The sequence below is a fragment of the Neisseria zoodegmatis genome, from assembly GCF_900187305.1.
GTDB lineage: Bacteria > Pseudomonadota > Gammaproteobacteria > Burkholderiales > Neisseriaceae > Neisseria > Neisseria zoodegmatis.
In genome coordinates this window covers 114,504-170,039 of sequence record NZ_LT906434.1, presented here as the reverse complement: position 1 = coordinate 170,039, position 55,536 = coordinate 114,504, and the positions used below count along the sequence as shown (strand labels likewise).

Here is a 55,536-nt window from a genome sequence, read left to right as displayed (position 1 = left end):
CTGTCTAAAGCAATGCCCAACTGGCCGCCCTGTGCGGCAATTTCCGCCAACTGCTCGGGCACGATGCCCAATTCGCCTGCCATGCGTTTGATTTCGCCCGACAATCCCGCTATTTGCTCGGGCGTACCATCTACCACTTTTTTTACGCCCGCCATTGCAGACTCAAACTTGACCGCTTCGCGCCCCACATAAGCCAAGCCGCCCGCCTTGGTAACCACGCCCTGCAACTCGTCTGCGACATCCGCCAACGTCGGGCGCAGGTCGCTCAAGCTGCGTTCGATTTTATATACCTTGTCACGTTGCAGTTCCGCCGCGCGCGCCAGTTCGGCATGGCTCAATGTGCCGCTGTTTTTTAGCGTTTCGTAAGCCTGCTTAGTTTTTTCTATTTCCTGCCGCGCTTTATCGTCCGTATCAAGCCCCAATTGTATGCGGGCATCGGCAATAGCTTTGAGTTCCTGCGCCTCGGCGGCCAGCTTATCCATTTTGACGGCGGCCGCCGATGCTTCCGCTGCCAGCCGCTGTTCGTCGGCAGCAAGGTTTTTAACCGACACGCCCGCCGCAGTCATGGCATTGCGGGAGTCGCGCACTTTTTCGGTAAGCTCGGTTTCTTTTTTTGCGAGCTTTTCCATTTCCGAACGTAGTTTTGCCACCGCCTCTTTTTGTTCGGTGGTTGCCCCGTCTTTCATGCTCTCGTGCAGCCCGTCGAGCAGGGTATCGGCGGCCTTCATGGCGCGGCCTGTTTCTTCAAGCTCTTTTTCCAAAGCCTTGTACTGCTCGATTAATGCCTGCTGTTGCGACGTTCTCGCAAATGTTTCATGCAGTTTCTGCGCTTCTTCAGATAATTTGGCCGTATCCAACCCCGCCGCCTGAATTTCGTCCGCCAGCGTCTTAATCTGTTCCGCGCCGTCCACACCCGCCGTAATACGGATGCCGGCCTGAAGCTCTGCCGATGCCATATTGATAAACCTTTATAATTACGTTATGCTAATCCGTAATTATTGATAAGAGACTGCACCGGACTACCGGACGTCGTTCATTACGGGAGATGTTATGGAATTATTATTGTTGCTGTTGTTTTGCGCGGGGCTACTGACCAATTCAGGCCGATACCGCGTGCCGGCTGCCGCAAAAGGGGATAACCCTACATCTCTACTCGCCAAGCTGCCGTTTTATGTCGCTGCCGTTGTGGTCGGTTTTTTGATTTTCGCCGTTGTAACCGCCCTGTTAAACGCATGACAAAAACACCGCAAAAAAGCACAACAAAAGGCCGTCTGTTTTCAGACGGCCTTTATCATTGACACCCGGCTTAATTGCTGAAGCTGGAGAAATAATAAGTTGATGTTTGACCCTCGGCTAGCACCGCCGTGCCTTTAAAGGCGGCTTCCGCGAAGTCGTCGCCGAACCAGTCGATATCGCCGTCGGCAGCCAACACAGCGTGCGGAATGTGCAATACGCCCGCTTCGCCGGTGATGCGGTTTTTGCCGTCGACCCAAATTTCCAAATCCAAGCGGCTCAATGCGCCTGCACTGATTTTGAAGCCGCCTGCGGCGCGGGTTTTGTAGCTTACTTTGATGTCTTCATCATCGTTCACATTGTCGGCAGACGGGTCAATTTCAATGAAGCCGACATTGGCATTAAATACAACCTTTTCTGCCGCCACGTTTTGGTCGCTTTTGTTCTTAACCTTAATTGTGGACGGGTCGATGTTTTCGTGCGGCAACTTGTAGCCTTGACCTTTTTTGCCGATATGAATCACGGTATCGGTTACGGTCTCGGCGCGGGCGGCAATAACAGCAGCTTCACCCATCAAGGCCATTGCCAAGTTATTTTTATCGAAAGTATCCAGTTTCAAGCCGACTTCGGTCGGTTTTTGGGTTACCAAGCTGTCCAACGCTTGGCCGTAAGTGCCTTTGCGCTTGCTGGTGCGCTCTTTGCTTTCGGTAGATGATGCGGTCGTTAATGACGTGGTATTACCCACATCGTAAATGCCGCCATCGGCGATATTGCGGTTGCGTACTTTTACGTCGCCCTCAAAAATCAGGCCGTGGTCGGCGGTGCGGTTGATAGGCATATCAGTCCTTTCTCAATTCAATGGCTACTGCGGTTTCAAATCGCATGGGGAAAAATGCAAAGCCTTCGTGATAGGCAATCGGCAGGGCGGCGCGGGCGGTAAACGGCTCCAGCGTGAGCTTTTGGCCGTTGTCGCCGCAGGGGTCGAAACCCTGAAATGCCGACTTGATGGCGGTAATGGTTTCGCCCACACCGTCTGCTCCGTATTGCAGGCGGTTGGGGTTGTATTGGCGTTTGGACAAAATGAAGCTGAAGCTCAAACGCTCGCGCAACAAACCTTTGTTTCCGGCTGTCGCATCGGGCGTGAATCCGTCGAACACCACATAAACCGCGCCGTCTTGCGGTTTGATTTTTCGGTCGGACGTTACCGCCTCTAAATCCGCAGCCTCTAAAACATCGCTCACGCCCGGCACTTGCCTCATACGCTCCAAGATGGACGGGTAGCAGGCGAGCATGTTTTGATACATCGGCAGTTTTGCCATAACTACTTGCTCCAAATGGTTTGCAGCCACTCACCCAACGATTCGCGGATGTCGCTGCGGTCTTGCTCGCTCAATCCGAAGATGGGGCGAGCGGGCATTTTAGCGGTTCCGGTTTGCAGATAAGCGGCATATACCCGGTCGGTGCCGACTTCGGCCATACTTTCGGTGGCGTGGCTGGTGATGCTCCTCAACAAGTCGCCGCGGTCAACCAAAATCGAGCCGCGCGCTTTGCCGTTTTTGCCGGTTTTGGCATACAGCGTCCACAGCGACAAATCCGCCCACTTGCTGCCGTCGGGTGCGGTTTTGGTTTCAAAACGCTTGCGGGTGCTGTTTTCCAGCAGCGCAGCCACGGCATTCAAGGGCTGTTTTAAATCTCCGTTTAAACGGATATACAGCGTATTTAAATGCGCTTGCAGCTCGGGTAAATTGGTATCAACGGTTAATTTCATGCCATTGCTCCACCTTATTCGGTATCACAGCATACAGGCCGTCTGAAGCCTTGCCCGCAGGCTGGCTTGCATCCAAACCCAGCAGGCGAGGCTCTTTAACCAATGCCTTCAGCCAATCAACAGCCGCCTTATAGCGTTTTTCAACGATTTCAATATCGCCGTCTTCATGCAGGTAGTAGCGGGCGATGTCGCACACCTTCAAAACCAACACGCGGGGCACTTCGCCTTCAAAGCTTTTATAACCGGCGGCGGCCAGATAACTGCCCACCTCGGCTTCGGCGTCTGCGATTGCCCGATCCAATACTTCGACGTTTACGGTCTTGCCGTATTCATGGTCGGTAAGTGCGGCAATCTCCCTTTCGGAAAACCGCAAAATCATATCTTCACGGGTAATCAGCATTTCAGACGGCCTTTTAAACGGAAAGCGTTACCAGCAGCTCGGGGCGCAAGGCAATCGGCAGCGGGTTGGACTGCATGTGCAGGCTCCAGCCTTTGTCGTGGTCGAGTTTCTCGCGGCTGGCGTAATACGGCAATGCACGGGTGTTAACGGTTGCATTCATATCGGCTGGCGCAAATGCCTCGGTGTACAGCTTGCGGCCTACCGGCAGCAAAATTGCTTGGTCGGCGGCGATTTTTGCACCTTTTTCGCCGAAGTTGCCGGTGTACTGGATAAACTTTATGCCGTTGTGTTCAAACTCAATCGGGTTGGCCGACCCCTCGCGGTAGGCTGCACCGTCGCGGTAGCGTTCGTACAGCGGCTTGATTTTGTCGTGGTATTTCAGCGCGGTTAGAAAGTCCAAGCCGCACAAAGCCACCCAGCCCGTTACCATCGCACCGTTTTGTTTGGCGCGCAGGCCGGCAATGGTTTTATCCATTAACTGGCCCACTTCGGTGGTTTTGGTATCGAGTTTCCAGTCGATGGTTTCGCGGGTCAGCTCGAACTCCTTATACAGGTCGTATAGCATGGTGCCGTCGGCATCTAAAATCTTGCCCTGCAACGCACCCAGCATCAGATGCTCACGGGTGTATTCGAGGTTGAGCTTGCCATCGGCGAGCTTGTCGCTTACCACGTTTTCCACGGTTTCCGCCTTGTCGCTGCCGAATGCGCGCAGATTCTGTACATCATCCGCGCGGACTACGTCGTCTTCGGGAAGATGTGGAATTCTGAATGTTTTAATCGCGCGGCCTTTAGGGGGCACGGCTTGACCGGACTCGCCGCGCTCTTTGCTTTGCACCAAATTCAGACGGCCTTCCTGATATTCCACGTTTACATAAGTGGTAGTCAGGTACTGCGGCTCGAAAATACCCAAGTCGCGGATTTGCGTGGGCGTGGCCGGTACTTTGTTGATGGCGGTGGTCAAAGCCTTAACGCCGAACTTGCTTTCGCTGGATAAAGGCATAGAATTTCCTTTTTTTTTAAAGTAAACACAGGGGCAGGCCGTCTGAAACGGCCTGTACCGTTTGGGTTTAAGCGGCGGGCGCACCCTGATAGACGATGCCGTAGGGGTCGCCGTCTTTTTTCAGGCCGTCGAGATTGCCGCCCGTCGATGCCGCCGCATTAACTGCCGTAGCAGCCACCAGCGACAAATCGATAATGCAGTTGTGCGGCTGCACCAGCACCTTGCCGTCCTGCTCGTCGGTCAACGCCAACAGCTTTTTACCGGTACGCAGCGGATAATCGACAAAGGTGCCGATTTTAGTGCCTTTGGAAGCGGTTACCGCCTCGCGGGTAAGCGGCGTAGCCTCCCATTTCAAAAAGTCACCGGTTACATGACCCAAGGTTTCATTACCTGTGCTTTTCATCTTGGCTTCAGACATACGCACCTCCGTTCAAAGAACTTTTACCCGTCGCCACCGACAGCTTCACGCCGCCTGCCGGTTCGTCCGGATTACCGGGTTGTGTATCAGCCAGCAACGCCTCCGGCACCTGCGGCTTACCCGCACCCGACAAGGCCGCTTCGGCGGGCTTCAGGTCGGTGATCACGGCCTCGGCATCTTTCAAATCGGCGGAAAGCAGCAGCTTGTAGGTCGATTCGCCCACGCCGCTAAACTTACCGTCCGCTCCGGCTTTAAAACCGGCTGCCGACAACTTGGCATCAATCTGCGCTTTATGCGCGGAGAGTTTCAAATCGGCGTTTTCTTGCTCCAGCTTCGCTTTATCTGCTTTCAGCTGGTCCAATTCCGCCTTCTCTTCAGGTGTCATGCTTAAATGCTCCTGTTGTTGATAATCAAATGCCCGCGGCTTGCCGTCGTCCGACAAAGCCACGGCGTGAGTATTGCCGTCAACGCCCACAGCGGTAAACGACACTTCGCGGATAGTGCAATCACGCATAATCAGCATAGGGCCTTGAACTTCATACCCGTTAACGCTGGTTTTCGCGCCCGCGCTCAATTCTTCAACACGCGCCGACTGTACATAAACCGACATCTCCCACGGAAAACCTTGGTCGGACTCTTCCGCCACGGCTCGCCCGTGCTCGTTGTTCAGTAAAGTGCCTTCGGCATACAGGCCGTCCGAAGTAACCGACAACTTACCCACGCCCGCGCGCTTACTGCCCGCGTGGTCGATGAGAAAGGCGGTTTTATCTTTGAGCTTGATGCCGTCGAAGTCGATAACCGTTTGCCACGTACCTAAGCCGAACGGGCGGCCGCTGTTGGCAATGCCGGAAAACTTGCGCGGCTCTTCGCCCGATACGGCGGCAACGGCCACCGCGTCGGCGGAAGAAAGGCGCAGGTTTAAGGTTTGGGGTGTGGATTTGGTAGTCATGCCGCCATTGTGCAGACAGGCGGATAAAAATCAGATTGGCAGCGTTTCATTACAGCTTTCTGCCGACAGTTTTGAAAACGGCGGAATAGCCCGCGCATGAATGATTGATAAAGTGATTAAACCCCCGATTAGAATCGCGCAGGATTGATTTTTACGACACGCCTAATGGGTAGGTATAGGATAATAAAAAAACCGCGCTTAAAACGCGGATTTTTAGAATAGCACAAACGCGCCACAGGGCGCGCTTGTTTATAATTAATCGTAGCGTGATTCCAACGCTTTTTTTAATGCAGATTTAAATGGCTTGAGTACGGTCTCAGCATCACACGCCTGCATTACCAAATTGAATACCGGCAGCCAGTATCGCTCGGGGATATGGCGCAGGCTTAAATCTTCCACCAACCACAATCCCTCAAACTCTTCCGCACAGCCCGGCGCGGCAGCTTCCATGCGCGGCAACATGTAGTCATACAGCACGCAGGCAGCTTCGCGACCCAAATAAACCTCGGCGAATTGCTCGCCCTCGGGCTTTTCAGGGTGGTAGCTTATGCTCAAGCTATCGGCCAAACTCATTTCTTATCCCCAAATATCAAAGTGATTTGATTACGTTGTTCTTCGGGCAATGATACCACATAAGCAATTACCTTAGCTCTATTCAGTGCATTCAGAAGGCGCAAATCAAGCGGCACAATATCTGCTTTTTTCAGATGCTTTTGGATATTGCTTTGGGTTTTCAGCCACGCCGCCTCGTCGTGCGCAAAGAAACGGTTAAACCGCTCCAGCTTGTATTCGTTGTCCGCATCGGCGGTAAACATGAAATCCAACGTCGGCCACGTTTCGCGCGCGCTGTCTGTTGCAACGAGAAAATCAGGCGGGTTGGCATTATCCAAATCGTAGCGCTCCAGTTTCACACCGTATGCTTGTTGCCACAACGCAGCCGCCTCTGCTTCGTGAAGGGTGTGTTTTTTTTGCGCCTTATCTTCCAGTAGGCGGGCAACTTCGGACTTGTCGGCCTTTAATCCCGCAAAGCTGGTAATGCCCACACCGACAGGCCGCAGCTTGGCATCAAGGTACGCCTCGCGCTCTGCAATCATTTTATTAAGTGCATCTTGCCCGTGCCGTTTGCCGAAAAGCTGTTGCAGTGCACCCACGCGGTCGCCGTGGTTATGGGCAAAGCTGGGCGTAATGTCGGCGGGAATGCGTACCGTTTGACCGGTGCGCGGATTGGTAAATTCGATGGTTTCGATATTCGGGCTGTCTTCCAAGCGGCCTTGCTTATGCGCTTCTTTTTGGGCATCGGTAAAGCCGTCGGGGTCTTTGGCAATATCTTCGCCACGTTCGCGCAGGGCTTGCGTTTTGGTGAGCTGGCGCACGCCACACAGACAGCCGTAGCCGTTAGGCGGAAATATCGTATTCCACAGCTCGTGTTCAACGGGAAGAATCAAATTGTAATAGGTCTTATGTGCGTCGCGTTTGTGCGTGGCCGCGCTGGGAATGTATTTCAGATACGGCAGGGCGGCCTTGCGGTTTTGTACCCGCGCCCATTGACCGGCTGCATAGCTGGTTTGCAGGTTGGTGTGAAAAATAGTGCGCAGGCGGCGGGTGCTGCCAAGCTGTACCACTTTCGGCACACCGTCCACGGGGTCAAGCATGACCGATTCTCCCCACCAGCCCCGCGCCATTAAATACGGTTTTAACCGCTTTTTAAAATCGGCAAATGTAGTGCCGTTTTGCATGGCATCGGTTAAGGCCGTCTGAACGTCGGCCAGCATATCCTTATCCATCATCTTGGCAACGGTAAAGGCGACGGCATGCTCATACAGCCACACATCGTAATGGCTGAATCCGGGTAGCAGCTTCTTACTTTTTAAAAATCCCAAGGCGGCGCGGTCAATCAGGCTGTTGAATCTCAACTCCATTATTTACCGTCCTCAAGGCCGTCTGAAAATCCGCGTACGGATTCGCCTACCAGCTTGTCGATAATCGCCATATCGCCCTCGCTTAAATCCATCTTGCTCAAGGCCGCCTCAAAATCGGCATAGCTCTCCGATGCCTGTAATGCGCTTAAAACCGCCTGCATTTTCGGCTGCATCAAGGCTTGGTCGACTTTCAAAAGCGGCGGCTCGCCGCCATTCAGGCCGTCTGAAAGTTTAACGGCAAGGGCTGCCTTTCCTGCCTGCGGTTGCTGCTCAACCATTTCAAAGTGTTCTTTTTCATACCCTAAAACCTGTGTGAAATAGTCTTCGGTAAAACGCACCATGCCCGAATCAGCATAAATTTTGTCGCGCTCCGCTCGCGCCTTATCGATTTTGGCCTCTTCGATAAATTCGAACCACAAGCCGCCTTTTTGCTTGATTTCCACTCCCCAAACGGCATTAACCGCCACCATCGCATCAACAGCGTGCTGTACGGCCAACGACAGCAGGCTCAAATAGGCTTCGATGCGGTCTTGGCGGGTGTTCTCTTCGGTTTCTTGCGCCGCGCGGCTGCCGTTGGTCATGTCCGATATTTTTACGCGGCCTAGCAAGGCCTTTTGAATGCGCGCGTTTGCCATGCGCTCCAGTTTTTCAAAGCCCTCACCATTAGCCGAATTGGTCAGCATCTCTACACTGTCTTCGGGATCAACGGTAATCGCCCCACCTGAAACAAACGAAAACAGCTTGCCGATAAAGCCTTGGGCATCGCCCGAAACCTTACCCACCATATAGGGTTGGGCATAACGCTTGATAAATTGGTGTGCATAAAGAAAACCGTTTTTACGCACCGACACAGCTGGGAAAAGACGGGCTACGGCCATTTCTCCGGCGGGGTTTTTCGCCGTAGCACGGTTGACCAGCAGCAGATTAAGCACCTGTGTATCCAGCACTTCTTCCCCGTTATTACCTTGATATATCAATACGCCGCCACGCTTGGGCTTGTAGCGGTCTAACTCGTCGCGACGGTCGGCAATGTAGTCGAGCACAATCAGGCCGTCTTCTTCTCGGCGGTAGATATAGCGGCCTACCGCATAACCATTCATACGGGCAGTCAATACCAGCTCCACAAAGGCTGATAGGTTTTTACGCACCACCCGATAGATGCGGTCGAGTTGGGCATCGTCGGTGCCGTCGCCATACAGCCGCCAGCCGCTCGCCATCATGGCCGTGCGCAAATCCTCTTTACAACTCTCGACCTCATCATCCGAGTTGACTGCGGCGAAAACCTGTTCGCGGCTCAACCCCAAGCGGTCTAACAGCTCGTCCGAGCTTTCTGCGTTGCTCATAAAACCATCAAGGGCGTAAGCTGTGTCTGCAACCAGCGCATCAATGTGTTTTTTAGTTTTGCCTTTGGTCAATCCAAACATGTTTAAACACCTGTTTAAATGTGTAGGCCGCCTGAAACCTTATCCACGGCATTGCCCGACTAGAGTTTGATTCAGACGGCCTTTAAATTAAAAGAACGTAGGCTCGGGAATATGCACCGGCACGGCCTTATCCGCCTTGTTGCCACTCACGGCCAACATCCACAGCATGTGCAGGGCATCGGGGCCGTCGTCATGGTTGGCGTGGGGGAAGTGGCGCAACTGCTCGATAAGTTCGCGCTGTTCCTGCCTAAATTTGATTAGGCCGTTGGCAATGTGCGGTTGCAGGCTCTCAATGCGCAACAGCTTGTCACTAGCCGGCTTAATGCCGCGGGCAGGCACGGGACAGCCGGCGCGGGCGGAACGCTTAACCAGCTCATCCTTAAAGAACTCCTGAAACTGCACCGATTCCACCGCCCACACTTGGCAGTTGTGCTTTTTTTGCAGCTCAATGGTTTCTTCGATAATCAAATCCGGCACGCGCCGTCTGATTTTGGCGACTTCCACAAACAGAATACCCGTACTCTTTTGATACCCGCCCACCAAAATCGCGGATGGGTCGCGGCTCTTGCCGCTTTTGCCCAAAGACGGGTCAACCGCGCCGTACATCACCACATCGGGCGGCAGGGTGTTGAAATAGATATCGCCGTCCATATAGTCGGCAAAGGGTGAATCTTCACCGCTGGCGGGGTCGTTCTGATACTCACAGGCGAACGAGTGCGAGCCGATTTTGGCGCGCTTCTTCATCAATTCGAGAATGCCGCGCGCCGCCCAAGATGTTTGTGCGCCTGCCAACATTTCCTCTTCGTGTTCGCGGTAGTAGGCCATCGCAGCCGCTTCGCCGTAATTGCGCCAAATGGTTTCCCATTCTTCCCATAAGTCCATTCTGTCCGGCCAGCGTTTTACCGCCCTGAATATGCGGCCGTTCCAGAATTTGTTTTTAAGGGTGCGGGAAAGTACGCTGTCGTAGTGCAGGATAGTGCCGATATAAATAATGTCGTACTTCTTACCCACGCCACCCAAGGGTTCTATGGTCTTCTCTATCCACGATTGCAGCTTATTGCGCTGGTCTGGATTCTGCACCTGTTCGTCATTTTCGATGTCGTCCAAAATGCACAGGTCGGGGCGGTTCGGACCGTGGCGCATACCGCGCAGCTTTTTACCGCTACCCGCGACCTGAACCTTAACGCTGTTGGCCGTCACAATCGTTCCGGCTTGCCACACGCGCCCGGCTCCCACAGCTTCGGGGAAGTCGGCGGCAATGCGCAGGTTAAATTCCAACTCCGCTTTGATGGTTTCGAGCATCGGGTACGCTTGGTCTATGCTGTCCATCACGATTACGGCATAGTGCGTTTGCCCGGTTACGATGCGCCAAAGCGTATAAAGTTGGGTAACCAACGTCGATTTAGCCTCGCCGCGCGGAGCGGCAATCGCCTCTGATCGGCTTTCCTTGTCCGCCGCCACTTTCGGCAGCAGCTCAAACAGATATTCGTGCAGCTCTGATTTACTGCCGCTGCTGATATAGTGCGGGAAGTAGTTGTTTACAAAGTATTCGTAACCTGAAACGGGGTCGAGCACCGCTTGGCGTCGGCGCAGAATATCGGCTGGCTTGGTTGAAAATCCCTCAACTTCCGCCTCTATCAGGCTGCGCAACTGGCCGGCATATTCCGCCAGCTCGCGCATAAATTCTTTACTTTTTAACGGGGACTTTAAACGCATTTTTCAGACGGCCTATTTATAATGATGAACCACAGGCTTTTTCAGCGGCTCAGGACAAACTTTGAAACAAAACGGCAGCGGCCAGCCCGTTTTCATTTCGTGCATGGCGCTCATGGCAAAGAAAAATTGGTCGGCCAGCCAAAACAGCCATTCCAATTTATAGCGGGGCGCAACGGCGGGGGCTTCGCTAGGGTCTTGCCAGTTTGCAATCCAAATCGGGCAAAACAGATACCAACCTTTATGCGTATATTCGACTTTTGTCATTTTAGACGGCCTCACTTGCTGAAGCGCCGCTGCAATTCAGGCGCAAACATTTCAATCAATTCGATAAAATCCATCGCCACCGCAGGGCGGGTTTCGCGGATAAAGTCGCCAAAACCTTTAATGGTTTCCATTGCCACGGCCAGCTCGCTGATTTCCGGCAACATTTTGCGGTTGGCCGCTACGGTTTTGGTGTAGCTGTCGCTTAAGCGGGTAAGCACATCTACTTTTTCCAACGGGTCGAGCGCATCCCATTTATCCGCATCCTCCATTGCTTCTTGGTAGCGAACCAAGAAACTCGCCATGATGGCGCGGTTGACATCTTCCATTTTGCCGCCCGCCATAATGTAGGCGGTTTTGAGCTTATCCCAATCTTCGCCGGCCGCCTTATCGCGGGCTTTCCATTGGCGTGCAGTTGCCAACGGTACGCCGGCTTCTTGCGCAGCTTCGGGCAAGCTTTTCTGCTCAACCGTGTACAGGCGTCGCACTTCGGCGCGTGTCTCCTGCGGGTGCGCCATATCAGCCTCCGGCCATGCGGCGGATTAGCTCAACGCCAACAGATACAATGGTTGCCGTCGCCGCGCCGGACGCGCCGCCCACCACCGCAGCCGTGCGTTTGGTGTCTTTATGGATTTTCTCCAGCTCTTCGCTAATGGCTTCCTGCTGTTTCGCGGTTTTGTCGATTTTTTCTTCAATGCGGGCGAGTGCCGCTAAAATCGGGTCTTTGTTTTCCATCATGTTGATTTATCCGCCTTTCTTTCGGCGAGTTTGTCTAATTTGTCTTCGATACGGTTTAGCTGGCGGTTAATAGTGTCGCGGTCGGCACGGGCTTCTGCCTTGGTGGAGTAATCCAACTTCACGTCGTGCAGCTCTCGGCGTAAATCCGCTCGGTCTTTTTCTGCTTCTTTCAGACGGCCTGAAATACCGTTAATCCAAAACCAGCCCGCGGCGGTGGCCAAGCCCCACAAGGTTTTAAAGCCAAATTCAAAATCAATCGGCGTCATGGCAGCTCCTTAAAAACCAAGCGGCAGCCGTATCCGCTGCGGCGGCAGAAAACATCCAATACCGGCGTACAATCCGCCACTGAAAAACCCACTTCAAACTGTGCTTCCAAGGCTTGCTTTACCGCCTGATACTGGTTTTTAAAATCCACAATGCCACGCTCAACGTTGAAGGTAACGCCGAAATCCTTATCCATTTGCACGGTGTAATCCCAACTGGTCGCATCCAGCTTGCGCGATACCTGCTCAATAAACGGCTGCTGTTCGCGGGCTTTGGCCAAGCCCATTTCGATGCCGGCGTGTTTTACCGCCAACACGCGGCTGACCAATTCCTGATAAGTCGTCATTTATCGGTCTCCGAACTTTTAAGCGTTTCTTTCAAGTTCGAACTATTAACTTTAAGTTGATAGTTGCCGCGCACCCATTCGCGCCAGCCCGCATTCTGAATTTCCAGCTCTGCCGTGTACGCGCCAAATTCGGCGGCGTGTTCCAGTAAAGCCCGCACCGAGCCGTTTTCAGGCGGTGCCGGGCGCACCGGCGGAACCATCAATACCGCGGGAGGCTCCGGCATCACCGGCACTTCCACCGTCTTAATCGTCGTAACCGAGGGCGTGCCGGTATTGGCGCAGGCCGTTATCACCAAGGCCGTCAATACAAACGGCATCTTGTTTATCTTGAGCAATGGCATTTTCTATTCCCTGTTTGTTCTTAATTTTTCGGCGTTCTACGTCAGCTTTCATGTTAAGTGCATTCTGCTCGACCTCGCCTTTGATACGGTTCACTTCGGCATCCAACTGGCGGATTTCCTCCATCTTCTCAGCATAAGCCTTGGCGGCGGCGGCTTTTTCTTCGGCGGCATCCAACTTCATTTGGTCGATAACCGTTTGCTGCTCGGCATGTGCCGCTTTGAAGCCGCTGTGATAAGCAACGCCTACCAACACCGCCAACACCACCACAAAAATAATTTCAGGCAGCCATTTCAGCAGCCATTTAATGACTTTCGCTTGCATTTTCCGCCTCCACTTCCTGCCGTTTAACCGACACCATCGCGCGGGCGACTGCATAGCCGCCCACAATGCCCAAGTACACCGCCCAAATCTCCGGCGACGGGTCGGGCAACCCCACAAATTTATATGTACCCGCCGCACAGGCTACGTTTGCCCACAGCTTGCTGTGGGATACCTTGCCCGTAGCAGGGTTTTTCAAAATATCCAACAGGGCCATCATTTCGCCTTTCTGCGGTTTCTCATCTTGCGTGCCGTGCGTTTGTTTGCCGATACGCCCGATTTGCCGTAACGGATACTCGGGTGCTGTCGGCACAAGCGCACAGGTGGCGGCGCAACAATTGGGACGGCAGATAATGCAAGGGTATGAGCCAAGGCAATTAGCGTTTTTTTTGTCATGATTTGCGCCCTTTTTTACGGTTTCGCACTTTACGCGCCGCACGCTTGGCAGCAGCAACGCCCGATTTACGGTAGTTTGGCTTAGGGTATTCGCCAATCACACGCACACGTGGCAGCAGCATGGCCGTGCGCACGGTTTCGGCTTCGGTCGGCTCGGTATTTTTAACCCCGCGCAAAAAGGCGGCGGCCGCTGCAAAAAGCCTTTTGAAAATGCCCATCAGAAACGCCCCCCATTCATCATCCGCACGGCGGCATGTTTCAAAAAGTCTCGATGCAGCGAAGTGAAATGACGGTTAGCCTTAACGTATGCGCCGATGTTCGCGCCGTAGTCGGCGAGCTTGTGCGCACAGCCGTCCGTTACCGCATGACGCAGGTTTAAGGCCACGCGGTTTACCCAACCACGCCCAAACGCATCAAAGGCTTTCAATTTGGTGTAAAACGACAAACGCTGGCCGTTGAATTTACGCACCAATTCGGAAATATCGGCGGCGTGTATGGCCGCTTTCGTTACCGGGCCGATAATGCCGTCATCTGCCACACCCAACGCCCGCTGCAAGAAACGGGCGGCATTACCGCGCCCGTGATTGACGCAGGCATCAAAATACTGATAACCGATGGCAAAAGGCATATCCCCACAGCCGAAGCGTTCCCAAAACGCCTTGCGGTAAATTTCTTTTGCCTGATTGCGCGTCATCTCGCGCATTCGTCCTGAGTAGCCGTTGGCGCGGGCAGTCGCTTTGGTAACGCCCCAATTTGTTTCGCCGCCCGCATCGCGCAGGTCGTTTACATAACCGCCTTCATGGCCGAGTACGCGCTCGATGGCCGTATCAAATCCGCTCATAAAAAAGCCCTTTAAAACTGTGTTTAAAAAATGTTTTACAGGGCTTCATCATAAAAAAAGGCCGTCTGAAAAACGGCTGCATCTATTTCATTCAAAAGCAAAAAGCCCCGAACAAATCGGGGGCTGGGTGTTTTCGGGCGGCCTTAAATGAAACCAAGTGAGATAAATATATAGGGGTCTGCGAGATAAATGGGATTTGGCGGGTTTGAATGGGTTTGTGTGGGATGTTGGATTTGAAACATTATTGCACAGAGTGAAATAAAATGAACGGGCCGATTTCAAGCATCTAAGTCCACCAATTCATAATTAAAAAAGTGTGCCAGTTTGTTCATGATATCGATTGCTTGAATGTCATCAATAATGACCTCTATGCCTTCAAATCCAAGTACCATTGTGTGGTCGTCCTTAGAATTTCTATAAACGGTAACGCCGCTTTCATCATAATATGATTCGCAATGAACGGCGCGGCTTAGGTCTAATTCCGCCATTTTTATCCTTTCAACAAATTCACTTAAAACAATGCCGGCTGCGGGCTGGCTTCAATATCTGCCTGTTTGGCTATGTACCATATTTGGCGGTCGGTCAAATCGTATTCGACGGCGGTTTTGCGTACCGCTTCGGGCATGGAGTAGATGCCGCCGCCCATCGTTAACTCGTCAAGGCGGGCGCGGATTTGGCGGTTGCGCAGCTCGCGCAGGGCTTCTTGGCACTTCGGCACCCACAAAAACCGCTGCCGCCCGAAAATACGCCCGATTTTAAGCGCGTTTTCTTCGCCGATTTCTTCAGCCAGCTTAGCATGCAGGATTTTACCGTTGCGGGTTTTATTCATGCCCACCGGCAGGCTCGTACCGCCCCAACGCTTAATCAGGCGGTAGGCGGCATCCGCACCCACCACCTGAATCAAATCAACCGCACCGTCCGGGAGCAGATGGCGCACGTCGTCAAAATCTTTTTCACTCAAGCTCCAAGCCATTTTATTTCCCCTTTTTCGGGTAAGCCAATATCGCTGCATTGATGCACACGGCAATAACTGCGGCGATAAAAGCCACTATCAAACATCGTGCCAAATGCCCGAAATCATTTTGCATAACGTAATGGACGCCACATAAACAAAAACTACATAAAAACATAAAGCCCAATACGCTCCACATAATATTGATAACATCCTGCCTAGCCATATCAAGCCTCTTTCTTTTTGCGGTTTGCCGCAATTTGCAACGCCGCCACCAACTTGTGCATATTGCCGTCTGAAAGCCACTCCACACGATCAACCTTAAACATCCGTTTGGCCATCGCGTGTGCATAATTCCAATGCAGACCGCCATCTGCCAACAGGGCTTCGATTTTGCGCATCATCAGGTCTGCGCTTTGGCGTCGGCTCGGCCGCTGGCCGTAGTTTTTATTGGTTGGCGTGAAGCCTTTGGTTTTCATTTCAGCCACAACCCGCTCCAACTCATCAATATCCATCAGCGCGCAAGAATTTTTACCGGTTAAACGCACCAGCATATCGCGGTAAGCGTCATCAGACATGCCCATCTGTTTTTGGGCGATCTTGATTTTTGCAATCAGCTTTTTACGGTTATCAGGCTGCACGGCTTCGTCTCAAAAATACTATATGTTGTGGTATTTTATCATTTTTTATATTATTTACTACTATATTTTGTATTTTTATTTGGCGTTTTAAAGGCGTAAAAAAATCCCCGCTGTTTAAAGCGGGGATTGGGTTTTCAGACGGCCTTTCATCCGCAAGCTATTTCAGGTAATTCACTACCGTGCCCGTATTGCCGTCTCCTTTATCTCTTACCGTGCAATTAAAGCTACTTCGCAACATCGCGCCATAGCTATTGTGCGCATCCACGCTACCGGTTATGGTGTAAGTGCCGTCGCCGTTGCGGTTTCTTCCCCAACCGCCAAATTCTGCTGTTGCAGGGGCTTTTAAAAGCTGTTTTACCGCACTCTCGCAAGCGGCTTGTGCAATCCATTCGTCCAGCTTTGGCGTTTTATTATCAGATTTACCAAACACTATCATCCCAAAAAACAAAACCAAAAAGCCGCCTCCGATTATCTGCACCCAGCTCATTTGGGGCGGCTGCTGTTTAGGCTCAACAATATTCTCGGCTTCAACCGCTTGTGTTTCGCCCTTGAATTTTTGGTTGGCTTCAAGAGCTACCTTTTCCAAAAGCTGGGGCTGCTCCATAAACAGATTTTTATTATACGCCTTGCGCGCTTCTTCATCCAACAGATTCTCTTTGCACACCTGCAAATCAGACAAACTTATCCGGCCGCTTTCCGCCATCTTCTGCATAGCCTTACGGATTTCTTCAGAATCGGCAGTAATATTCACACCCAAAATTTCATAATAATTCTTCATATAGTCCCCGATTTAACATTATTCTGCGGGTGCATTCTAAAACAAGCGGCATAAAAATAAAACAAACGGATATAAAAAGGCGACACAAAAACAAAAATCCCCGTTGTTTAAAGCGGGGATTGGGTTTGTTTAATCAGCCTGTCTGAAATCCTTAACAAGCTCGCCGTCCACAAAATAGGCTACATTGTATTCGGGGTGTTGGGCGGTTGGCTTGCCGTCGCCAAAATCTACCAACAGATAACCGCCTTTCGCCCCTGTAATCACCCCGCGCCTGCCGAGGTATTCTACTTCCGTTCCGGGGCGTAAAAACGGCATTTTGTAGGCGTTGCGGATGTAATCCATTTCAGACGGCCTCTATTGATTGAGGCAATCTGCAAACTCTGCTGCAATTTTTTTGACTAGCTCTGCATGCACCTGTTTTTGTGCATCTCGGAGCACACCTGCTGCGGAATGTCCTGCAATGATTGCCGGGGTCGGGTCTTTTTGTACATCCAAGCCTTGTAAGTCAATCTCAAACAGGCCGCTGCCTGTATCTTCAATGGTAATCACTACTTTAGCCATAACCGTTTACCTTTCATCTTCACTACGCGTTTTACCGCTCTTATGACTACCTACTTCGGAAATTCCAATCCCTGATAAACCAACGTATTCTTTGCCAGTTTTGCTGTCAGTAATTAAATAAACGCCTCTTTCTCTTCCATAAGCCAATTGATCAGTAATAATAGCGATACGTTTAACCCCAAAGCGGTTATCGGTTACGACGTCGAGTTTTGCGCTTTGCTCGCGCTGGACATCAATCGGGTATGGCTCCAAGCAAGCTGTCAGCAGCATAGCAAGACATAGCGATAAGTATTTCATCATGATGTTTTTCCTTTTAAAAAGGCGGGCAATGCCCGCCGTTGGTTAATGTAATTTCGAGTGATTACATCCTAGAGACGCAATAAACTTCCCGATTTTGACCGCCATTTTTTCGGCAGGTGTGCAGTCTTTCGGATTTTGCGGAGGTGGTCGATCTGCGGCACATTCGATTTTCATGCTGCCGTCAGGGTTATCTTCAATAATGATTTTGATGCTTGCCATTAGCCCACCTCCTGTTCGTTGACTTCGATGGCAAATTTCTCCGCACCCTGTACGATGCTCAAACCCGCCACGGGATTGTCCACAAAAAACTCGGCTTCATTTAATACGGCATCTTTGTTGATTTCGTGTTTTGTCCGCACGAATCGGGCGTACTTTTCGTCCGACTGCATCAGGGCTATTACGGCATCCACGCCGCGTACTTGGCATTTGGGCGGATCGAAACGCCAGCGGATGGTGCCGGTAGTCAGGTTGCAGTATTTGACTTTGCCGTTATCGGTCAGCATATCGCGGTTGGCCGTCGCCCATGCCAGCACCCCTGCTTCGATGGCCTGCATCTCGGCGGTAAGCGGTGCGATTTGCGCGTCGAGCTTTTCCTGCATTTCGGCCACGGTGTCGTTGTGGTCGGCTACCATGCGCGTTGCCTCGCGGCTTAAGTCGCCGTAGCGTTTGATGTGTTCGACCGCTTCGTCGCGGGTTTGGATACCCACCGTAACGGCGGGGGTGTTATATCGTTTTTTTCTTGCCATTTCGCTAACCCTCCTGTGTTTTATCTTCTAGCGCTTCCGCTATTTTTTCGGCGTCATCAGCCGAATAACCAAATTCTTCCGCGTGCTGGATAAATTCATTCCAGTACTGGCCGATAAAATCGGCAATTAATAATTTTTCATAGTCTTCTAACATTTTTTATTTCCTTTCAAGGTCTCTTTAACTTTTTCCAACTCTTCCCGACCTTTCGCCCGGTCGGGTTTGGGCTTTTCCAACATCGCCCGCGGTATCAGGCGGGGCGGCAGATTGCGTATCAGGTCGGCCACATTCGGCCATTCGGCTGCATCTTGCAGCGCCTTAAAGGCCGTCTGAAACCGAACACGGTCAAACTGTTCTACTGGTTTCTCATCTCTGCCCTGCAACCGCTGCACCCATAATTCGGCCACTACTGCCAAATCAGGCGCGGCAGGACGGCCTTTCAGATTCATGGCCGACAACACGGCAAACCCTGCGGCAATTTCCTGCTTGAGCCAATCTTCGCCCGCCCATTGGCTTAACGCGGTCACACCTTGCCGCAGCTTGGTGCTTACCGCCGCATCGCCCATAGACGGTTGCCGCGTTGCAGGCATTGCCGCCGTTTCAGACGGCCTCCAGCCGCTGATAACCTCATACAAATAGCCGTGCGATTTAAGCGGTAGCTTCAAGCGGCCCACATCCCGCGCATCAATGGCCGTCTGAAAACCGTAAATCCAAGCCTCGGGCGGGGCGGGGTAAACCACCCCGTCGCGGCTGATTTGCCCGGCTTGGATGTCCGGCAGCAGCTCGCCGAGCAGCTTGGCCGTGCGGGCAAAGGTCAACTGGCTTTTGGCCGGCCTAAACAAGCCCACATAGCGCACCGCCGCTTTGCCGATCGCCGCGTCAAACTCCAACACCGCCTTAATCAAATCCGCCGCGCCGTCGTTGCCGATCAGGCTGTCAAGGCTGTGGACTGCGCCGCAATTGGGGCATTTGGTGTTCATGCCATCTTCTCCGCTACTTTAAGCGCAGACGGGGTGTGTTTTTCACGGCTGCCTACTTCCACCACTTTCAACTGGTTTTTTCTGTAATCTTCAAGCAGGGTTATTTCTTGGTCGCTCATCGCAAAGTTGGCAACATTGCGTTTCACGCCCCAAATCCACCCTTCGCAATATTGGTTGGCCAAATACACCCGGTTCGACGGTTTACGGGCGGTGCATTTTTCTTTCAGATACCGCCGCCGCGCTGCGGCAAGTTGGCGGTAAACCACGTCAAAAGCATAAGCTGCCAAATCAGGGCGGTTGCCCAACCCGTAAAACTGCACTTCCACACCCCACGCCGCTGCTTTGCACCCAAACACACCCGCTACCATATTCATCAGATGCCATTGCCAGTCTTGCGGGCGTTCGGGCACGTTTTTTTCTGCGGCAGTGATATTGATTTCCGCCAACGCCACATCGCGCTCGTCCAGCTCATACTTCGCCATCAATGCCTGCGCATGTTTCAGCGCCTGCGCCGCTTCGTGCTCGTTGGCACTCTTGCTCAAGGCAAGGCATTTTTTGATTTTGTCTAAGGCTTTTTCTTTATCCATATCACACGGTCTCCTTTGCCCGCTCTTTCCAAGCAATCCATGCATAATCGATGCTCACGTCTTCATACCCGCCGTCGTCAGGATTGCGGGCGAGGCGGTCGCCGTTATTCAATCGGCACATCCACGCTTCAAACTTTGCCCGCTCTGCCGCTTCGGGGTCGTGTTTGCATACGCTTACCCCGCTGCATTCTTCAAAAGCCAAGTCGATGGCTTCGCGCACCGTCGGCGCGGAGGCGCAGAAATAAGCTTTTTCGCACATCTGCACCGTTACCGTCGGATGCTCGCCGTCCTTCTTGTCAACCGCAAAGCTGCCCAAATCCTCAAGCCACTCAAGGCGTTTTTGGTCGTACAAATCGCGGGTTTCCAAGCGCATGATGCACAAGGCTGCCTCGTTTAAAAGTAGGTTTAAATGCGCCGGCGTTTGCGTGTCTTCCGCCGCGCGAATTAAATCGTCTGCCAATCTGTTCATTTTCACGTTTCCTTTATTTTCAATAGGTTATGAATTTCACAAGGCAAAAAAATTATTGCCCGATAAGTTTTTCCACCGTCAACCAGCCCAAATACCCGCCCAATGCCGCAGCCGACCAGCACATCACCACTGCCGCCAACCACAATCTAATCAGCCATAAGGCCGTCTGAATTTTTTTGCTCATATTCCGCTCCCGTAATAATGGCGTCATCGCCGTAGATTTGTTTGATTTGCCTGATTGCCGCTTGCAGCCGCCCGTGTTTGGTATGCGGGCTATACAGATTGTGATATATCCGCTGACGCCGCCGGTGCTGCCCGTATGCCTGCCAGTCTTGGTTGCGCCGTCGGTGGCTATTCATATACCACCCCGCGCATTCTTTCTTCATCACTCATGCGCTCATACGCCTTTTCCGCTTGCAGCGCCTCAAAATCGGCCGCATCCTGCTTTTCACGCATCAGCCGTTGCTCCGGTGTTTCATGCTCAAAATAACTGCGTACAGGCTGCGGCTCCGTGCAGCGGTTGGCACAAGCAGTTATAACCATCACAATCACAGAAATCATCAATAATTCCCTTAATTTGATTTTGTGCATTTTAAATTTCCTTTTTTTTCAATAACTTATCAAAATCAGCAGGCAAAAAATATATAGCCCTATCAATGGCTTACCTGTTAATCAGGTCGGTTTGGGCATTTCAAACACGCTTTCCAGTGCCCCATTTTTATAGGGTTGTGGGTGGGTGCGGCCGCGTGAGCTATATCCCTGCAATCTTGCAAAGTGATTACATTGCCGCTAAACGGGCATTTAATGTTATAAACCCGCATCACTTTAGCGGCGATTTTGTCCGTTTTGCCTTTATATTTGCCGTTTACCACCAAATTGATTGCCGTCATGCTGTAACCCAGCTTATCGGCAACGCTGCGCTGGCTGCTGCTTTCAATCTCGCGCTTCAATACTGAAAACCACTCTTCATTCATATAGTCTTTATTCATAGTCCGGCACCTCCCGTAACATGATTTGTTTTAAGTTAGGGTCATACACCTCGCGTATATTAAGCAGCTGCGGTGCTTGGCTGCCCGTGTTGTGCAGCAGCACATAATCTTCACGGCTACGCTTGCCCAAATACCCTGCCGCCAGCAGCGAGATAACGTATTTTTTGACCCATTCTCTTTGCACCTCGTGCGTCATCCGCACATGAGCCGTCAGTGAGTCCAAGGTAAAGGTGTGCATAATCTTGATGGTGCGCCAAATAATTTCTGTATTCTTCGGCGTGGCCTCGGTGCCGTCCGGCCGCAGGCGCGGAGCATCTACTCCTGCGTCTTTGGTCAGTCGGTAGAGCTTGCAGCGGTCGGCTGCCGTTTCAACCGCCACATAGCCCGCCGCAATCAATGCTTGCAGATACATATATACCGTGCGGCTTTTCACATCTGCCTGCTCGCTCAATGCCGCCAACGTCACCCAACTTTCACGGCTTGCTCGCAATGCCGTCCACACCAGTTGGCGGTTATTGCGGGGCAAGGTCAACTCTTTAACCGGCTTCATACTTTCGTCCCCCGTTTAGGCGCTTCGCCTTTATACAGTTCGGCCTTGGCAATATCGCCCAAGCCCAGCTCTGCCAAACCTTTTTCAGCGGCAAAGGCGGCAAGATTGACCAAGTTAACCGTTACCCTGCGCACCGAGCCGTGAGCGATTTCCACCAAATGCGCCAGCAAGTCGTTTGACAGGCGCACTTTCGGGGCATATACCGCCGCCAGTTCCGCTGCATCGTCCACGCTAACCGGTTGCGCCGGCACCCAAGCGAGCACGCGCCCGTGAAAACGCTCGTATTTTTTCAGCTTGTTCGGTAACAACTCTTCACCTACCAACATCACAGGCGCTTGGCTGCCTTCGTAGATGTCGCGCACCAGCTCAACCATGCCCTCCTTAGAAACAAGGTAGTCGGCCTCATCGATGATGAGCGGTCGTTGACTGGCTGCCAATTGCTCACAGATCACATCCAAGCAGCCCGCCGTGGTTCGAGCCGGCGGCAAGCCCATCTCAAAGCAGATTTTTTCGAGCAGCGTCTTTTTGCCCCACGCACTGCGCATCTGCACATAGTAGGCGCGGGTCTGATTGGCCACCGCCACCGTTGCCGTGGTTTTGCCGTAACCGCTGGGGCCGTACAGCACACCCAAACCGGGCAGGCCGTCTTGTCGGTTAACCAAACGCTGCATGGCAATAGCAACCAAAGATAAATTATTAATGTTTGCAATCTTCATTTTTTAATACTCCGAGTAACTACGTTTTATCCGTGTTTTAAACAGGTTTTTAACAGGCCGTCTGAAAAACGGCGTTTGGCATTTTATTGCGCGGCGGCCAGTGGTCGGCGCAGCACTTCGCGCTCCACAAAACCCAGCACAAGCCGTTTGCTTTGGCGGCTTTTTCGGGTTTCCGCCATCTTCTTTACCAGCCATTCAGGCATTTCCATCTTCATTTTTAAACCTCTTTCTATCCGTAAGCCCGTGCCATTTGCTCCATCAGTTCGACACGGCCGCTATTTACATACCACTCAAGCCATTTGGCTTGCGTCTCGTTTAATTCGGCAGCTTCACAGCTTGCCAAGCGTTTATATTCAGCGTATTGCGCCTTCGGGTTTAGGGCATCGGGGGCTTCCCAACTTGAGGCCGTCTGAATCGGCTCCGGCTTCACCACCTTAAACACCGCCTCCACCGTTTCCGGCTCTTCACGCCGCGCCAGCACTTTCGCGCCTTGCTCTTTTAAGCGGCTCATATCCAGCGTAATACCGCCTAAATTCACGCTGCTTTCATGCTCGATAACCGCTTGCCTGCGCTCCGCCAGCACGTTTTCACGCTTGATTTCAACCCGTTTCAAGGCCGCATCGTTGCGTTTATCCATTGCCTGCTCAATCACGCTTTCAGGCATATAGCTTTGGCTGTTGCCGTGCCATTCCGCCTTACAAATCAAGCGGCCTGCATCGTCATACACCCAAACCCACTGCGCATCTTGCACGTCGTAGCCAACCCGCAACTCTTCGCCGTTAAATTCCTCCAAAAGGTTTGAAAAATAAACGTTATTAAAGAGTTGCACCTCGCCGCGCCGTACCGTACACATCTTCTGCGGTCTAAACAGCCAGCCCTCGTCTTCCGCCAACACCTTCGGCGGCTCGCCGAACTCTTTTACCTTCAACGCCCACATTTCGTTTGGCGTCATGTGGCGTTTTTTGCCGTCGGCATCAGTAAATTTCAGCAGGCTGCGGTGCGGGCTGTTGTTGTAGGCTTCGATTTCCGCCTCGATAAACGCCTTAAATTCGTCCCACGTCGGTATCGGCGAGTTGATAATCTTGCCTTGCAGCTTGATTTCCTTGCGTGTCCAATGGAACAGCGATTTGCGCGCTTCCGCATCCATGTCTTTACCCACATAAGTCGGCAGCTTTCGCGCCGCGCGGGTAAAAATGTTATGGCTGCGTTCCGATACACCTTTAGCTTGCGAGTTATAGGCCAGCGAGTGTTTCATCGTCATACCCAGCCTGCCCATAATCCCCGTTGCCTCATCAGTCATCATCAAGTTTTCAAAGCCTTTACCCCAGTCCACATACCACACCGCGCCGATGGCCGTGCGGCTAGCATGGCACAACGCTTCCAGCACCGTAAACCGGCTTTCCGCCAAGCCCACGCTCCAGCCCATACAGCGGCGGGTTGCTACATCGATTACCGTTGTGATTTCAGGGCGGAACGGGTGGCCGCTCATCGGGTTAAGCACCTCCGCATCAAAGGTGTGGCCGTCTGCGGTGTAGATCGCAGCCGGAGGCAAGTGCAAAAACTCGCGCCGTTTGTGCGGCAAATCGTTTTTCAGCTCGCGCTTACCTTTGCGGCCGTCTTGCAAGGCCACATTGCCCACCTTGCTCATCGCCCGCCGTACCGCGTGTATGCTCGGCACCTTAACCAGCGGCATTTCAACCGCCAGCGCATCCAAAAACGCCTCGTAAGCCATCTGAACGCTTGGTTTCGTCGGCAGCCGGTAATACTTCAAAAACAGCGGTAGCCAATCAGGCATATTCATATCGGCGGTGGCCACTTTCGGAATCAGCGTATTGCTTTCCCGTTGGGCAAACCAGCGTTTGATGGTACGGCTGCTCGGCAGCTTCAAACTGCCCGCGCCGCGCTCGTCTAAGGCCAGCTCAAACATCTTCGCCACATGCTCAAACTGCGGCAGCCTTGCTTGCGTCAGCAGCGTAGTAATCGCCGCATCCTTGCCGACATTCGATTCAGCCATCAGCCGCTCAACCGCATTCAACACACCGAGCCTTGCTCCCTCGCGGGTGCGCTGCGCTTCGGTGGTTTGCATGTACCGCACTTCCGTCGATACCGCCGTATTTGTGGCCGCCAACACCGGCAGCGGCGGCGCCGTATCTGCCAGCACCTTAGCCATCTCGCGCTCTTGTATCTGCATCATCACTTCGGGCGGTGGGGTGTACTCGCGGCGTTTGCCACCGCGACCGCCTTTGCCAGCCACTTCTATAAACGGCCAGTTTTGTTGTTTGGCTCGAAAAACCACTCCCGCTTCCGTTTTAGGCAGTCCGCTTAATTCAAGAGCCACCAGTTCCGACGCGCTGTAATGCTTTTTCATGATGCTTCCTTATAAAGATGTGCCCATCTAGGGCGTATTCTTTTACCGTCTATCGTCCATCTATCAGGCCAAAGCTCGTGTAACTCTTTGCCTAATACATTTGCTATTGCTTTCTCGCCAGATAGGCTGGGCTGCCGTAATGCTTTCCTAACAGCATGCTCCCCAACCTTTTCTTGCTTTGCTACATCAGTAAGGCTGAAACCTTTTATACGCAGCTTTGCTTTAATCAATTCTGGGTGCATTGTTTTTTCCTTTTGTACTTTATTACTTTGAAATATAAGTAAACCGCTTAATCGACCGTCCAATTTCTTAGACGGTCTGTTAAACAGTCTCTGTAAAAGTACCGTTTATCTGCGTTTTCGGCTCTTTTTTCCAAATTGTTAAAGAACGATGTAGAATCAGCTAAAATCTGTTTAGATTTCTTGTTTGCTACTTTTAAACGCATTATAGTATCAAAGTTGATTGATGCAAAGTATAAAAGTAAGAATAAAAGTGAAAATTAAGCAACTATATGATTTAAAAAGAAATAAAGTATAAAAGCACTTTGATACTTGTCTTTTATACTTTTAAATGGAGTATGAAAGTGGATTTTTCCCAAAATATAGAACTTGGGGCCTATGAATTACATAAGCTGATTGAGCAATTGGCAGAGCAAGGAATAACACTTACATCTCTACCAAAATCAGGACCCGGCATAAAGCTGCGCGCACAGTCCGAACAATGGGCATCAAGAGTAGTACCCGGAAAGGGCGGTAAGGGTGGCAATAAAACCATATACATCTTACCGGGTTATGTCATTGAAGAATTGATAGAAAAAGGACTATTAAACCTGTTTGAAGAGGCTGCGGAAGAAATATCACAAGCTGCGACGGATGAAAGTATATATAAAAGTATATATATAAGTAACGCCGCATCATCCGCACCCAATAAACAGCGTGAAATAGCGGCCATCTATTCAACCGACCCCATACCGGCCAGCATGGAAGATTTGGTGTCCGGTTATAAAGCATGGGCTTCTCATCAAGATACCGCCAATATCGTGCCTGTCCGCTATCACATCAACGTGTTTGGCAGCGCGGGCAACGGCACAATCTCATGGCAGGCGGAAGAAACCGAAGCAATGTGGTTTAGAGCTTCATTTTTCAAACACTTAGGCGTAAACCCAAACCGCTGCTTCTGCACGCGCGTCAAAGGCGACAGCATGTTTCCCACTTTAATCGACCTTGGCACGGTTTTATGGTGTGCAACTGCCAAATACACAGAGGAAGGTATCTATCTCTTCCGACAATACGACGAGATCAGAATCAAACGCCTACAACGCCTGAATGCCCACACCTTTAACATTATTAGTGATAACCCGAACAAAGGGATATATCCAACAACAGAGTTGGATTTATCCCAAACCGAGCCGCATGATTTCGAGATACTTGGACGCTACCTGTGGAGCTGTGGCATAGCCAAATAATCGAATCTGATAATTCCACGATTATTCCATGACAAAAAACGCGCAAAAATGAGCATATTTCAATCATTTTTGCGCGTTTTTTTGCGTTTTAAATTTTCACCTGATTTTTTCGTTATTTTTTGATTTCCTTAAATTTTTCGCGTTTTATGTAGTTGTATATCACATGACAAAACTAACACCACCCCACAGCGGATCAGCCGCCTTCGGGCGGCTGTGTGTTGAAACGGCGGCATGGCCGGACGCGGCCGCAAAGTGAAAATTCAGCCGCCTTCGGGCGGCTGTGTGTTGAAACATACAGACGAAGAAAAAAGCATAGCGGATGCAATATCAGCCGCCTTCGGGCGGCTGTGTGTTGAAACTACAAAAACAAGCCGGCCAACTTGAAAAAAAATCGTCAGCTGCCCTCAGCCGCCTAATCATTGAAAAATTCAAACGTTACCGTTTTAAATCCCCAAAAGAAACAGACGACTTATCTGAGGCCGTCTGAAAAATCATCTATTTCCAAATACCTAAAAATCCAGCTACAAACTAAATGAATTAGCTGAAATATTTTCAGACGGCCTCTCGGTTTTTTTAGTATGTTTGAAAATCTGTATCCTGCTGAAACCAAACAATTTTCCGTGCATTCACCCAAAGCGGCCATTCGCTGCCGGGTTGTAGGTTGAGATTATGGGTTTCCGAGGGATCGAGGTGCAGCTGTATTTCGCCGTGTTGCGGGTGGATGAGTATGAGTAGGCTGCGGTCGGGCAGGCGGGTGTGGGCGGTGATTTTGGCGTTTTGTCCTTGAGGGTGGTTGAAGTGTATGGCTTGTCGGGGAATGTAGCGGGTGTCGTTGACGTTGTCGGCGCCGATCAAACGGGCGGAGCGGGCGTCGGAGGGGGCGGCGATGAGTGCGCCGGGGGCGGCGAGTTGGATGATTCGGCCGTTGTGCATGAGGGCGATTTGGTCGGCAAGGGCGAAGGCTTCTTCGGGGTCGTGGGTCACTAAAACGGCGGGAATGTTGCGGTGGCGGATGTGGTTGGCGGTGAGCTGGCGCAGTTGTTGGCGCAAACCAGTGTCGAGGCTGGAGAAGGGTTCGTCGAGCAGCATGAGTTTGGGGTCGGTTACGAGGGCGCGGGCGAGGGCGACGCGTTGTTGTTCGCCGCCGGAAAGGCTGTGGGTGCGGCGTTGTGCTTCGTCTGCGAGGCCGACTTCGGTGAGCATGGCTTGTGCTTTTTGGCGGGCTTCTGCTTGGTGGACGCCTTGCATTTTGAGGCCGAAGGCGACGTTTTGGAGGGCGTTGAGATGGGGCAGCAGGGCGTAGTCTTGGAAGACGAGTGAGATGCGGCGGTGCTCGGGCGGGGTGCGGGTGAGGTTGCTGCCGTTTATCCATACTTCGCCGCTGTCGGGTTCGACAAGCCCGGCGGTGATTTTGAGCAGGGTGGATTTGCCGCAGCCGGAGCGGCCGAGTATGGCGAGAATGTGGCCTTTTGCTACTTCGAGTGTGATGTTGTCGGCCACGGTTTTGCTGCCGTAGTGTTTGTTGATGTGTTTGAGTTGCAGCATGGGTTTTCCTTTTTCAGACGGCCTGTTGTTTCTTTTCTGTCGAGTCGAGCAGTAGGAAGACGATAAAGGCGAGCAGCATCAGGATGGCGGTGAGTACCATGGCGCGGTCGTGGTTGTCGCTGCCGGCCGTGCCGAGATAGCGGTAAATGAAGGTGGTAAGGGTTTGCCATTCGGGGCGGGATAAAAACAGGGTGGCGGCAAATTCGCCCACGCAGGTGGCGGCGGCGAGGGTAAGGCCGCGGCGGAGGGAAGGCAGCAGCAGTGGGGCGGTAACGTAAAGGGCCGTCTGAAAGGGGTTTGCGCCCATGCTGCGTGCGGCGGCGGTATAGTTGGGGGGGAGGGCGTCCCATGCGGCCAGTATGTCTTTGGTGATAAAGGGGTAGGCCAGCAGGGCGTAGGTGGCAATGAGCAGGGGCAGAGAGGCTGTCCATTCGGGATAAAGCAGCAGCAGGCCGAATGCTACGCATACGGGCGATACCATAAACGGCAGAAAGGTTAACCCGCGTATCCATACAACGCGGCGCGCGAGTGCGGCGTGGAGGATGCCGAGCAGTATGGCGGCGAGCATGGCCGAAAAGGTAAATCGCAGGGTGTTCCATGCGGCGGCAAGGGTGTCGGCTTCCTGCCAAACCTGCCATGAAGCGCCGGCCGATGCCGCTTGAAAACACACGGCCAACAGCGGTAAGGCACAGCATAAGCCCAGCAGGGCGAGTGTGGCGGCCAACATGGTTTTTTGGGTGCGGGTGCGCGGCGGTTCCGGCGTCAGCGGGCGGATGTTTCTGCCGGAGGCGGTTCGGCGGCTTAGCCAAGCGTAGGCGATGCCGGCCAGTGCGGTGATAAGCAATACCAGCCAAACCAGCACGGAAGCGGTGGCTGTATCCAGTTCGTAGGCAATCAGTTGGTAGATTTCGACTTCTATGGTGGCGTAGCGGTTGCCGCCGAGCAGCAAGGCCAATCCGAAGCCTGAAAAACAGTATAAAAACACCAAACACATGCCGCCTGCGAGCCAAGGTTGCAGCACGGGGCGTTCAACATGCCAAAAACGCTGCCATGTGCCCGCACCGAGGGTTCGGGCTGTTTCAAGGCGTGCGGCGGGTACTTGCAGAAAGCCTTGGTAAGCGGCGCGGATGAGCACGGGAAGGTTGAAAAAAACATTGCCGTAAAGCAGCAGGTAAGGCGTGTCTTCCCAGCCTGCCCACAGCAACCCGCGCGGCCCGAACAAAGCCAACACGCCCATGCCGGCCACCAGTGTGGGCATCACGAAAGGCAGCATCAGCAGCCGCAGAATCCATCTTCTTCCGCGAAATTCCAAACGGGCGAGCGTCCAAGCCACAGGCACGCCCAGCAGCAGCGTGAACAGGCAGGTAAGAGCCGCCTGAAGCGTTGTCCAACCGATACGCATCTGAATGTATTCGTCTTGCAATACCTGCCACACCAACCCTTGGTTTTCGTAAAACGCCAAAGCCAGCAAAGGCGCAACCACCATCACGGCAAGAAAGCCGAGCGGCAGCACAGCCAGCAGCAAAGTCGTAAAGAAGGAACGGACGGCCATCATGTTGCGGCGCTCCAGTGGGCAAGGGTAGGTAAAAGAATGATAGGGTTTGCGGTGTATGGATTTACTGCTGTGAAACTTAGGCCATTGTACAGTTTTAAGCCCGTTTCGTCGGGAATTCGGGCGCAAACGGCATGAAAGCATGGCCGAACAGCGTTTTTTCGGTCGGTTTCGCGTGCCGGTTAACCCGAATAGCGTGAGTAATTAATTGCTTTTATATGCAGGCATTTTATAGCAAAACGCGTATAACTTCACGGAATAAACCATAAATTCATGTCTGTATTGCTTTGGCTCAATAAAGCTGAAAAATCTTGCTTCGAGGCCGTCTGAAAAAACCGTTGGCCTTCACGTTTCAAAACGGCTGAAACTTCCCTGCTCAAATTGGCTTTTTGCAGGGAATTTTTTTGCTTGCCATTTTGTTATTGTTTGAAAATAAATAATAAAAATATCTTATGATTACAAATATTTGTACATTATAATATCAACGTAAATATATTCAATATTAATATTATTTCAATTGGATGTTTTACATCAAACCTTAAGGGCCTCGTTTTGTCTCACGAATGAAGATTCAACTTGATTTTTTGATAAGGAAGTATCATGAGCAACAAAAAAACTTCAGTAGTGGCCGCAAAAGACGGACAACCCGATACAAAGGCTTTGAAATCAGAGCAGGTAAGCCGCTCGCCTCAAGTGATGTACGGCGATGACGGTGACAATATTTTCCGCGTTACCCATCCGCAAGACCGCGTGATTGAGAAGATCAACCGGGGCATAGACACCATATACAGCAGCGTACCTTACACCCTGCCGAAAAATGTCGAAAACCTGTTTTTAGTCGGCAAAGCTGCGCTCGACGGCTCCGGTAACGAGCTGAACAACGCCATTGTCGGCAATGAAAACCGCAACCGCTTGATGGGCTACGACGGCAAAGACGATTTATACGGCTACGGCGGTAACGATTATTTAGACGGCGGAAAAGGCGCAGACCTGATGGTCGGCGGCACCGGCAGCGATATCTATCAAGTGGACGACTCCAACGACAAGATTATCGAATTAGTTAATCAAGGCACCGACAGCGTATTCAGCAGCGCCGATTATGTTTTACCCGAGCATGTCGAAAACCTGACTTTAGTGGGCGATAAAGCCATCAAAGCCACGGGCAACAACGACAACAACACCATTACCGGCAATGCCGCAGGCAACCTTTTGCGCGGCGGCAGCGGCGATGATGTGGTGGACGGCAAAGGCGGCAACGACGACGTACGCGGCGGCGACGGCAGCGACAAACTGTACGGCGGCTTGGGCAACGACCGCTTAATCGGCGACATAGACGCCCGCCCGCTGAAAAACGAAGAAGGACAGTTATACTGGCGCGATAAAAACGACGGCAACGACTATCTCGACGGCGGCAAAGGCGACGACACACTTTTCGGCGGTAAAGGCGACGATACCTACTTCTTCGACAGAGGCTACGGCAGAGATACCATCATCGACTACCGCATCCCCGGCATCGAAACCCTTTCCGACCCCGAAGGAAACAACACCGTCCGCTTCGGCAAAGGAATCCGCCCCCAAGATTTGGACATCAAAGTCGATGTATTGAAAGACGGCAACATTGGCAGTATCTGGAAAATCGGCCTCAAAGGCACGCAAGACCTGTTACTCATCCACAATCAAAACGTACACGGCGACGATGCCGCCATTCAAAACTTCGTATTTGATTCCGCCACATACAAACCGTGGCAATTGGAAGCCGCCGTCGGCATTCAAGGCAATACCAAAACCGTTGCCATCGACAACAACAACGCCTACCGCCTCAGCGAAGCCGTTTTCGGCATCGGCGCAGGCAACGAGCATCCCGAGCACAGCTACGATATCGAAAAAGTCATCGGCGGCCGCTTAGCTTATATGTCTTCAGACGGCAGCATACGGCAATGGGTGAAAGCAGACCGCTTCTACGTTTCAGACAGCGAAGACTTGGTGTTCATCCCCAACAAAGGCGCAAGCGAAGCTGAAATCCGCTTTAAATTCCACTCGTTCGATCCCGAACGCACCCTCAGCGATGATGCCACCCACACCATCAAATTCGCCCTGAAAGACCTGCCCGACCCCGAAGACCGCATGTTCTTCGGCGACGTAAACGGCAACCTGCTCACAGGCGGCAACGGAGACGACTTGCTGCACGGCTTGTGGGGCAACGATACCCTCAACGGAGGCGAGGGCGACGACACTCTCTTCGGCGGAGCCGGCAACGACACCTATATCTTCGGAAAAGATTACGGCAGAGACACAATCAGCGATTGGGAAGGCAGCAACATCGTCCGTTTCAGCAAAGGCATCACCCCGCAAGATTTAACGCTCAAAAAAATCACCCATCCGTCAGGCATGCAGACCGATTGGGTGATCGGCTTCAAAGACAGCGCAGACATGCTCACTATTGAAAAACAGCTCGACAACCAAAAAAACGTATCCGTTAAATCGTTTGTGTTCGACTCGGGAACCGTTGCCTATGACTTGTTGGAAAGCAAAATCAACAGCAAACTGGAAGCAGCGCTCGGCACACCCGCCGAAACCGCAACCCAAGCCGCCCAGCCTGCCGCTGGAACAGATTACGCCTATCGAAATACGGCCACGGCCTCCGTATCGGACGATCCCATCGTTCTTATGATTTGATTGCTTGTTAAATAGGCAATTGAGGCCGTCTGAAAATTTTCAGACGGCTTCTTGAGCATATGCTACCTATTTGTTTGGGCGGAATAACAAATCAGCGCCAACCCGCAGCAAACATACGAAAGCTGCAAGGTTGGCGAAATTTTTTACTCAGATATTCAAGCGATTAAAACCAAGCCGCTGTGATATAGTCTGCTCTGGCATCTTTTTGAACCGTTTGGCGAAAATCGGGATTTAGATGATTGTCGGATAACGGTTTGGGAAGAGGCTTCAGCCACCTGGCGTGGCTGTGTGTTGAAACCTTTGTGCAGGGTTTGGTGCTCGTAATCGACCACTCAGCCACCTGGCGTGGCTGTGTGTTGAAACGCACAGCTCAAATATCCGTCCGCTCGCCCGTCGTCAGCCACCTGGCGTGGCTGTGTGTTGAAACAACGCTACTCAAGCACAACAAATCAGCACCGTTATCAGCCACCTGGCGTGGCTGTGTGTTGAAACCAGCCCGTCTAAATAATCATCAGCAGGCGCATAATCAGCCACCTGGCGTGGCTGTGTGTTGAAACGAGCCTTTGGGTAAGCAAAACCGCTGAAACGGTGTCAGCCACCTGGCGTGGCTGTGTGTTGAAACACCGTAGTAATAAAGTAATTCGGCTTGCTTTTCTTCAGCCACCTGGCGTGGCTGTGTGTTGAAACACACATATCGCGTGTGGCAGACAGGATTAAATTATCAGCCACCTGGCGTGGCTGTGTGTTGAAACGCAAGTTGGCCGAAGCGGTCCAAGTATCGTTGACATCAGCCACCTGGCGTGGCTGTGTGTTGAAACTTTACAACAAGCTTAAACCTGAAATTGATTTGCGTCAGCCGCCTTCGGGCGGCTGTGTGTTGAAACAGTAAAAGAAACCACTTTAGCAGAATAGCCTTTGTCAGCCACCTCGCGTGGCTGTGTGTTGAAACCAGCGGCCAAAGTAGCTTGCAAACGGGCGGGCAGTCAGCCACCTCACGTGGCTGTGTGTTGAAACGGCAAAAGCAATCACATTTGCCCCGCTGCCGCAGTCAGCCACCTTGCGTGGCTATGCGTTGAAACTACAAAGTACCGAATCAGCGAAACGCAGGAAGTGTCAGCCACCTTTGCGTGATTGTGTTATTAAACCATCCCTCCAACATAAGAGGCCGTCTGAAAACTGCTTTCAGACGGCCTCTTATCATTTCAAATGCCTTAAATGCGTTTTGCCAGTTCTTCGGCTTTGCCCACATACAGCGCGGGTGTTAAAGCCAGCAGCTGCTGTTTGGCATCGGCGGGGATGTCCAGCGATTCGACAAACACTTTCAGCACTTCGGGCGTGATGCCGTCTTTGCCGCGGGTGAGGTCTTTCAGTTTTTCATACGGATTGGCCACGCCGTAGCGGCGCATCACGGTTTGAATCGGTTCGGCCAAAAGTTCCCAAGTGGCGTCCAAGTCGGCGGCTAGGGCGGCGGGGTTGGCTTCCAGTTTGTTCAGGCCGCGCAGGTGGGCGACCAAGCCCAGCACGGTGTAGCCTGCGCCCACGCCCATGTTGCGCAGCACGGTGCTGTCGGTGAGGTCGCGCTGCCAGCGGGAGACGGGCAGTTTTTCCGAAAGGAAGCCCAACACGGCGTTGGCCATGCCCAAGTTGCCTTCGGAGTTTTCAAAGTCGATGGGGTTGACTTTGTGCGGCATGGTGGAGCTACCTACTTCGCCCGCTTTGACTTTTTGTTTGAAGTAGCCGAGGGAGATGTAGCCCCATACGTCGCGGTTGAAGTCGATTAAGATGGTGTTGATGCGGCTGAGGGTTTGGAAGAACTCGGCCATGTAGTCGTGCGGCTCGATTTGGATGGTGTAGGGGTTGAAGGTCAGCCCCAATGCTTGCTCGACGAATGTTTGGCAGTGCGCTTCCCAATCCACATCGGGGTAGGCGACCATGTGGGCGTTGTAGTTGCCGACCGCGCCGTTGATTTTGCCTAAAAATTCTTGTGCGGCAAGCTGTTTGATTTGGCGTTGCAGGCGGTAAACGACGTTGGCGATTTCTTTGCCCAAGGTGGATGGCGTGGCGGGTTGCCCGTGGGTGCGGCTCATCATCGGCACGGCGGCTAGGTCGTGCGCCATTTCGGTGAGCTTGGCGGTGATTTCGGCCAGCTTCGGCAGCACCACGGCTTCGCGTGCTTCTTGTAGCATCAGGGCGTGTGAAAGGTTGTTGATGTCTTCGCTGGTGCAGGCAAAGTGGATGAATTCGCTGGCGGCGGCAACTTCGGGCACGCCTGAAAAACGCTCTTTCAACCAGTATTCGATGGCTTTTACGTCGTGGTTGGTGGTGGCTTCGATGGCTTTCACGGCGGCGGCATCTTCCAGCGAAAATTCGGCGATAACGCGGTCGATTTCGGCAACGGTGAAGTCGCTGAATGCGGGCACTTCGGCGATCTTCGGTTCGGCGGCCAATGCTTTGAGCCAGCTCAGCTCAACTTTCACACGGGCTTTCATCAGGCCGTATTCGGAGAAAATCGGGCGCAGGGCTTCTACGGATTTGGCGTAGCGGCCGTCGAGCGGGGAAAGGGCGGAAATGGGGTTGATCATAGCGGATTCCTGTTTGATTGCTGGATAGGCGGCCGTCTGAAAACAGCCGGCAATGATGTGAAATTGTCGTCAATTATACATCAAAGCGGCTTTTCAGACGGCCTCAAAACATGATAAAGGCCGTCTGAAAACGTGCTTTCAGACGGCCTTATGGCGGTTAGTCGAAACGTATGCTGTATTTCACTTCGCCGCCCCACGAGAGGTTGCCGACGCGGGCAACGGCCTGAATGGCGCGGGTAAGCTGGTAAACCAGTTTGACCGACTGGCTGGCGCTGTTGATGCCGTATTCGTAGCCCAGATAGAGGTTGTTGGTGAGCTGTTTGCCGACGGTCAGCACTTGTTCGGCGGGGTTCAGTTCGCCGGTTTGGGCGTCGCGGCGGCGTTTGCTGGTGAAGCCGAAGTCGTCCACCAAGCCGAGTTTGTCGTTGACGCGGCCTGCGAGGAACGCACCTGCTGCGGCGGAAAGGGCGGCTTCGTCGCTGTCGCTGCCGCTGCTGGCACGGTTGAGAATCAGCCACGACAGTTTGTCTTTCTCGCTCATGGCCTCGTTGGTTACCAGTGAAATGCGCGGGTTGTTGAGGCTGCCGAGCACTTCTACACCGGCGCCGACGGCAGAAAGGCGGCGTTCGGCGCGGATGTTGAGGTTGGGGTCGGACAAGGGGCCGACGAAGGAAATTTGGCCTTTGGTAATGTCGAGGTCTTGTCCGTAGGCTTTGTAGCGGCCTTTGATGACTTTCACCGTGCCGACGCCTTGTACGGCCTCTCCGGGCTTGGCAGTTAGGTTGAGTTGGCCGCCGAGGGTAACGTCCAAGCCTTCGCCGCTGAAGCGCAGGTTATCGTTGAGGTCGAGCACGAGATTCATGCTGATGGGCGTGGGCGTGGATTTGGGTTTTTCCACTTCGCCGAGCACGACCACATCGTCGTCTAAAGTGGGCATGCCGGATTTTTGGAAGCCGAAATAGCCGGAATCGGCTTTGAGCGTGCCGGTGAGGATAACGCCGTTGGCTTCGGTGTAGAGCATTTTGGCGTCGCCGCTGAGGGTCAGGCGGCGGTTGGCTTTATCCAGCGCGTTGTATTTGTTGAATAAAACATCAACGTTGACGTTAGGCTCGGCGTTGTTTAAGCCTACCGTGCCTTTCAGTTCTACGGTGCCGCCGCGGTGGAAACGCAGGTTGTCGATCAGCCACGATTGGCCTTGAATGCGCGAACGCAATACGCCGTGGTCGAGAATCAAGCCTAAGTCTTGGTTGCGGTAATAGAGGTCGTTGCCGTTGAGCGTGCCGTTGAATTGGGGCTGGCCGACGCGTCCGCCGATGGTGGCGATGCCTTCGAGGTTGCCGCGCAGGGTTTGGCCCACGGGCAAGAAGTTGCGGAAAGCTTCGAGATTGGGCGCGCCGATGCTGATTTTGCCGTTGATGGGTGCGAGTTTGATGTCGTTACCAAACTGCTGGCTGATCACGACGTTGCCGTTGATGTTGCCGTAGCCGGTAACGCCGTCGAGTTTGCTGTCGATACGGCCGTTTTGGAAAGTGGTATTGAGGGAAAGTGCGCCCAAGCCGAGCATTTGTTTGCGGTACGGCAGCTCCACGTCGCCGCTTTGACGGCGGATGTTGAGGTAGCCGCGGGCGTTTTGGCTGTACGACAAATCCCAGTCGCCGGCCAAAACGAGATTGTGTTTCACGGGCGGGGTGTAGAAATTATGCAGTTGTGACATATCGAGATTGACGGCGTTGCCTTTGGTGGTGATGCCGTTTCTCTTGTCCCAAACAAAGTTTTCCATATTCAGGCTGCCGCCCATGGCCGACCAGCGCGCAGCACTCATGGCTACGCGGTTGGCACCGGCTTCGAGGTTCATGCGGTTTTGCAGCTTGAGATTGAATGCACCGCCGATATCCAGCACGCTGAGCGTGCCTTTCCATTGCTGTTTGTTGTCCAAGCCGCCGTTGGCATCGACGGCGAGGGTGTAGGGTTTGCCGCCGAGCGACATGTTGCCGCCGCCACGGATGCGGTGGCTCAAGCCTGTGCCGTTAACGGATAAATCGACGCTGTCGATCACGGTGGGCGAACCGCCGCCGAGGATGCTGATGCGGTTGCCTTTGAGTTCGACGTTTAAGGGGCGGCTGTAATCGGGCGAGCCTTGTAGTTTGAAGTTGAGGTCGTTGATTTGTACGGCATCGGCAACGCGCAGGCTGCGGGCTTGTCCGACTAAATCGGCTTCCAGCTTGGCGGGGTCGCCGGCAATGTAGCCTTTGGCGGTAATCAGGCCGCTGAGTCCGAAGCCGAAGCGGCTTAAATCGGGGGCGTTGATGTCTACATTCAGGCGGTCGCCCTGTTTGCCGAAGCTGCCGTTGGTTTTGATGCTGTTGTTGCCGAGCAGGATGTCGGCCACGGCGCGAGAGAGGTGGGCTTTTTCATAAACGACATCGGCGCTGCCTTTCAGCGGTACGCCGGAAAGCGTGCTGGGGCCGAACTGCATTTTGCCGCTGTATTTTTGGTTGGCGATTTCGCCGTCGAGGTTAATCGTGCCGTTGACGCTGCCGGCGGGGAACTGCGTGTTTAGCTTGCCGGGGTTGAAGTTTTTGCTGACCACGGCGAGCTTGAGCGCTTGGTTTTTAAACAGCTCCAGCGAGCCTGTGGCATTGATTTCGCCGCCGTTAGTCGGGCGTACGCGGGCTTGTTTGAAATGCAGGGTTTGCTGGCCGTTTTTGGCGTCGGTGTGCATTTGGATGAGGCCGTCTGAAAGGGCGTTGCCGGTATCGAGTTCCCAAGCGGTTTCGAGGTTTTTAAAGGCGCCGCCGACTTTGATGGTGCCGTTTAATTTGCCGTCGAGTTTTTGTTTGACTACGTCGGCGGCGGTAATGTCGCGCAGGGAGGCGGCGAGGGCAAGCTCTTGCTTGGCGGTGTCGATGGTGCCGGCCAGCCCTACGGTGCCTTTGTTCATCAGTTGGGCTTCGGTATCTTGAATGCGGATCAGACCTTCATCGTTGATGGTGAAGCCCGACAGCAGTTTGCGTACCGGAATGCCTTGTGCATCGGCGGGTGCGGCGGCGCTGTTCAGCAAATCTATCGAGCCTTCCAAGCCGATGCCTTTTTCGAAAGAGGGCACGATGGTGGCATCAAACTCGAGCTTGGCTTTGGGCAGGGAAGATAAAAAAGCGCTGGGGTTGATGTTGAAACCTTTAACCTGCGCAAGCTTGATTTTGTCGTTCAGTTTTTCGGCAAAGGGGTGCAGCACGGAGGTGGCATGCAGGCGAACGTTGTCGCCGTCGATGCGGATGTCGGTTTCTACGTCTTGCAGGCTGCCGGTCAGGCGGGTGGCGGCTACGATGTAATCGTTATCCAGCGTGCCGCTGCCGTTGAGAATCGCGTTGAGGTAAAACGGGCTTTTCACGCCCAGGGTGGCGTTGCCTGATGCGCTGTTCCACGGGGTGTTGATGTCGGCCAGCTTGAGGCTGTGGATCTGGTGGTCGTAGGCGTATGAGGCTGAAAGGTGGTTGAGGTAAACGGTTTGCTTGTTGGCGCGCGGGCCGACGCTGATTTTGCCGGTTTCCAATTTATCAACCAGCACTTCCAAAGGCAGGCTCACGCTTTTGGGCAAACCTTGCGGAGGCTGTTTTTCTTTGGGCGGGGTGGGCTTGGTGATGACGCTGATGTCGCCGGCGAGGATTTGGCGGATGTGCAGTTTTTTCTGTTTCAGCTCGTCGGGCTGCCAGTCGAAGGTTAAGGCGCTGATTTCGATGTCGGCGCCTTCGGTTTCGATGCGCCATTCGTCGCCGGTAAAGCCTTTCCAAAGTGTGCCTTTCAGGTTTTTGGATTGGATGTTGACGCCGAACCATGAGGGAATGTTATACAGACCGTAGCGCAGGCCGGATTCGGTGCTGGCGAGCCACACCACGGCACCTGCCAGCGCGCTGAAAACAAACAACAGCGAGGCGAACAATACCGCTGTGATTTTGAGCCATTTTCTTTTTTTCGGCTGCTTTTCAGACGGCCTCGTATCGGGAAGCGTTTCCGTATACCCGTTTTGCCGGAGTTGTTCGGTGTTTTTATTATCCTGATGGTCTGTCATCTTGTATTAACCTGTGCATCTTGGGGTAGGTCGGAGGCTGCTGGCTTGCTGACCGTAGGTTCTTATATCGTATATGTATATATAGTGTGAGGCCGTCTGAAAATATCGGTGTGCCGTTCGCTGTAAGCATAAGTTTTTCAGATGGCCTGATGGGTCGGTTTAAAAACGTGTGCCCAAGCTGATGTGCCAGCGTACTTTTTTGTCGTGGTGGCCGTAGGCAATGTCAAACGAGAAAGGCGCTACCGGGCTGAACCAGCGCACGCCGAGGCCCGTGCCGTGCTTCAACGACATTTTCTTAAAGTTCAAAGCTGCGTCACCCATGTCGTGGAATACCGCTGCCGAAAAGCTCTTGTTGATCGGATATTGGTATTCCAAGCTGGCCACAGCCAAAGCGCGTTCGGGCAGCACGGAATTGTTGGGGCCGGCCAAGCCGATGCTGTCCAATTCATAACCGCGGATGGAGGTTGCACCACCAGTGCGGAACCTTAAAGAAGAGGGTACTTCCTGATCTTCGCGCGCATACACATAGCCCACTTGTCCGCGCGCGATAAAGGTGCCGATTTTTTTGTTTTCCGGCGTGAAGTAATAACCCGCGCTTGCCCGCGCCCGTGCGATGCTGGTGGACGACAGCAGCGAGCCGAGTGTAGAGCCGATTTTGCCGTCGAGGTAATAGCCGTTTTCGGGACGCAGCAGCGTAGACATTTCCTGCCGTTTCCACGAAGCCGTTACCATCGTGGCGTGGCTGCGGCCTAAATCGTAATTGGTGTCCGGCACGCGGCTGCTTTCGGTCAGGTATTCGACGCCGATACGCGATTCGATGTTGTTACGCTCGCGCACGCGCCAAATGCCGCTGCGTAAAGCGTGTTTCTCAAGGTTTTGAGTGGTGGAGCGGGTGTAGGAAACGTTGGAAGTCAGATAATGGCCGTTGCTTTTGCGCGGTTGGCTCACACCGGCTGCCACGGTAGTTTCGTATTTATCCGTGTCCACAACGAATGAACCGATGTAGCCGCGGTTAAACAGGTTGTAGTAGTCATAACCGATGCGCCCGCCCAAGCCGTATTCGGAATCATAGCGTACACCGGCTTCGAGTTTGTGCCGTTTGACTTCCGATACCGCCACTTTGACCGGCACTCTGTCGTCCTGCAAATTGTCAAAATCGGCTTGTACCGACGCGCCGGAATAATGGCCGTCTTGCTCCAGCGCCTGCTGATAATCGAGAAGCTGGTCTAAATCATAAGGCGAACCGGGTTGGAACTTGGCCATCCCACGCACCACGCTTTCAGGATAGCGCTTGGTGCCGCTGATTTGGATGTCGCCGAAATAAATCGGCCGGTTACTCTCTACGACCACATTCAAATCGGCGGTATTGTTGTAGGGATTGATGGTGGCCTGAGAATGGGATAGTCGGGCCAAAGGATATTTTTTGCGTGTTACCGCTGAAAGCACGGATGTTTTACTGCTGCTCCATCCGCTTTGGTCGAAAGGATTTTCTACCGGCAAGGCCCAGTTTTCCAAAGCACTTTTATAGTATTGCGCCAAATCGCCGTCTTGCAGCACATCGCCCACAATCGCCACGCCGACATTATCCACTTTCGTGCGCGGGCCGGTGGTAACATTAACTTGATAGCCTTCGCCCAAAGGTTCTACCGTAACTTTGCCGTTGAAATACCCTTTGGTTTTCAACATCGTGATAACGTTGTCAGGCGTTTCTTCAGCTAAAAAGCCCAGCTGTTCTTTATCCAATTCCTCTTCTTCTTGCTGGGAAATCAAAGGCAAATGCTCTTCCAGCATCTCTTTGACTTCTTTATCGTTCACATTGATATGGATCGGATACTTTACCGGCAGCTTTTTACCATTGCTTTCAGCTTGTTGCGGTTCTTTTTTTTCTTTTTTAATAGGCACATAGTCTTCAGGCGAAGGCGTATAGGCGAAAGCCTGTGTGCAGGCAAGCGAAAGCGCGGGCAGTAAAAGCTTAACGGTGTGTTTTTTCATAACTTCTTAAACCAGTTTTTAATTTTTTAAAACGATAGCAGCATCTGCGAAGGCCGATTCTAGCATTTTTTATTATTTTCAGCAGGCGGCATCATTAAACCAAGAAAGATTTTTTCATCGATAAGCATTTATTCTTATAGCAAATTTTACAGATTTTCTAAAAAATGAAAGCGAACAAACTGAAAACGCCTGAAAAAGAAAATGATGTTACGGATGAATAAAAGGGTGTACTTCGTGATGAGATATTTTATAAAAATAAAATATTAAAATTTGATTTAAATTGAAATAAAACACTAAAAAATATGGTTTATAAAAATTTAGCAGCTTAATTAACGGCTTCTATCCATTCAAAGCGTTTTATTTTAGAATGTTAGCTATTCTTAACCTTATATAAGGATGTGTCGTGGCAAGTGGAAATCCGGTTATTGATGCCGTTAATCGCGTTAGTTTGGTGCAGCAGATTATTATCGGGCTGCTGTTAGGTGCAGCACTGGCGGCACTGTCGCCTTCTGCCGGTTTGGCGGCTGGGCTGTTGGGAACGCTTTTTGTGGGTGCATTGAAAGCAGTTGCACCCGTGCTGGTGTTTGTGTTGGTCATGAGTGCCATTGCCAGCCACCAAAAAGGCAATGAGGCTTACATCAAACCTATTATTGTGTTGTATGCCATTGGTACGTTTACTGCCGCGCTTTCTGCTGTGATTGCAAGTTTTCTGTTTCCAACCGAAATCGTATTGGTAAGTGCAGGTGACGTTACTACTACGCCTCCTTCAGGCATTAAAGAAGTCATGAAAACCTTGCTGCTGAATCTGGTAGCCAATCCGATTAATGCCCTTGCGAATGCAAACTACATCGGCATTTTGGCATGGGGCTTGGTGTTGGGATTTGCCTTGCGTCATGCGTCCGAGCAAACGAGACTCATGATTGCAGACTTGGCGGATGCCGTTTCAACCGTTGTCAAATGGGTTATCCGTTTCGCACCTTTAGGTATCTTCGGTTTAGTGTCTTCCACCATTGCCGAAACCGGTTTCGGTGCTTTGGCAGGCTACGCGAAATTACTGGCCGTATTGGTAGGCTGTATGCTGTTTATCGCTTTGGTGGCGAATCCGTTGATTGTGTGGTGGAAAATCCGGCGCAATCCCTATCCGCTTGTGCTGACTTGCTTGCGCGAAAGCGGAGTAACAGCTTTCTTCACCCGCTCTTCCGCAGCCAATATCCCGGTTAATATGTCGTTGGCCAAAAAACTCGGTTTGCACGAAGATACGTATTCGATTTCTATTCCTTTGGGTGCGACCATCAACATGGCGGGCGCCGCCATCACCATCACCGTGTTAGCAATGGCAGCCGCACACACTCAAGGCATTCAAGTGGATTTTGCGACAGCTTTATTGTTGAGTTTGGTTGCTACCGTTAGTGCGGCGGGTGCTTCAGGCGTAGCCGGCGGTTCATTGCTGTTAATTCCTTTAGCGTGCAGTTTGTTCGGCATTCCAAATGATATTGCCATGCAAGTTGTAGCAGTAGGATTTATTATCGGCGTAGTACAAGATTCAGCCGAAACCGCGTTGAACTCATCTACTGATGTACTCTTTACTGCGGCCGCAGATTATGGAAGACAACGTGAAGAAGGCAAACTTTAAAATTCATTCATCCGTACAAGGATGAGAGTGCTTTAGGTAGATTGAGGCCGTCTGAAAATTCTTTTTTCAGACGGCCTTTGAGTGTTTGGCGCATTTGGATTGATGGGTGGTGCGTTGGTGTTTGGATTAAAAGTTCGCGGTTTTGTGCAAGCGTTGGGTAAAGTTGTCTAAAATAATTCCCATAATAAACAGCGATATGTGATTTCCGTTGTGATTTTTTGCGTTGTGGTTGTTGACGGGGGTGCGGGCGGGTGTGTATAGTTCGGTTTCTTCGCTGCTGACACAGCAGCAACCGTTCTTTAACAACACAGATTACCGATAAGTGTGAGTGTCTTTAGGCCTCACACTGCGACAAAAACAGAGAGACAAGATTATACATTGTCTGTCAGTTACTTTGAAGCAGACCAGAAGTTAAAAAGTTAGAGATTGAACATAAGAGTTTGATCCTGGCTCAGATTGAACGCTGGCGGCATGCTTTACACATGCAAGTCGGACGGCAGCACAGAGAAGCTTGCTTCTTGGGTGGCGAGTGGCGAACGGGTGAGTAATGCATCGGAACGTACCGAGTAGTGGGGGATAACTGTCCGAAAGGATGGCTAATACCGCATACGCTTTGAGAAGGAAAGCAGGGGCTCTTCGGACCTTGCGCTATTCGAGCGGCCGATGTCTGATTAGCTGGTTGGTGGGGTAAAGGCCTACCAAGGCGACGATCAGTAGCGGGTCTGAGAGGATGATCCGCCACACTGGGACTGAGACACGGCCCAGACTCCTACGGGAGGCAGCAGTGGGGAATTTTGGACAATGGGCGCAAGCCTGATCCAGCCATGCCGCGTGTCTGAAGAAGGCCTTCGGGTTGTAAAGGACTTTTGTCAGGGAAGAAAAGGTTGTGGTTAATACCCATGACTGATGACGGTACCTGAAGAATAAGCACCGGCTAACTACGTGCCAGCAGCCGCGGTAATACGTAGGGTGCGAGCGTTAATCGGAATTACTGGGCGTAAAGCGGGCGCAGACGGTTACTTAAGTCAGATGTGAAATCCCCGGGCTCAACCTGGGAACTGCGTTTGAAACTGGGTGACTAGAGTATGTCAGAGGGGGGTAGAATTCCACGTGTAGCAGTGAAATGCGTAGAGATGTGGAGGAATACCGATGGCGAAGGCAGCCCCCTGGGATAATACTGACGTTCATGCCCGAAAGCGTGGGTAGCAAACAGGATTAGATACCCTGGTAGTCCACGCCCTAAACGATGTCAATTAGCTGTTGGGCAACTTGATTGCTTAGTAGCGTAGCTAACGCGTGAAATTGACCGCCTGGGGAGTACGGTCGCAAGATTAAAACTCAAAGGAATTGACGGGGACCCGCACAAGCGGTGGATGATGTGGATTAATTCGATGCAACGCGAAGAACCTTACCTGGTCTTGACATGTACGGAATCCTCCAGAGACGGAGGAGTGCCTTCGGGAGCCGTAACACAGGTGCTGCATGGCTGTCGTCAGCTCGTGTCGTGAGATGTTGGGTTAAGTCCCGCAACGAGCGCAACCCTTGTCATTAGTTGCCATCATTTGGTTGGGCACTCTAATGAGACTGCCGGTGACAAGCCGGAGGAAGGTGGGGATGACGTCAAGTCCTCATGGCCCTTATGACCAGGGCTTCACACGTCATACAATGGTCGGTACAGAGGGTAGCCAAGCCGCGAGGTGGAGCCAATCCCACAAAACCGATCGTAGTCCGGATTGCACTCTGCAACTCGAGTGCATGAAGTCGGAATCGCTAGTAATCGCAGGTCAGCATACTGCGGTGAATACGTTCCCGGGTCTTGTACACACCGCCCGTCACACCATGGGAGTGGGGGATACCAGAAGTAGGTAGGGTAACCGCAAGGAGCCCGCTTACCACGGTATGCTTCATGACTGGGGTGAAGTCGTAACAAGGTAGCCGTAGGGGAACCTGCGGCTGGATCACCTCCTTTCTAGAGAAAAGAGGCTGAGAGGCACTCACACTTATCGGTAAACTGTGATATTAAAGATGCGTTTAAGCTTGAAGATGTGCTGCATGAATTACTTTTAAGCCGAGCATGACCGAAAAGGTTATTCGGATTAAGAAGGATGGTTGTTGGCATATTGGAAAGCAAAGAGACCTTGGGTTTGTAGCTCAGCTGGTTAGAGCACACGCTTGATAAGCGTGGGGTCGGAGGTTCAAGTCCTCCCAGACCCACCAGACATTCTCAAAGCAAGAGTAAGCAGTATCGATACTTGAGTAAGAGTATGGGGGCATAGCTCAGTTGGTAGAGCACCTGCTTTGCAAGCAGGGGGTCATCGGTTCGATCCCGTTTGCCTCCACCAAACATTTAAAGACTTTACAAATTAAAGTTAGCTGCTACAATGCGCAGCTCATTTTAATTTGCGAAGTTTGAGACAAAAGTTTGTTTCATGTAAAACGCATTGATCTTTAACAAATTGGAAAGCCGAAATCAACAAACAAAGACAATGTTGGCTTACTGTAACAGGTAAGCCGCAGTATTTGGGTGATGATTGTATCGACTGAACTGTGAAACACAAAAGGCACAGTTCGGTACACAACAAGCAGTAAGCTTTGTCAGAGTAAAGACTTCAAGTTGGGTAGGTAGTCAACGCCGAAACAACGAAGTCAGAGAGGTTCTTGAAATGATAGAGTCAAGTGAATAAGTGCATCAGGTGGATGCCTTGGCGATGATAGGCGACGAAGGACGTGTAAGCCTGCGAAAAGCATCGGGGAGCTGGCAATAAAGCTATGATCCGGTGATGTCCGAATGGGGAAACCCACCGTATTTTGTACGGTATCCTTATCTGAATACATAGGATAAGCGAAGCGAACCCGGAGAACTGAACCATCTAAGTACCCGGAGGAAAAGAAATCAACCGAGATTCCGTAAGTAGTGGCGAGCGAACGCGGAGGAGCCTGTATATGATAGCTGTTGAGATAGAAGAACAAGCTGGGAAGCTTGGCCATAGTGGGTGATAGCCCCGTATTCGAAATTTCATCAGTGGTACTAGGTATACGACAAGTAGGGCGGGACACGTGGAATCCTGTCTGAATATGGGGGGACCATCCTCCAAGGCTAAATACTCATCATCGACCGATAGTGAACCAGTACCGTGAGGGAAAGGCGAAAAGAACCCCGGGAGGGGAGTGAAATAGAACCTGAAACCTGATGCATACAAACAGTGGAAGCCTATTAATTGGGTGACTGCGTACCTTTTGTATAATGGGTCAACGACTTACATTCAGTAGCGAGCTTAACCGGATAGGGGAGGCGTAGGGAAACCGAGTCTTAATAGGGCGATGAGTTGCTGGGTGTAGACCCGAAACCGAGTGATCTATCCATGGCCAGGATGAAGGTGCCGTAACAGGTACTGGAGGTCCGAACCCACGCATGTTGCAAAATGCGGGGATGAGCTGTGGATAGGGGTGAAAGGCTAAACAAACTCGGAGATAGCTGGTTCTCCCCGAAAACTATTTAGGTAGTGCCTCATGTATCACTTCCGGGGGTAAAGCACTGTTATGGCTAGGGGGTCATTGCGACTTACCAACCCATGGCAAACTAAGAATACCGGAAAGTGCAATCATGGGAGACAGACAGCGGGTGCTAACGTCCGTTGTCGAGAGGGAAACAACCCAGACCGCCAGCTAAGGTCCCAAATGACAGATTAAGTGGTAAACGAAGTGGGAAGGCCCAGACAGCCAGGATGTTGGCTTAGAAGCAGCCATCATTTAAAGAAAGCGTAATAGCTCACTGGTCGAGTCGTCCTGCGCGGAAGATGTAACGGGGCTCAAATCTGTAACCGAAGCTGCGGATGCACCTAGTGCATGGTAGGGGAGCGTTCTGTAGGCCGATGAAGGTGACTTGAGAAGGTTGCTGGAGGTATCAGAAGTGCGAATGTTGACATGAGTAGCGATAAAGCGGGTGAAAAGCCCGCTCGCCGAAAGCCCAAGGTTTCCTACGCAACGTTCATCGGCGTAGGGTGAGTCGGCCCCTAAGGCGAGGCAGAAATGCGTAGTCGATGGGAAACGGGTTAATATTCCCGTACTTGATTCAAATGCGATGTGGGGACGGAGAAGGTTAGGTTAGCAAGCTGTTGGAATAGCTTGTTTAAGCCGGTAGGTGGAAGACTTAGGCAAATCCGGGTCTTTTAAACACCGAGAAGTGATGACGAGTGTCTACGGACATGAAGTAACCGATACCACGCTTCCAGGAAAAGCCACTAAGCTTCAGTTTGAATTGAACCGTACCGCAAACCGACACAGGTGGGCAGGATGAGAATTCTAAGGCGCTTGAGAGAACTCGGGAGAAGGAACTCGGCAAATTGATACCGTAACTTCGGGAGAAGGTATGCCCTTTGATGTGAAAGACTTGCTCTGTAAGCATTGGAGGGTCGCAGAGAATCGGTGGCTGCGACTGTTTATTAAAAACACAGCACTCTGCTAACACGAAAGTGGACGTATAGGGTGTGACGCCTGCCCGGTGCTGGAAGGTTAATTGAAGATGTGCAAGCATCGGATCGAAGCCCCAGTAAACGGCGGCCGTAACTATAACGGTCCTAAGGTAGCGAAATTCCTTGTCGGGTAAGTTCCGACCCGCACGAATGGCGTAACGATGGCCACACTGTCTCCTCCCGAGACTCAGCGAAGTTGAAATGGTTGTGAAGATGCAATCTCCCCGCTGCTAGACGGAAAGACCCCGTGAACCTTTACTGTAGCTTTGCATTGGACTTTGAAGTCACTTGTGTAGGATAGGTGGGAGGCTTAGAAGCAGAGACGCCAGTTTCTGTGGAGCCGTCCTTGAAATACCACCCTGGTGGCTTTGAGGTTCTAACCCAGGTCCGTGATCCGGATCGGGGACCGTGCATGGTAGGCAGTTTGACTGGGGCGGTCTCCTCCCAAAGAGTAACGGAGGAGTTCGAAGGTTACCTAGGTCCGGTCGGAAATCGGACTGATAGTGCAATGGCAAAAGGTAGCTTAACTGCGAGACCGACAAGTCGAGCAGGTGCGAAAGCAGGACATAGTGATCCGGTGGTTCTGTATGGAAGGGCCATCGCTCAACGGATAAAAGGTACTCCGGGGATAACAGGCTGATTCCGCCCAAGAGTTCATATCGACGGCGGAGTTTGGCACCTCGATGTCGGCTCATCACATCCTGGGGCTGTAGTCGGTCCCAAGGGTATGGCTGTTCGCCATTTAAAGTGGTACGTGAGCTGGGTTTAAAACGTCGTGAGACAGTTTGGTCCCTATCTGCAGTGGGCGTTGGAAGTTTGACGGGGGCTGCTCCTAGTACGAGAGGACCGGAGTGGACGAACCTCTGGTGTACCGGTTGTGACGCCAGTCGCATCGCCGGGTAGCTAAGTTCGGAAGAGATAAGCGCTGAAAGCATCTAAGCGCGAAACTCGCCTGAAGATGAGACTTCCCTTGCGGTTTAACCGCACTAAAGAGTCGTTCGAGACCAGGACGTTGATAGGTCGGGTGTGGAAGCGCAGCAATGCGTGGAGCTAACCGATACTAATTGCTCGTGAGGCTTGACTCTATCATTTGAAGGACTTTGGATAGTTTCTTTGAATAAGCTTACATCAGTCTTGTGAGGCTGATACACATCACCGTTGATTAAAGAATAAATAAGTGGAAGCGAGCTTCCATAACGGCTTACCGATTTGTACAGTTTACGTCTGGCGGCCATAGCGAGTTGGTCCCACGCCTTCCCATCCCGAACAGGACCGTGAAACGACTCAGCGCCGATGATAGTGTGGATACCCATGTGAAAGTAGGTCACTGCCAGACACTTATTTCGAACCCCCGATACTTGCGTATCGGGGGTTTTAGTATTTTGATTTGCCAAGACAGTTGAATATGGGTGTTTCAGAAGGTTGGTTTGCCGGTAGGTTTGTGCAGAATGGATACAGAAGAAGGTTGGTTGTAGCGGAGCAAAGAGAGCAGAGCTGTAATGGAAAGACGAGCTTGTTGTTGGGGAGAGACAATGTTCTCTATGTATATAGTAACTATAGTTAAAAGTATTTGAAGGGTGTTGGGAATCTGTTTATGATGGTTCGGACTGCCTGTGCGGGCAGTGTGAGGTATATTGCCTGTTGGTAGAGGCCGCAGGTATGACACGTTACGGAAAACCATCAAGAAGGATTTAGAAGATGAAGAAATATTTAGCGGGTGCGCTGGCTCTGTTGTGGTCGGCGGTATCGCTGGCGGCGGTGAATATCAATACGGCGACGGCGGAGGAATTGAAGGCGCTGCCGGGTATCGGTCCGTCGAAGGCGGCGGCGATTGTGGAGTACCGTCAGCACAACGGTCAGTTTAAGAGTGTTGACGATTTGAAGAATGTGAAGGGTATCGGCGAGGGTATTTTAGCCAAGCTGCGCGATGAGGCGACGGTTGGTGGCGGTAAGAAGCCGGCCAAAGCGGCGGTGCCGGCGCTGAAGGAGAAGGCTAAAGAGAAGCGCTGATTAATGCTGGGATTGCCGTCGTCGGTAGTTGATGTCGGTGACGGTTAAATAGACATAGGTAGCGGCCGGATGCGGGAGTGTCCGGCCGCTTATTTGTGGGCGGGAAAAGAATGCGGGTGTCGGTTCTAATGCGTTATAAAAGTAACGGCAGAAGGACGACAGTGCAGGGGAAGGCGGTTGAAGCGAAGACAGGAAGCGGGAGGCCGTCTGAAACCCGGAGCTTACCGGTAAAGCAGGTCGCAACGGTTGTAAGGAAGGCGGGAATGATTCCATTCCTTAACTGACGTTACCACCATTAAATCTCTCCCGTTGACGGAAGAGAGATAGAAGGTGGGGAGACGATGGGGTGTCTGAAACTTTGAACGTTGTAACTGATACGGTGGTTGGCGGTGTATTTGATAGCATCGTAATGAATGAGATCCTATGTTTTTTGTGTGTAGAAAAGCCCGGCATTATTTACACTTATTGTTTTTTTTGCTTGAAGACCCATTCAGGTATTTGTGAGAGGTGCCAAGAGTGCCGAAAGGCACAACGAAGCCGCATCATTCTTGAAAATGCTCAAAAATCACGAAACAATCATTTCAGCAAAAAACAAAAGCTGTTTAGTATAAAAAATATAAACAGCCCGACCTTTTCCAACATCTGATGCCGTCTGAAAAATTCATTAATATCCCCCGCATCTTTCATTAAACCTTGTGCTTCGGTATCATTCCGACATCTTGTTTTCCGTTTGGAAGTTCATTATGCAAAACTGGCCTTTACCTGATTTTGAGCGAAAAATTTGTCCGCCGGAGCGGTTGGCGGAAAGCCTTGCTGCTTTACCGCGTCCGTTGGTTTTTACCAATGGCTGTTTCGATATTCTGCATCGGGGCCATGTAACTTATTTGGCACAGGCGCGTTCTGCCGGGGCGGCGTTGATTTTGGCTTTAAATACCGATGCTTCGGTCAAACGGCAGGGTAAGGGCAGCGACCGTCCGATTAATTCTTTGCCCAATCGTGCCGCAGTAGCAGCTTCGTTGGCCAGCGTGGATTTGGTTACTTGGTTTGATGAGGATACGCCGGCAGCTTTGATTGAGTTGGTGAAGCCGGATATTTTGATTAAGGGCGGTGATTGGCCAGTGGAGAAAATTGTCGGGGCGCAGGAAACGCTTGCCCGAGGCGGTAAGGTGTATTCGATTCCTTTTTTACATCAAACTTCTACTACGCAGACTTTGGCGAAAATCCGCGCGGTTGAAGCGGCGGAGAATAAATGACTGCGCTCAAACAGCAGCATTGGAAGCTGCTTGCCGCTCTTTCAGACGGCCTGCCTCAACATGTATCGGCGTTAAGCAAAAATATCGGCTTGAGGCCGCATCAAATCAATTGCTTGTGGCAGCAGATGCCGCCGCATGTGCGCGGATTGTTGCGGCAGCATGATGGGCAGTGGCGTTTGGTGCGGCCTTTGGCGGTGTTTGATGAAACACGTTTGCAGCAAATCGGTGTCGAACACGGTTTTCAGACGGCCTTGTATCATGAATGCACGTCCAGCAATGATATCGTATTGGATGCGGCTAAAAATGCGCCGGATCAGGCTCAAGGTTTGTTGGTGGTGGCGCATCAGCAAAGCAAAGGGCGCGGCAGACAAGGTCGGGCATGGCACAATCGTTTGGGTGAATGCTTGATGTTCAGCTTCGGCAGAGTGTTTGAGCAGAGACAGCACGAGTTGGGTGCATTGGCCTTGGCGGTGGCTTTGGCGTGCCGAAATGCTTTGTTCAAACTCGGCGTGCCCGCGCAAATCAAATGGCCGAACGATTTGATGGTGGGCTGCGACAAGCTCGGCGGGATTCTGATTGAAACCGTGCGTAGCGGCGGCAAAACCGTGGCGGTGATTGGCATCGGCATTAATTTTGTTTTGCCGAAAGAGGTGGAAAACGCAACGTCGGTGCAGGCGGCTTTTCAGACGGCCTCATCCTCATCCGCTGTGAGCGCAGATGTTTTGTTGTCGGCTTTGTTGGGCGATCTAAACAGCGTATTGGCACGGTTTGAGCAAAACGGATTCGGCGTTTTGGCGGACGATTATCTCGCGGCTAACCGTGATTACCGCCGCCCCGTGTGCCTGCTGCAAAACGGCGAAATCCTCTATGAAGGCGTGATGGCGGGCGTGACTGCCGAAGGTGCTTTGCGTTTGCAGACCGGCGCGACGGAGCGGACTATCGTCAGCGGCGAAATCAGTCTGCGACCCGATAACCGACCGCAACCCGTTCAGACGGCCTCTTCCGGCCATTATCTACTGCTCGACGGCGGCAACAGCCAATTGAAATGGGCATGGGTGGAAGATGGTGCGATTGTTCATACCGGTCGCTCGCCTTACCGCGACTTGAGCCTGCTTGGTGCGGAGTGGCGGGAGCGTTCAGACGGCCTCGATATCCGCATCGTAGGAAGTGCCGTGTGCGGCGAAGCCAAAAAAGCCTTGGTGGCGGAGCAATTGTCGAAACCGGTGGAATGGCATGCGTCTATGCCCCAAGCGCTCGGCATTCGCAACCATTACCGCAATGTCGAAGAACACGGTGCCGACCGGTGGTTTAATGCGCTCGGCAGCCGCCGTTTTACCCGCAATGCCTGCGTGGTGGTGAGCTGCGGCACAGCCGTTACCGTAGATGCGCTGACGGATGACAACCATTATCTCGGCGGTACCATCATGCCCGGCTTTCATTTGATGAAAGAAGCCATGGCTTTGAAAACCGCCAACCTCAACCGCCCGCTCGGGCGCGTTTACCCGTTTCCCACCACCACGGCCAACGCGCTGGCCAGCGGAATCATGGATGCCGTATGCGGATCGATTTTACTGATGCACGCCAGATTGAAAGAAAAAGTGGGGCCGGACAAGCCCGTTGACCTCATCATTACCGGCGGCGGAGCGCCGAAAGTCGTGCAAGCGCTACCGCCTGTATTTGCTTTGGACAACACCGTTAAAATTGTAGATAATCTTGTGATTTACGGCTTACTTAACTGGATACAACAACAATGAAATGGCTATTTGCTGTGCTGGTGGCATTAAACATCATCGTTTTCGGGGGAATGGTTGCCAGCCGTGTAGCAGAAAAACAGAAAACCGCAGTCGCGCCGACGGTGCCGATTGTGGGCGGTGCGCAACAAGAGCTGACACCGCCGGCTTCCCCCGCCAAAGACAGCCCGCCCGAAATCCTCTATCCTGATTGGATCAACAAAAACGAACCGCGTCCTGTGGCATCGGAGCCGCTGGACGATGAAGTGGTGCTCGCGGCACTGGCACAGAAAGTGAAAGAAGAAGAGCTCGCTAAAGAGAGAAAAGAGCGGGAAGAAAAGGCCAAACGCGAGCAGCAGGAAAAAGAACGCGCCGCCCGTGAAAAAGCCGAGCAGCTTGCCCAAGAGCAAAAAGAACACAGCCGCAGCACCGGTCAGTGCGTTTCTACCGCTTCCATCACTTTGGACGAAGATGCCTACCACCGCATCAAAGGCCTGCTCCAACAATGGCCGCATGCCGCATCGCGCACGGTAGAAAAACGCAGCAATAGCAAAAAATCTACCGGGCCGTCTGAAAAAACCTACCGGGTGTTGGTATCTGCCGACGGCGATGCCATTGAGCAACTCGACAGATTGGCCGCAAAAGGCTTCAGCGGTTCATTACATGAAGGCGATATCAGCGTGGGCGTGGTGAGCAGCCGTTCTGCCGCGCAAGTGTTGATTTCGCGACTTGCCACCGCAGGTTTCGGCGGTACGCGCATCCAAGAGCAGGGCGGCAGAGACAACGGCATCAACGATAGAAGCCTGAGCGTTGCCAAAATGCACGTTACCTTCTTCGGTGTGGACGATAAAACCGCCCAAGCCATTCAGAATGTTGTAGACCGCTACGGCAGACTGAACCGCAGATCTTGCCGCTGATTCGGCAAAATGCAAACACAAGCTGATTAGGTTGTATGAACGAAAGGCGGATGATTCATCCGCCTTTGTTTTGGTTTGGCTTTTGGGTTTGCGGTTTTAAAGTTGCTTGTGATTGGCCGATAATCTAGGTGTTGCGAAACACGACCTGCGGGCGGATATATCATCCGCGCCCTATGAATGCGGCTTGTTGCCCTGAAAAAGTTTTACTGAAACCCGCGCGGTTTGCTTTCAGACGGCCTCGAGTTGCTCTTCAAGCCTTAACCTTATCTTGTCCTCCATTCTATTTTTGAAGTTTATTAACATGACTGCTACTGAGATTATCCACATTATCGGCACTGCCGCCTTTGCCGTTTCGGGCTATTTGGTCGGGGTGCGCAAGCGTTTGGATATGCTTGGTGTGTTGATTGCGGCTTTGCTCACGGCGGTGGGCGGCGGCATCATCCGTGATGCGGTTATCGGGCGCATTCCCGTGGTGTTTGTTGAAAACACGGCTTGGATCGTGATCGGTATTACGCTGCTGCTTTCGTGGCTGTTTAAATTGCAGAAAAGCCGCAAACGCGAGCTGGCAACGGCTTTTTTGCTGGCCGACTCGCTGGGTTTGGTGGCTTTTACCATCACCGGCGCGCAGGTGGGGCTTGATTTGGATTTGAATATTTTCGGTGTGGTGATGCTCGGTTTTGTGACGGCAGTCGGCGGCGGCATTGTGCGCGATGTGCTGGTGAACGACATTCCGATGATTCTGCGTAAAGATTTTTACGGCACGGTGTCGGTGATTATCGGCTTGGCGATGTATCTGCTGGATAGGGCGGGTTGGATTAATCCCTTGATGTTGAACGTGTTGCTGTTTGGCGGCTATGCGTTGAGATTGTGGGCCTACCGCGTGGCGTGGGCGTTGCCGCGTTTTTAGTGTTTGTTTTTTTCAGACGGCCGTCTGAAAAAGAAGGCTGTTGCGTGATGGCGCAACAGCCTTTTGCTATTGATGTCGTTTGGTGGATTACAAATTGCGCTCCAGCAAATCCAGCATATTTTGCCAAGCCTGCTCGGCGTCGGCTTCGTTGTAGGCTAAATCAACGCCGTTTTTCTCGCCGTTGCGGGTTGCCTGCGGGTTGGTGAAGCCGTGTTTGGCTTCGGGGAAAACGTCGATATGGTAGCGGACTTTGGCGGCGTCCATCTCTTGGCGGAACGCGGCGACATCGGCATCGCTGACCAAGACGTCTTTACCGGCGTGTTCGATCAGCAGTTCGCCTTTGATAAAGCCTTCTTGTGCCGGAGCCGCGGCGCTGAGAAGGCCGTGGAAGCTGGTAACGGCTTTCAAATCGTCGCCGCGGCGTGCCATGTCGAGTACGACTTTGCCGCCGAAACAGAAGCCGATGGCGCCGATGCGGTGCGGGTTGACTTCGGGGCGGGCGGCCAATGCTTCAAAACCTAAGCGGGTGCGCTCGGGCAGGGCGGCGGTGTCGGACAAAACGGCGGTCATCCATTCGTTGGCTTGAGCCGCGTCGTCGGTAAGGCGGGCGTCGCCGTACAAATCCATCGCCAATGCCGCATAGCCTTGTTCAGCCAAACGCTTGGCGGCGTTTTTGACATGTTCGCTGACGCCCCACCATTCGGGCGCAACCAATACGCCGGAAAGCCCGCTGACTGCTTGGGTAGACAGATAGAGGGTGCTTTGTAGGGTTAGGCCGTTTTCGGTGCGGTATTCCAAAGTATGGGCGGTAACAGTCATCGCGGTTCTCCTTTGTAGGGTTTTTCAGATGTATGGTTTTTCAGACGGCCTCAGCTTAATGGAAGCGGTAAGGCGGTTCAAGGGGCGGCAGGGCAAAGTGCTGTAAAACCTGATGGCGTTGATCGGTTTGATAAGTCAATGTGAGAAGTAAACGCGCCATACTCGGGCTTGAACTGAGTATCTCCCAGCCTTACTCAAACTTCGAGATACTCGGGTCAAACCCGAGTATGACGGGCACGGGATGAAGCCCGTTTATGTGCGCTACATTCAATTGAGGCCGTCTGAAAAGTTTTTTTCAGACGGCCTTGATAATAGTTACGGCCTTTTTCGGTCTGTGAACCGTGTTACGGCTTGGCTTTTTGCGCGCCGCCGTCGGCACCGACCACCACGATATTGATGTTTTCAGGATTCACCCGCCGTTGCCACGCAGATTTGATTTGCTCGGCAGTTAAGGCGGAGATGGCTTTGGGATAGGCTTCGAGATAATTGTCGGGCAAGTTGTGAAAACCGATCAGGCTCAGGTAGCCCAAGAGTTTGGCATTGGTGTCGAAGCGCAGGGGGAAGCTGCCGGTAATGTTGGCTTTGGCCTGCTTTAATTCGGCTTCGGTAGGGCCTTCTTCGATAAAGGCGGCCAGCACTCGGCGGGCGGCCTGTAAAGCAGGTTCGGTATTGTTTTTTTGGGTAGAGAAGCCGATGGTAAACGGCCCGGCTTGGCTGGCGGGCGACAAGCCGCTCGACGCACCGTAGGTGTAGCCGTGTTTGTCGCGCAAATCTTTCATCAAGCGGCTGTCGAAACCGCCGCCGCCAAGCACGTAGTTACCGGCCACCAGTGCGTAATAATCGGGATCGTGGCGTTTGATTAAAGGCATGCCCATCACGATTTGCGCCTGTTCGCCGGCAAACGGGATGCGGCGGAGTGCGGCTTGATGTTGGGGAACGGCAGGCA

At 52.3% G+C, this 55,536-nt stretch carries 58 protein-coding genes, 2 tRNA genes, 3 rRNA genes, 1 pseudogene and 1 CRISPR repeat array (2 of these 65 running past the window's edge); of the genes and pseudogenes, 14 read left to right on the top strand and 50 right to left on the bottom strand.

Annotated features, from left to right (window positions below; all coding sequences use genetic code 11):
- Positions 1-956 carry the beginning of a phage tail tape measure protein gene (locus CKV66_RS00880; RefSeq protein WP_085364217.1) on the bottom strand. Its footprint begins 3,286 nt before the window's first position, so 956 of the gene's 4,242 nt are visible here — the first part of the coding sequence; its start codon is at positions 954-956; the stop codon falls past the left edge of the window.
- A 94-nt stretch (positions 957-1,050) separates the two neighbouring features.
- Between CKV66_RS00880 and CKV66_RS00875 the strand changes: the two genes are divergently transcribed.
- Positions 1,051-1,236, top strand: coding sequence for a hypothetical protein (locus CKV66_RS00875; RefSeq protein WP_085364218.1), 186 nt, complete (start codon positions 1,051-1,053; stop codon positions 1,234-1,236).
- 70 nt (positions 1,237-1,306) lie between these two features.
- Here CKV66_RS00875 and CKV66_RS00870 read toward each other — a convergent pair whose 3' ends face one another.
- The 42 genes and pseudogenes from CKV66_RS00870 to CKV66_RS00680 form a co-directional block, all read right to left on the bottom strand.
- Positions 1,307-2,071, bottom strand: coding sequence for a phage tail tube protein (locus CKV66_RS00870; RefSeq protein WP_231990499.1), 765 nt, complete (start codon positions 2,069-2,071; stop codon positions 1,307-1,309).
- 1 nt (position 2,072) lies between these two features.
- A complete protein-coding gene (locus tag CKV66_RS00865; protein ID WP_085364219.1) occupies positions 2,073-2,552 on the bottom strand; it encodes a phage tail terminator protein in 480 nt (159 codons plus the stop codon).
- Between the two features lie 2 nt (positions 2,553-2,554).
- Positions 2,555-3,001, bottom strand: a complete 447-nt coding sequence (locus CKV66_RS00860) for a phage virion morphogenesis protein (RefSeq protein ID WP_085364220.1) — start codon at positions 2,999-3,001, stop codon at positions 2,555-2,557.
- Positions 2,985-3,401, bottom strand: a complete 417-nt coding sequence (locus CKV66_RS00855) for a gp436 family protein (RefSeq protein ID WP_085364221.1) — start codon at positions 3,399-3,401, stop codon at positions 2,985-2,987. The genes CKV66_RS00860 and CKV66_RS00855 overlap by 17 nt, the downstream gene beginning before the upstream one ends.
- Positions 3,402-3,414: 13 nt before the next feature.
- Positions 3,415-4,401 (bottom strand): major capsid protein, encoded by a 987-nt coding sequence (locus CKV66_RS00850; RefSeq protein ID WP_085364222.1) that lies wholly within the window; start codon positions 4,399-4,401, stop codon positions 3,415-3,417.
- 67 nt (positions 4,402-4,468) lie between these two features.
- Positions 4,469-4,819, bottom strand: coding sequence for an oxaloacetate decarboxylase alpha chain (locus tag CKV66_RS00845; RefSeq protein WP_231990498.1), 351 nt, complete (start codon positions 4,817-4,819; stop codon positions 4,469-4,471).
- The gene (locus tag CKV66_RS00840) at positions 4,812-5,768 is read right to left on the bottom strand and encodes a hypothetical protein (protein WP_085364223.1); all 957 of its coding nucleotides are present in this window, start codon (positions 5,766-5,768) and stop codon (positions 4,812-4,814) included. Before CKV66_RS00840 ends, CKV66_RS00845 begins: the two co-directional genes overlap by 8 nt.
- 255 nt (positions 5,769-6,023) lie before the next feature.
- Entirely contained in the window at positions 6,024-6,341 is a 318-nt protein-coding gene (locus CKV66_RS00835) for a hypothetical protein (RefSeq protein WP_085364224.1), read from the bottom strand.
- Entirely contained in the window at positions 6,338-7,687 is a 1,350-nt protein-coding gene (locus tag CKV66_RS00830) for a phage minor head protein (protein ID WP_085364225.1), read from the bottom strand. The genes CKV66_RS00835 and CKV66_RS00830 overlap by 4 nt, the downstream gene beginning before the upstream one ends.
- A complete protein-coding gene (locus CKV66_RS00825; RefSeq protein WP_085364226.1) occupies positions 7,687-9,111 on the bottom strand; it encodes a phage portal protein family protein in 1,425 nt (474 codons plus the stop codon). Before CKV66_RS00825 ends, CKV66_RS00830 begins: the two co-directional genes overlap by 1 nt.
- Positions 9,112-9,198: 87 nt before the next feature.
- Positions 9,199-10,827 (bottom strand): phage terminase large subunit, encoded by a 1,629-nt coding sequence (gene terL, locus CKV66_RS00820; RefSeq protein ID WP_085364227.1) that lies wholly within the window; start codon positions 10,825-10,827, stop codon positions 9,199-9,201.
- Positions 10,828-10,839: 12 nt separating this feature from the next.
- A complete protein-coding gene (locus CKV66_RS00815; protein WP_085364228.1) occupies positions 10,840-11,091 on the bottom strand; it encodes a hypothetical protein in 252 nt (83 codons plus the stop codon).
- 11 nt (positions 11,092-11,102) lie between these two features.
- The gene (locus CKV66_RS00810) at positions 11,103-11,606 is read right to left on the bottom strand and encodes a DUF1804 family protein (RefSeq protein ID WP_085364229.1); all 504 of its coding nucleotides are present in this window, start codon (positions 11,604-11,606) and stop codon (positions 11,103-11,105) included.
- Between the two features lies 1 nt (position 11,607).
- Positions 11,608-11,826: a hypothetical protein gene (locus CKV66_RS00805; RefSeq protein ID WP_085364230.1), complete on the bottom strand. Its 219-nt coding sequence runs from the start codon at positions 11,824-11,826 to the stop codon at positions 11,608-11,610.
- The gene (locus tag CKV66_RS00800; RefSeq protein ID WP_085364263.1) at positions 11,823-12,083 is read right to left on the bottom strand and encodes a hypothetical protein; all 261 of its coding nucleotides are present in this window, start codon (positions 12,081-12,083) and stop codon (positions 11,823-11,825) included. The genes CKV66_RS00805 and CKV66_RS00800 overlap by 4 nt, the downstream gene beginning before the upstream one ends.
- A gap of 5 nt (positions 12,084-12,088) precedes the next feature.
- Positions 12,089-12,436, bottom strand: coding sequence for a hypothetical protein (locus CKV66_RS12325; RefSeq protein ID WP_085364231.1), 348 nt, complete (start codon positions 12,434-12,436; stop codon positions 12,089-12,091).
- Entirely contained in the window at positions 12,433-12,660 is a 228-nt protein-coding gene (locus CKV66_RS00790; protein WP_085364264.1) for a hypothetical protein, read from the bottom strand. The genes CKV66_RS12325 and CKV66_RS00790 overlap by 4 nt, the downstream gene beginning before the upstream one ends.
- 19 nt (positions 12,661-12,679) lie before the next feature.
- Positions 12,680-13,099 (bottom strand): hypothetical protein, encoded by a 420-nt coding sequence (locus CKV66_RS00785; RefSeq protein WP_085364232.1) that lies wholly within the window; start codon positions 13,097-13,099, stop codon positions 12,680-12,682.
- Entirely contained in the window at positions 13,080-13,313 is a 234-nt protein-coding gene (locus CKV66_RS00780) for a hypothetical protein (protein WP_085364233.1), read from the bottom strand. Before CKV66_RS00780 ends, CKV66_RS00785 begins: the two co-directional genes overlap by 20 nt.
- A 175-nt stretch (positions 13,314-13,488) precedes the next feature.
- A complete protein-coding gene (locus CKV66_RS00770) occupies positions 13,489-13,710 on the bottom strand; it encodes a hypothetical protein (RefSeq protein WP_085364235.1) in 222 nt (73 codons plus the stop codon).
- Positions 13,711-13,844: 134 nt separating this feature from the next.
- A pseudogene (locus tag CKV66_RS00765) lies at positions 13,845-14,333 on the bottom strand (glycoside hydrolase family 108 protein); the annotation flags it as partial.
- A 278-nt stretch (positions 14,334-14,611) separates the two neighbouring features.
- Positions 14,612-14,821 carry a hypothetical protein gene (locus CKV66_RS00760; RefSeq protein ID WP_085364237.1) on the bottom strand — a complete coding sequence of 70 codons (210 nt, stop codon included), beginning with the start codon at positions 14,819-14,821 and terminating at the stop codon, positions 14,612-14,614.
- Between the two features lie 23 nt (positions 14,822-14,844).
- Complete coding sequence (locus CKV66_RS00755) at positions 14,845-15,306, bottom strand: Mor transcription activator family protein (protein ID WP_085417944.1); 462 nt, start codon at positions 15,304-15,306, stop codon at positions 14,845-14,847.
- Positions 15,307-15,512: 206 nt separating this feature from the next.
- Positions 15,513-15,863: a gp16 family protein gene (locus CKV66_RS00750; protein WP_408633867.1), complete on the bottom strand. Its 351-nt coding sequence runs from the start codon at positions 15,861-15,863 to the stop codon at positions 15,513-15,515.
- 220 nt (positions 15,864-16,083) lie between these two features.
- On the bottom strand, positions 16,084-16,704 hold the full coding sequence (locus CKV66_RS00745; protein ID WP_085364240.1) for a J domain-containing protein: 621 nt from the start codon (positions 16,702-16,704) through the stop codon (positions 16,084-16,086).
- A gap of 129 nt (positions 16,705-16,833) precedes the next feature.
- The gene (locus CKV66_RS00740; protein ID WP_054599802.1) at positions 16,834-17,046 is read right to left on the bottom strand and encodes a hypothetical protein; all 213 of its coding nucleotides are present in this window, start codon (positions 17,044-17,046) and stop codon (positions 16,834-16,836) included.
- Positions 17,047-17,058: 12 nt separating this feature from the next.
- The gene (locus CKV66_RS00735; protein WP_054599803.1) at positions 17,059-17,265 is read right to left on the bottom strand and encodes a hypothetical protein; all 207 of its coding nucleotides are present in this window, start codon (positions 17,263-17,265) and stop codon (positions 17,059-17,061) included.
- A 6-nt stretch (positions 17,266-17,271) separates the two neighbouring features.
- Positions 17,272-17,565, bottom strand: coding sequence for a hypothetical protein (locus CKV66_RS00730; protein WP_085364241.1), 294 nt, complete (start codon positions 17,563-17,565; stop codon positions 17,272-17,274).
- A gap of 42 nt (positions 17,566-17,607) precedes the next feature.
- Positions 17,608-17,784 carry a hypothetical protein gene (locus CKV66_RS12080; RefSeq protein ID WP_157739133.1) on the bottom strand — a complete coding sequence of 59 codons (177 nt, stop codon included), beginning with the start codon at positions 17,782-17,784 and terminating at the stop codon, positions 17,608-17,610.
- Positions 17,784-18,311: a host-nuclease inhibitor Gam family protein gene (locus tag CKV66_RS00725; RefSeq protein WP_085364242.1), complete on the bottom strand. Its 528-nt coding sequence runs from the start codon at positions 18,309-18,311 to the stop codon at positions 17,784-17,786. The genes CKV66_RS12080 and CKV66_RS00725 overlap by 1 nt, the downstream gene beginning before the upstream one ends.
- Positions 18,312-18,315: 4 nt before the next feature.
- Positions 18,316-18,465, bottom strand: coding sequence for a hypothetical protein (locus tag CKV66_RS12075; protein ID WP_157739132.1), 150 nt, complete (start codon positions 18,463-18,465; stop codon positions 18,316-18,318).
- Complete coding sequence (locus CKV66_RS00720) at positions 18,459-19,289, bottom strand: hypothetical protein (RefSeq protein ID WP_085364243.1); 831 nt, start codon at positions 19,287-19,289, stop codon at positions 18,459-18,461. Before CKV66_RS00720 ends, CKV66_RS12075 begins: the two co-directional genes overlap by 7 nt.
- A complete protein-coding gene (locus CKV66_RS00715; protein ID WP_157739131.1) occupies positions 19,286-19,876 on the bottom strand; it encodes a DUF2786 domain-containing protein in 591 nt (196 codons plus the stop codon). The genes CKV66_RS00720 and CKV66_RS00715 overlap by 4 nt, the downstream gene beginning before the upstream one ends.
- Before the next feature lies 1 nt (position 19,877).
- Positions 19,878-20,345, bottom strand: a complete 468-nt coding sequence (locus CKV66_RS00710) for a hypothetical protein (protein WP_085364245.1) — start codon at positions 20,343-20,345, stop codon at positions 19,878-19,880.
- A 52-nt stretch (positions 20,346-20,397) separates the two neighbouring features.
- The gene (locus CKV66_RS12725; RefSeq protein WP_255351190.1) at positions 20,398-20,529 is read right to left on the bottom strand and encodes a hypothetical protein; all 132 of its coding nucleotides are present in this window, start codon (positions 20,527-20,529) and stop codon (positions 20,398-20,400) included.
- 167 nt (positions 20,530-20,696) lie between these two features.
- A complete protein-coding gene (locus CKV66_RS00705) occupies positions 20,697-20,936 on the bottom strand; it encodes a hypothetical protein (protein WP_085364246.1) in 240 nt (79 codons plus the stop codon).
- A 77-nt stretch (positions 20,937-21,013) separates the two neighbouring features.
- Entirely contained in the window at positions 21,014-21,334 is a 321-nt protein-coding gene (locus CKV66_RS00700) for a helix-turn-helix domain-containing protein (RefSeq protein ID WP_231990497.1), read from the bottom strand.
- On the bottom strand, positions 21,327-21,884 hold the full coding sequence (locus CKV66_RS00695) for a hypothetical protein (protein WP_085364247.1): 558 nt from the start codon (positions 21,882-21,884) through the stop codon (positions 21,327-21,329). Before CKV66_RS00695 ends, CKV66_RS00700 begins: the two co-directional genes overlap by 8 nt.
- A complete protein-coding gene (locus tag CKV66_RS00690; protein WP_085364248.1) occupies positions 21,881-22,600 on the bottom strand; it encodes an AAA family ATPase in 720 nt (239 codons plus the stop codon). Before CKV66_RS00690 ends, CKV66_RS00695 begins: the two co-directional genes overlap by 4 nt.
- Positions 22,601-22,683: 83 nt before the next feature.
- A complete protein-coding gene (locus CKV66_RS12720) occupies positions 22,684-22,815 on the bottom strand; it encodes a hypothetical protein (RefSeq protein ID WP_255351191.1) in 132 nt (43 codons plus the stop codon).
- A 14-nt stretch (positions 22,816-22,829) separates the two neighbouring features.
- Entirely contained in the window at positions 22,830-24,968 is a 2,139-nt protein-coding gene (locus tag CKV66_RS00685) for a Mu transposase C-terminal domain-containing protein (RefSeq protein ID WP_085364249.1), read from the bottom strand.
- The gene (locus CKV66_RS00680) at positions 24,965-25,210 is read right to left on the bottom strand and encodes a helix-turn-helix domain-containing protein (protein ID WP_054599816.1); all 246 of its coding nucleotides are present in this window, start codon (positions 25,208-25,210) and stop codon (positions 24,965-24,967) included. Before CKV66_RS00680 ends, CKV66_RS00685 begins: the two co-directional genes overlap by 4 nt.
- Positions 25,211-25,551: 341 nt before the next feature.
- On the opposite strand from CKV66_RS00680, the gene CKV66_RS00675 reads away from it, so the two are divergent.
- On the top strand, positions 25,552-26,433 hold the full coding sequence (locus CKV66_RS00675) for a S24 family peptidase (protein ID WP_231990496.1): 882 nt from the start codon (positions 25,552-25,554) through the stop codon (positions 26,431-26,433).
- 573 nt (positions 26,434-27,006) lie between these two features.
- Here the strand turns inward: CKV66_RS00675 and CKV66_RS00670 are convergent.
- Both CKV66_RS00670 and CKV66_RS00665 read right to left on the bottom strand, forming a co-directional pair.
- On the bottom strand, positions 27,007-27,978 hold the full coding sequence (locus tag CKV66_RS00670) for an ABC transporter ATP-binding protein (protein ID WP_085364250.1): 972 nt from the start codon (positions 27,976-27,978) through the stop codon (positions 27,007-27,009).
- Between the two features lie 13 nt (positions 27,979-27,991).
- Complete coding sequence (locus CKV66_RS00665) at positions 27,992-29,533, bottom strand: ABC transporter permease (protein ID WP_408633866.1); 1,542 nt, start codon at positions 29,531-29,533, stop codon at positions 27,992-27,994.
- A gap of 597 nt (positions 29,534-30,130) precedes the next feature.
- Between CKV66_RS00665 and CKV66_RS12715 the strand changes: the two genes are divergently transcribed.
- Positions 30,131-32,206: a calcium-binding protein gene (locus tag CKV66_RS12715; protein ID WP_085364252.1), complete on the top strand. Its 2,076-nt coding sequence runs from the start codon at positions 30,131-30,133 to the stop codon at positions 32,204-32,206.
- Between the two features lie 267 nt (positions 32,207-32,473).
- Positions 32,474-33,024: a CRISPR direct-repeat array (repeat unit 31 nt; unit sequence TCAGCCACCTGGCGTGGCTGTGTGTTGAAAC).
- A gap of 393 nt (positions 33,025-33,417) precedes the next feature.
- On the opposite strand, the gene purB is transcribed toward CKV66_RS12715, so the two are convergent.
- The 3 genes from purB to CKV66_RS00645 all read right to left on the bottom strand — a co-directional run bounded on the left by purB (position 33,418) and on the right by CKV66_RS00645 (position 40,849).
- Positions 33,418-34,788, bottom strand: a complete 1,371-nt coding sequence (gene purB / locus CKV66_RS00655) for an adenylosuccinate lyase (protein ID WP_085364253.1) — start codon at positions 34,786-34,788, stop codon at positions 33,418-33,420.
- A gap of 157 nt (positions 34,789-34,945) precedes the next feature.
- Positions 34,946-38,857: a translocation/assembly module TamB domain-containing protein gene (locus tag CKV66_RS00650; protein ID WP_085364254.1), complete on the bottom strand. Its 3,912-nt coding sequence runs from the start codon at positions 38,855-38,857 to the stop codon at positions 34,946-34,948.
- Positions 38,858-39,016: 159 nt separating this feature from the next.
- Entirely contained in the window at positions 39,017-40,849 is a 1,833-nt protein-coding gene (locus tag CKV66_RS00645) for an autotransporter assembly complex protein TamA (protein WP_085364255.1), read from the bottom strand.
- 403 nt (positions 40,850-41,252) lie between these two features.
- On the opposite strand from CKV66_RS00645, the gene sstT reads away from it, so the two are divergent.
- The 11 genes from sstT (at position 41,253) to CKV66_RS00585 (ending at position 53,771) form a co-directional block, all read left to right on the top strand.
- On the top strand, positions 41,253-42,482 hold the full coding sequence (sstT, locus tag CKV66_RS00640) for a serine/threonine transporter SstT (protein WP_085364256.1): 1,230 nt from the start codon (positions 41,253-41,255) through the stop codon (positions 42,480-42,482).
- Positions 42,483-42,910: 428 nt separating this feature from the next.
- A 16S ribosomal RNA gene (locus tag CKV66_RS00630) occupies positions 42,911-44,451 on the top strand.
- Positions 44,452-44,622: 171 nt separating this feature from the next.
- A tRNA-Ile gene (locus CKV66_RS00625) sits at positions 44,623-44,699 on the top strand.
- 49 nt (positions 44,700-44,748) lie between these two features.
- A tRNA-Ala gene (locus CKV66_RS00620) sits at positions 44,749-44,824 on the top strand.
- A 328-nt stretch (positions 44,825-45,152) separates the two neighbouring features.
- Positions 45,153-48,039, top strand: a 23S ribosomal RNA gene (locus CKV66_RS00615).
- Between the two features lie 138 nt (positions 48,040-48,177).
- Positions 48,178-48,290: ribosomal RNA gene (rrf, locus tag CKV66_RS00610) — 5S ribosomal RNA — on the top strand.
- The 16S, 23S and 5S rRNA genes sit together here with 2 tRNA genes alongside, the layout of an rRNA operon.
- Before the next feature lie 362 nt (positions 48,291-48,652).
- Positions 48,653-48,964, top strand: a complete 312-nt coding sequence (locus CKV66_RS00605) for a ComEA family DNA-binding protein (protein ID WP_095197808.1) — start codon at positions 48,653-48,655, stop codon at positions 48,962-48,964.
- Positions 48,965-49,707: 743 nt separating this feature from the next.
- Complete coding sequence (locus CKV66_RS00600; protein ID WP_054599097.1) at positions 49,708-50,217, top strand: adenylyltransferase/cytidyltransferase family protein; 510 nt, start codon at positions 49,708-49,710, stop codon at positions 50,215-50,217.
- Complete coding sequence (locus CKV66_RS00595; RefSeq protein ID WP_085364185.1) at positions 50,214-51,971, top strand: bifunctional biotin--[acetyl-CoA-carboxylase] ligase/type III pantothenate kinase; 1,758 nt, start codon at positions 50,214-50,216, stop codon at positions 51,969-51,971. Before CKV66_RS00600 ends, CKV66_RS00595 begins: the two co-directional genes overlap by 4 nt.
- Complete coding sequence (locus CKV66_RS00590; protein ID WP_085364184.1) at positions 51,968-52,864, top strand: hypothetical protein; 897 nt, start codon at positions 51,968-51,970, stop codon at positions 52,862-52,864. Before CKV66_RS00595 ends, CKV66_RS00590 begins: the two co-directional genes overlap by 4 nt.
- A gap of 301 nt (positions 52,865-53,165) precedes the next feature.
- Entirely contained in the window at positions 53,166-53,771 is a 606-nt protein-coding gene (locus CKV66_RS00585; RefSeq protein WP_085364183.1) for a trimeric intracellular cation channel family protein, read from the top strand.
- 87 nt (positions 53,772-53,858) lie between these two features.
- Here the strand turns inward: CKV66_RS00585 and CKV66_RS00580 are convergent, their stop codons facing one another.
- On the bottom strand, positions 53,859-54,590 hold the full coding sequence (locus tag CKV66_RS00580; RefSeq protein ID WP_085364182.1) for a dienelactone hydrolase family protein: 732 nt from the start codon (positions 54,588-54,590) through the stop codon (positions 53,859-53,861).
- Positions 54,591-54,934: 344 nt separating this feature from the next.
- Positions 54,935-55,536, bottom strand: the 3' end of a protein-coding gene (locus tag CKV66_RS00575) for a M16 family metallopeptidase (RefSeq protein WP_408633890.1). 721 nt of this gene lie beyond the right edge of the window; only the last 602 of its 1,323 coding nucleotides appear in the window; its start codon lies beyond the right edge, outside the window; its stop codon occupies positions 54,935-54,937.

What these genes read in the sequence shown, in the direction of transcription:
- CKV66_RS00875 (WP_085364218.1), top strand. Translation starts at nt 1,051, where the DNA reads ATGGAATTATTATTGTTGCTGTTGTTTTGCGCGGGGCTACTGACCAAT.
- CKV66_RS00870 (WP_231990499.1), bottom strand. Translation starts at nt 2,071, where the DNA reads ATGCCTATCAACCGCACCGCCGACCACGGCCTGATTTTTGAGGGCGAC.
- CKV66_RS00865 (WP_085364219.1), bottom strand. Translation starts at nt 2,552, where the DNA reads ATGGCAAAACTGCCGATGTATCAAAACATGCTCGCCTGCTACCCGTCC.
- CKV66_RS00860 (WP_085364220.1), bottom strand. Translation starts at nt 3,001, where the DNA reads ATGAAATTAACCGTTGATACCAATTTACCCGAGCTGCAAGCGCATTTA.
- CKV66_RS00855 (WP_085364221.1), bottom strand. Translation starts at nt 3,401, where the DNA reads ATGCTGATTACCCGTGAAGATATGATTTTGCGGTTTTCCGAAAGGGAG.
- CKV66_RS00850 (WP_085364222.1), bottom strand. Translation starts at nt 4,401, where the DNA reads ATGCCTTTATCCAGCGAAAGCAAGTTCGGCGTTAAGGCTTTGACCACC.
- CKV66_RS00845 (WP_231990498.1), bottom strand. Translation starts at nt 4,819, where the DNA reads ATGTCTGAAGCCAAGATGAAAAGCACAGGTAATGAAACCTTGGGTCAT.
- CKV66_RS00840 (WP_085364223.1), bottom strand. Translation starts at nt 5,768, where the DNA reads ATGACTACCAAATCCACACCCCAAACCTTAAACCTGCGCCTTTCTTCC.
- CKV66_RS00835 (WP_085364224.1), bottom strand. Translation starts at nt 6,341, where the DNA reads ATGAGTTTGGCCGATAGCTTGAGCATAAGCTACCACCCTGAAAAGCCC.
- CKV66_RS00830 (WP_085364225.1), bottom strand. Translation starts at nt 7,687, where the DNA reads ATGGAGTTGAGATTCAACAGCCTGATTGACCGCGCCGCCTTGGGATTT.
- CKV66_RS00825 (WP_085364226.1), bottom strand. Translation starts at nt 9,111, where the DNA reads ATGTTTGGATTGACCAAAGGCAAAACTAAAAAACACATTGATGCGCTG.
- terL (WP_085364227.1), bottom strand. Translation starts at nt 10,827, where the DNA reads ATGCGTTTAAAGTCCCCGTTAAAAAGTAAAGAATTTATGCGCGAGCTG.
- CKV66_RS00815 (WP_085364228.1), bottom strand. Translation starts at nt 11,091, where the DNA reads ATGACAAAAGTCGAATATACGCATAAAGGTTGGTATCTGTTTTGCCCG.
- CKV66_RS00810 (WP_085364229.1), bottom strand. Translation starts at nt 11,606, where the DNA reads ATGGCGCACCCGCAGGAGACACGCGCCGAAGTGCGACGCCTGTACACG.
- CKV66_RS00805 (WP_085364230.1), bottom strand. Translation starts at nt 11,826, where the DNA reads ATGATGGAAAACAAAGACCCGATTTTAGCGGCACTCGCCCGCATTGAA.
- CKV66_RS12325 (WP_085364231.1), bottom strand. Translation starts at nt 12,436, where the DNA reads ATGACGACTTATCAGGAATTGGTCAGCCGCGTGTTGGCGGTAAAACAC.
- CKV66_RS00790 (WP_085364264.1), bottom strand. Translation starts at nt 12,660, where the DNA reads ATGCCGGAGCCTCCCGCGGTATTGATGGTTCCGCCGGTGCGCCCGGCA.
- CKV66_RS00785 (WP_085364232.1), bottom strand. Translation starts at nt 13,099, where the DNA reads ATGCAAGCGAAAGTCATTAAATGGCTGCTGAAATGGCTGCCTGAAATT.
- CKV66_RS00780 (WP_085364233.1), bottom strand. Translation starts at nt 13,313, where the DNA reads ATGGCCCTGTTGGATATTTTGAAAAACCCTGCTACGGGCAAGGTATCC.
- CKV66_RS00770 (WP_085364235.1), bottom strand. Translation starts at nt 13,710, where the DNA reads ATGGGCATTTTCAAAAGGCTTTTTGCAGCGGCCGCCGCCTTTTTGCGC.
- CKV66_RS00760 (WP_085364237.1), bottom strand. Translation starts at nt 14,821, where the DNA reads ATGGCGGAATTAGACCTAAGCCGCGCCGTTCATTGCGAATCATATTAT.
- CKV66_RS00755 (WP_085417944.1), bottom strand. Translation starts at nt 15,306, where the DNA reads ATGGCTTGGAGCTTGAGTGAAAAAGATTTTGACGACGTGCGCCATCTG.
- CKV66_RS00750 (WP_408633867.1), bottom strand. Translation starts at nt 15,863, where the DNA reads ATGTCTGATGACGCTTACCGCGATATGCTGGTGCGTTTAACCGGTAAA.
- CKV66_RS00745 (WP_085364240.1), bottom strand. Translation starts at nt 16,704, where the DNA reads ATGAAGAATTATTATGAAATTTTGGGTGTGAATATTACTGCCGATTCT.
- CKV66_RS00740 (WP_054599802.1), bottom strand. Translation starts at nt 17,046, where the DNA reads ATGGATTACATCCGCAACGCCTACAAAATGCCGTTTTTACGCCCCGGA.
- CKV66_RS00735 (WP_054599803.1), bottom strand. Translation starts at nt 17,265, where the DNA reads ATGGCTAAAGTAGTGATTACCATTGAAGATACAGGCAGCGGCCTGTTT.
- CKV66_RS00730 (WP_085364241.1), bottom strand. Translation starts at nt 17,565, where the DNA reads ATGATGAAATACTTATCGCTATGTCTTGCTATGCTGCTGACAGCTTGC.
- CKV66_RS12080 (WP_157739133.1), bottom strand. Translation starts at nt 17,784, where the DNA reads ATGGCAAGCATCAAAATCATTATTGAAGATAACCCTGACGGCAGCATG.
- CKV66_RS00725 (WP_085364242.1), bottom strand. Translation starts at nt 18,311, where the DNA reads ATGGCAAGAAAAAAACGATATAACACCCCCGCCGTTACGGTGGGTATC.
- CKV66_RS12075 (WP_157739132.1), bottom strand. Translation starts at nt 18,465, where the DNA reads ATGTTAGAAGACTATGAAAAATTATTAATTGCCGATTTTATCGGCCAG.
- CKV66_RS00720 (WP_085364243.1), bottom strand. Translation starts at nt 19,289, where the DNA reads ATGAACACCAAATGCCCCAATTGCGGCGCAGTCCACAGCCTTGACAGC.
- CKV66_RS00715 (WP_157739131.1), bottom strand. Translation starts at nt 19,876, where the DNA reads ATGGATAAAGAAAAAGCCTTAGACAAAATCAAAAAATGCCTTGCCTTG.
- CKV66_RS00710 (WP_085364245.1), bottom strand. Translation starts at nt 20,345, where the DNA reads ATGAACAGATTGGCAGACGATTTAATTCGCGCGGCGGAAGACACGCAA.
- CKV66_RS12725 (WP_255351190.1), bottom strand. Translation starts at nt 20,529, where the DNA reads ATGAGCAAAAAAATTCAGACGGCCTTATGGCTGATTAGATTGTGGTTG.
- CKV66_RS00705 (WP_085364246.1), bottom strand. Translation starts at nt 20,936, where the DNA reads ATGCACAAAATCAAATTAAGGGAATTATTGATGATTTCTGTGATTGTG.
- CKV66_RS00700 (WP_231990497.1), bottom strand. Translation starts at nt 21,334, where the DNA reads ATGAATAAAGACTATATGAATGAAGAGTGGTTTTCAGTATTGAAGCGC.
- CKV66_RS00695 (WP_085364247.1), bottom strand. Translation starts at nt 21,884, where the DNA reads ATGAAGCCGGTTAAAGAGTTGACCTTGCCCCGCAATAACCGCCAACTG.
- CKV66_RS00690 (WP_085364248.1), bottom strand. Translation starts at nt 22,600, where the DNA reads ATGAAGATTGCAAACATTAATAATTTATCTTTGGTTGCTATTGCCATG.
- CKV66_RS12720 (WP_255351191.1), bottom strand. Translation starts at nt 22,815, where the DNA reads ATGAAGATGGAAATGCCTGAATGGCTGGTAAAGAAGATGGCGGAAACC.
- CKV66_RS00685 (WP_085364249.1), bottom strand. Translation starts at nt 24,968, where the DNA reads ATGAAAAAGCATTACAGCGCGTCGGAACTGGTGGCTCTTGAATTAAGC.
- CKV66_RS00680 (WP_054599816.1), bottom strand. Translation starts at nt 25,210, where the DNA reads ATGCACCCAGAATTGATTAAAGCAAAGCTGCGTATAAAAGGTTTCAGC.
- CKV66_RS00670 (WP_085364250.1), bottom strand. Translation starts at nt 27,978, where the DNA reads ATGCTGCAACTCAAACACATCAACAAACACTACGGCAGCAAAACCGTG.
- CKV66_RS00665 (WP_408633866.1), bottom strand. Translation starts at nt 29,533, where the DNA reads ATGATGGCCGTCCGTTCCTTCTTTACGACTTTGCTGCTGGCTGTGCTG.
- CKV66_RS12715 (WP_085364252.1), top strand. Translation starts at nt 30,131, where the DNA reads ATGAGCAACAAAAAAACTTCAGTAGTGGCCGCAAAAGACGGACAACCC.
- purB (WP_085364253.1), bottom strand. Translation starts at nt 34,788, where the DNA reads ATGATCAACCCCATTTCCGCCCTTTCCCCGCTCGACGGCCGCTACGCC.
- CKV66_RS00650 (WP_085364254.1), bottom strand. Translation starts at nt 38,857, where the DNA reads ATGACAGACCATCAGGATAATAAAAACACCGAACAACTCCGGCAAAAC.
- CKV66_RS00645 (WP_085364255.1), bottom strand. Translation starts at nt 40,849, where the DNA reads ATGAAAAAACACACCGTTAAGCTTTTACTGCCCGCGCTTTCGCTTGCC.
- CKV66_RS00605 (WP_095197808.1), top strand. Translation starts at nt 48,653, where the DNA reads ATGAAGAAATATTTAGCGGGTGCGCTGGCTCTGTTGTGGTCGGCGGTA.
- CKV66_RS00600 (WP_054599097.1), top strand. Translation starts at nt 49,708, where the DNA reads ATGCAAAACTGGCCTTTACCTGATTTTGAGCGAAAAATTTGTCCGCCG.
- CKV66_RS00595 (WP_085364185.1), top strand. Translation starts at nt 50,214, where the DNA reads ATGACTGCGCTCAAACAGCAGCATTGGAAGCTGCTTGCCGCTCTTTCA.
- CKV66_RS00590 (WP_085364184.1), top strand. Translation starts at nt 51,968, where the DNA reads ATGAAATGGCTATTTGCTGTGCTGGTGGCATTAAACATCATCGTTTTC.
- CKV66_RS00585 (WP_085364183.1), top strand. Translation starts at nt 53,166, where the DNA reads ATGACTGCTACTGAGATTATCCACATTATCGGCACTGCCGCCTTTGCC.
- CKV66_RS00580 (WP_085364182.1), bottom strand. Translation starts at nt 54,590, where the DNA reads ATGACTGTTACCGCCCATACTTTGGAATACCGCACCGAAAACGGCCTA.